Source organism: Thermococcus celer Vu 13 = JCM 8558, assembly GCF_002214365.1.
Taxonomy (GTDB): domain Archaea; phylum Methanobacteriota_B; class Thermococci; order Thermococcales; family Thermococcaceae; genus Thermococcus; species Thermococcus celer.
In genome coordinates, this window is the sequence record NZ_CP014854.1 from 1,816,497 (window position 1) to 1,866,819 (window position 50,323).

General features: G+C 56.1%; 44 protein-coding genes, 3 tRNA genes and 1 pseudogene (1 of these 48 running past the window's edge). 16 read left to right on the top strand and 32 right to left on the bottom strand.

Going from position 1 to position 50,323, the window contains the following annotated elements; translation table 11 throughout:
- The 5 genes from A3L02_RS09880 to A3L02_RS09900 all read right to left on the bottom strand — a co-directional run.
- Positions 1 to 95, bottom strand: the 5' end (the start) of a protein-coding gene (locus A3L02_RS09880) for a 50S ribosomal protein L11 (RefSeq protein ID WP_054834491.1). 394 nt of this gene lie to the left of the window's left edge; the window shows 95 of its 489 coding nt (coding positions 1-95); it begins with the start codon at positions 93 to 95; its stop codon lies beyond the left edge, outside the window.
- 26 nt (positions 96 to 121) lie between these two features.
- Positions 122 to 580: a transcription elongation factor Spt5 gene (locus tag A3L02_RS09885; RefSeq protein WP_088863748.1), complete on the bottom strand. Its 459-nt coding sequence runs from the start codon at positions 578 to 580 to the stop codon at positions 122 to 124.
- Positions 581 to 600: 20 nt separating this feature from the next.
- A complete protein-coding gene (locus A3L02_RS09890) occupies positions 601 to 774 on the bottom strand; it encodes a protein translocase SEC61 complex subunit gamma (protein WP_204247235.1) in 174 nt (57 codons plus the stop codon).
- 48 nt (positions 775 to 822) lie between these two features.
- Positions 823 to 1,944 (bottom strand): cell division protein FtsZ, encoded by a 1,122-nt coding sequence (gene ftsZ, locus A3L02_RS09895; protein ID WP_088863750.1) that lies wholly within the window; start codon positions 1,942 to 1,944, stop codon positions 823 to 825.
- A 120-nt stretch (positions 1,945 to 2,064) separates the two neighbouring features.
- Positions 2,065 to 2,883 carry a D-aminoacyl-tRNA deacylase gene (locus A3L02_RS09900; protein ID WP_088863751.1) on the bottom strand — a complete coding sequence of 273 codons (819 nt, stop codon included), beginning with the start codon at positions 2,881 to 2,883 and terminating at the stop codon, positions 2,065 to 2,067.
- A 235-nt stretch (positions 2,884 to 3,118) separates the two neighbouring features.
- On the opposite strand from A3L02_RS09900, the gene A3L02_RS09905 reads away from it, so the two are divergent.
- From A3L02_RS09905 to A3L02_RS09915, 3 genes are read left to right on the top strand one after another with little or no spacing between them, the layout of a single operon-like run.
- On the top strand, positions 3,119 to 4,117 hold the full coding sequence (locus A3L02_RS09905) for a TAXI family TRAP transporter solute-binding subunit (protein WP_088863752.1): 999 nt from the start codon (positions 3,119 to 3,121) through the stop codon (positions 4,115 to 4,117).
- 47 nt (positions 4,118 to 4,164) lie between these two features.
- Entirely contained in the window at positions 4,165 to 4,569 is a 405-nt protein-coding gene (locus A3L02_RS09910; protein ID WP_204247197.1) for a DUF1850 domain-containing protein, read from the top strand.
- Position 4,570: 1 nt separating this feature from the next.
- Positions 4,571 to 6,877, top strand: coding sequence for a TRAP transporter permease (locus tag A3L02_RS09915; protein ID WP_088863754.1), 2,307 nt, complete (start codon positions 4,571 to 4,573; stop codon positions 6,875 to 6,877).
- Between the two features lie 46 nt (positions 6,878 to 6,923).
- On the opposite strand, the gene A3L02_RS09920 is transcribed toward A3L02_RS09915, so the two are convergent.
- Both A3L02_RS09920 and A3L02_RS09925 read right to left on the bottom strand, forming a co-directional pair.
- Entirely contained in the window at positions 6,924 to 7,094 is a 171-nt protein-coding gene (locus A3L02_RS09920) for a class III signal peptide-containing protein (RefSeq protein ID WP_088863755.1), read from the bottom strand.
- A gap of 87 nt (positions 7,095 to 7,181) precedes the next feature.
- Positions 7,182 to 8,390: a hypothetical protein gene (locus tag A3L02_RS09925; protein WP_088863756.1), complete on the bottom strand. Its 1,209-nt coding sequence runs from the start codon at positions 8,388 to 8,390 to the stop codon at positions 7,182 to 7,184.
- Between the two features lie 59 nt (positions 8,391 to 8,449).
- Between A3L02_RS09925 and A3L02_RS09930 the strand changes: the two genes are divergently transcribed.
- The 5 genes from A3L02_RS09930 to A3L02_RS09950 all read left to right on the top strand — a co-directional run bounded on the left by A3L02_RS09930 (position 8,450) and on the right by A3L02_RS09950 (position 12,578).
- The gene (locus A3L02_RS09930; protein ID WP_054834494.1) at positions 8,450 to 9,046 is read left to right on the top strand and encodes an RNA ligase partner protein; all 597 of its coding nucleotides are present in this window, start codon (positions 8,450 to 8,452) and stop codon (positions 9,044 to 9,046) included.
- A gap of 26 nt (positions 9,047 to 9,072) precedes the next feature.
- Positions 9,073 to 9,149: transfer RNA gene (locus A3L02_RS09935), tRNA-Thr, on the top strand.
- A 204-nt stretch (positions 9,150 to 9,353) separates the two neighbouring features.
- Positions 9,354 to 9,431: transfer RNA gene (locus tag A3L02_RS09940), tRNA-Pro, on the top strand.
- A gap of 711 nt (positions 9,432 to 10,142) precedes the next feature.
- Positions 10,143 to 11,426: an Nre family DNA repair protein gene (locus A3L02_RS09945; protein WP_088863757.1), complete on the top strand. Its 1,284-nt coding sequence runs from the start codon at positions 10,143 to 10,145 to the stop codon at positions 11,424 to 11,426.
- 33 nt (positions 11,427 to 11,459) lie between these two features.
- Positions 11,460 to 12,578 (top strand): alkaline phosphatase family protein, encoded by a 1,119-nt coding sequence (locus tag A3L02_RS09950; RefSeq protein WP_088863758.1) that lies wholly within the window; start codon positions 11,460 to 11,462, stop codon positions 12,576 to 12,578.
- Between the two features lie 85 nt (positions 12,579 to 12,663).
- On the opposite strand, the gene A3L02_RS09955 is transcribed toward A3L02_RS09950, so the two are convergent.
- The 14 genes from A3L02_RS09955 to psmB form a co-directional block, all read right to left on the bottom strand.
- On the bottom strand, positions 12,664 to 13,311 hold the full coding sequence (locus tag A3L02_RS09955; RefSeq protein ID WP_088863759.1) for a 30S ribosomal protein S7: 648 nt from the start codon (positions 13,309 to 13,311) through the stop codon (positions 12,664 to 12,666).
- A gap of 5 nt (positions 13,312 to 13,316) precedes the next feature.
- Positions 13,317 to 13,760 (bottom strand): 30S ribosomal protein S12, encoded by a 444-nt coding sequence (locus tag A3L02_RS09960; protein WP_014122317.1) that lies wholly within the window; start codon positions 13,758 to 13,760, stop codon positions 13,317 to 13,319.
- A 10-nt stretch (positions 13,761 to 13,770) separates the two neighbouring features.
- A complete protein-coding gene (locus tag A3L02_RS09965; RefSeq protein WP_088863760.1) occupies positions 13,771 to 14,208 on the bottom strand; it encodes a NusA-like transcription termination signal-binding factor in 438 nt (145 codons plus the stop codon).
- On the bottom strand, positions 14,208 to 14,513 hold the full coding sequence (locus A3L02_RS09970) for a 50S ribosomal protein L30e (protein WP_088863761.1): 306 nt from the start codon (positions 14,511 to 14,513) through the stop codon (positions 14,208 to 14,210). Before A3L02_RS09970 ends, A3L02_RS09965 begins: the two co-directional genes overlap by 1 nt.
- 13 nt (positions 14,514 to 14,526) lie before the next feature.
- Positions 14,527 to 15,708: a DNA-directed RNA polymerase subunit A'' gene (gene rpoA2, locus A3L02_RS09975; RefSeq protein WP_088863762.1), complete on the bottom strand. Its 1,182-nt coding sequence runs from the start codon at positions 15,706 to 15,708 to the stop codon at positions 14,527 to 14,529.
- 5 nt (positions 15,709 to 15,713) lie between these two features.
- Positions 15,714 to 18,431, bottom strand: a complete 2,718-nt coding sequence (locus A3L02_RS09980) for a DNA-directed RNA polymerase subunit A' (protein WP_088863763.1) — start codon at positions 18,429 to 18,431, stop codon at positions 15,714 to 15,716.
- Between the two features lie 5 nt (positions 18,432 to 18,436).
- The gene (locus A3L02_RS09985) at positions 18,437 to 21,805 is read right to left on the bottom strand and encodes a DNA-directed RNA polymerase subunit B (protein ID WP_088863764.1); all 3,369 of its coding nucleotides are present in this window, start codon (positions 21,803 to 21,805) and stop codon (positions 18,437 to 18,439) included.
- Between the two features lie 17 nt (positions 21,806 to 21,822).
- Positions 21,823 to 22,071: a DNA-directed RNA polymerase subunit H gene (locus tag A3L02_RS09990; protein WP_088863884.1), complete on the bottom strand. Its 249-nt coding sequence runs from the start codon at positions 22,069 to 22,071 to the stop codon at positions 21,823 to 21,825.
- Between the two features lie 653 nt (positions 22,072 to 22,724).
- Positions 22,725 to 22,812, bottom strand: a tRNA-Leu gene (locus A3L02_RS09995).
- A 94-nt stretch (positions 22,813 to 22,906) separates the two neighbouring features.
- Positions 22,907 to 23,590 carry a ribose-5-phosphate isomerase RpiA gene (gene rpiA, locus A3L02_RS10000; RefSeq protein ID WP_088863765.1) on the bottom strand — a complete coding sequence of 228 codons (684 nt, stop codon included), beginning with the start codon at positions 23,588 to 23,590 and terminating at the stop codon, positions 22,907 to 22,909.
- Positions 23,591 to 23,594: 4 nt separating this feature from the next.
- Entirely contained in the window at positions 23,595 to 23,939 is a 345-nt protein-coding gene (locus A3L02_RS10005) for a hypothetical protein (protein ID WP_088863766.1), read from the bottom strand.
- A gap of 49 nt (positions 23,940 to 23,988) precedes the next feature.
- Positions 23,989 to 25,323, bottom strand: coding sequence for a pyridoxal-phosphate dependent enzyme (locus A3L02_RS10010; protein ID WP_088863767.1), 1,335 nt, complete (start codon positions 25,321 to 25,323; stop codon positions 23,989 to 23,991).
- 15 nt (positions 25,324 to 25,338) lie between these two features.
- Positions 25,339 to 27,285 carry a beta-CASP ribonuclease aCPSF1 gene (locus A3L02_RS10015; RefSeq protein ID WP_088863768.1) on the bottom strand — a complete coding sequence of 649 codons (1,947 nt, stop codon included), beginning with the start codon at positions 27,283 to 27,285 and terminating at the stop codon, positions 25,339 to 25,341.
- A gap of 10 nt (positions 27,286 to 27,295) precedes the next feature.
- Entirely contained in the window at positions 27,296 to 27,907 is a 612-nt protein-coding gene (psmB, locus tag A3L02_RS10020; RefSeq protein ID WP_088863769.1) for an archaeal proteasome endopeptidase complex subunit beta, read from the bottom strand.
- Between the two features lie 115 nt (positions 27,908 to 28,022).
- Between psmB and A3L02_RS10025 the strand changes: the two genes are divergently transcribed.
- Complete coding sequence (locus A3L02_RS10025; RefSeq protein ID WP_088863770.1) at positions 28,023 to 29,186, top strand: P-loop NTPase family protein; 1,164 nt, start codon at positions 28,023 to 28,025, stop codon at positions 29,184 to 29,186.
- A gap of 61 nt (positions 29,187 to 29,247) precedes the next feature.
- On the opposite strand, the gene A3L02_RS10030 is transcribed toward A3L02_RS10025, so the two are convergent.
- Positions 29,248 to 29,832, bottom strand: coding sequence for a hypothetical protein (locus tag A3L02_RS10030; protein WP_088863771.1), 585 nt, complete (start codon positions 29,830 to 29,832; stop codon positions 29,248 to 29,250).
- A gap of 63 nt (positions 29,833 to 29,895) precedes the next feature.
- Positions 29,896 to 31,155, bottom strand: coding sequence for a glutamate dehydrogenase (gdhA, locus tag A3L02_RS10035; RefSeq protein WP_088863772.1), 1,260 nt, complete (start codon positions 31,153 to 31,155; stop codon positions 29,896 to 29,898).
- A 608-nt stretch (positions 31,156 to 31,763) separates the two neighbouring features.
- Here gdhA and A3L02_RS10045 point away from each other — a divergent pair.
- Both A3L02_RS10045 and A3L02_RS10050 read left to right on the top strand, forming a co-directional pair.
- Positions 31,764 to 33,320 (top strand): sodium-dependent transporter, encoded by a 1,557-nt coding sequence (locus A3L02_RS10045; protein WP_088863774.1) that lies wholly within the window; start codon positions 31,764 to 31,766, stop codon positions 33,318 to 33,320.
- A gap of 151 nt (positions 33,321 to 33,471) precedes the next feature.
- Positions 33,472 to 34,206, top strand: coding sequence for an alpha-glucosidase (locus A3L02_RS10050; protein ID WP_088863775.1), 735 nt, complete (start codon positions 33,472 to 33,474; stop codon positions 34,204 to 34,206).
- Between the two features lie 15 nt (positions 34,207 to 34,221).
- On the opposite strand, the gene A3L02_RS10055 is transcribed toward A3L02_RS10050, so the two are convergent.
- Together A3L02_RS10055 and A3L02_RS10060 are read right to left on the bottom strand one after the other, a co-directional pair.
- On the bottom strand, positions 34,222 to 34,539 hold the full coding sequence (locus tag A3L02_RS10055) for a P-II family nitrogen regulator (protein WP_088863776.1): 318 nt from the start codon (positions 34,537 to 34,539) through the stop codon (positions 34,222 to 34,224).
- Between the two features lie 80 nt (positions 34,540 to 34,619).
- A complete protein-coding gene (locus A3L02_RS10060; protein ID WP_088863777.1) occupies positions 34,620 to 36,623 on the bottom strand; it encodes a 1,4-alpha-glucan branching protein in 2,004 nt (667 codons plus the stop codon).
- A gap of 218 nt (positions 36,624 to 36,841) precedes the next feature.
- Here A3L02_RS10060 and rqcH point away from each other — a divergent pair, with 218 nt between their 5' ends.
- Entirely contained in the window at positions 36,842 to 38,794 is a 1,953-nt protein-coding gene (rqcH, locus tag A3L02_RS10065) for a ribosome rescue protein RqcH (RefSeq protein ID WP_088863778.1), read from the top strand.
- On the opposite strand, the gene A3L02_RS10070 is transcribed toward rqcH, so the two are convergent.
- Both A3L02_RS10070 and nikR read right to left on the bottom strand, forming a co-directional pair.
- The gene (locus A3L02_RS10070; RefSeq protein WP_088863779.1) at positions 38,791 to 39,201 is read right to left on the bottom strand and encodes an amino acid permease; all 411 of its coding nucleotides are present in this window, start codon (positions 39,199 to 39,201) and stop codon (positions 38,791 to 38,793) included. The genes rqcH and A3L02_RS10070 overlap by 4 nt on opposite strands.
- An 11-nt stretch (positions 39,202 to 39,212) precedes the next feature.
- The gene (gene nikR, locus A3L02_RS10075) at positions 39,213 to 39,629 is read right to left on the bottom strand and encodes a nickel-responsive transcriptional regulator NikR (RefSeq protein WP_088863780.1); all 417 of its coding nucleotides are present in this window, start codon (positions 39,627 to 39,629) and stop codon (positions 39,213 to 39,215) included.
- 79 nt (positions 39,630 to 39,708) lie between these two features.
- On the opposite strand from nikR, the gene A3L02_RS10080 reads away from it, so the two are divergent.
- The gene (locus A3L02_RS10080) at positions 39,709 to 40,155 is read left to right on the top strand and encodes a hypothetical protein (protein ID WP_088863781.1); all 447 of its coding nucleotides are present in this window, start codon (positions 39,709 to 39,711) and stop codon (positions 40,153 to 40,155) included.
- 341 nt (positions 40,156 to 40,496) lie between these two features.
- A complete protein-coding gene (locus A3L02_RS10085; protein WP_088863782.1) occupies positions 40,497 to 41,822 on the top strand; it encodes a TrpB-like pyridoxal phosphate-dependent enzyme in 1,326 nt (441 codons plus the stop codon).
- Positions 41,823 to 41,866: 44 nt separating this feature from the next.
- Here A3L02_RS10085 and A3L02_RS10090 read toward each other — a convergent pair whose 3' ends face one another.
- The 3 genes from A3L02_RS10090 to A3L02_RS10100 form a co-directional block, all read right to left on the bottom strand.
- On the bottom strand, positions 41,867 to 42,529 hold the full coding sequence (locus A3L02_RS10090; RefSeq protein WP_088863885.1) for a Ribonuclease P protein component 3: 663 nt from the start codon (positions 42,527 to 42,529) through the stop codon (positions 41,867 to 41,869).
- A 29-nt stretch (positions 42,530 to 42,558) separates the two neighbouring features.
- The gene (locus A3L02_RS10095) at positions 42,559 to 43,014 is read right to left on the bottom strand and encodes an RNA-binding protein (RefSeq protein WP_088863783.1); all 456 of its coding nucleotides are present in this window, start codon (positions 43,012 to 43,014) and stop codon (positions 42,559 to 42,561) included.
- A gap of 196 nt (positions 43,015 to 43,210) precedes the next feature.
- Positions 43,211 to 43,795, bottom strand: coding sequence for a 50S ribosomal protein L15e (locus tag A3L02_RS10100; protein WP_088863784.1), 585 nt, complete (start codon positions 43,793 to 43,795; stop codon positions 43,211 to 43,213).
- 129 nt (positions 43,796 to 43,924) lie between these two features.
- Between A3L02_RS10100 and A3L02_RS10105 the strand changes: the two genes are divergently transcribed.
- Entirely contained in the window at positions 43,925 to 44,995 is a 1,071-nt protein-coding gene (locus tag A3L02_RS10105; RefSeq protein ID WP_088863785.1) for a M24 family metallopeptidase, read from the top strand.
- Between the two features lie 158 nt (positions 44,996 to 45,153).
- Complete coding sequence (gene leuS / locus A3L02_RS10110) at positions 45,154 to 48,051, top strand: leucine--tRNA ligase (RefSeq protein WP_088863786.1); 2,898 nt, start codon at positions 45,154 to 45,156, stop codon at positions 48,049 to 48,051.
- Positions 48,052 to 48,104: 53 nt separating this feature from the next.
- Here the strand turns inward: leuS and A3L02_RS10115 are convergent.
- Positions 48,105 to 48,612, bottom strand: a pseudogene (locus tag A3L02_RS10115) (helix-turn-helix domain-containing protein).
- Positions 48,613 to 48,819: 207 nt separating this feature from the next.
- Entirely contained in the window at positions 48,820 to 50,253 is a 1,434-nt protein-coding gene (locus A3L02_RS10120; protein ID WP_237268605.1) for a hypothetical protein, read from the bottom strand.
- Between the last annotated feature and the right edge of the window lie 70 nt (positions 50,254 to 50,323).

Sequence of the window (50,323 nt, forward strand, 5' to 3'; positions counted from 1 at the left end):
TTGACGTTGAGCCCGAGCGGACCGATTGCCGGACCGAGCGGTGGTCCAGGTGAAGCCTTTCCTCCCTCAACGAGCACCTCAACAACCTGTGGCATCTTTCTCACCTCTGTCCTTTGACCGTTCACTCCTTCCGGCGTTTGCTTATAAGTCTAACGTATTCGCCCCTCACCGTGACCGGTATCGGGACGACCGAACCTATGAGCTCGACGACTATCTCGTCCTTGGCCTCGTCAACCCTCGTGACCTTTGCCTTCTCGCCTTTGAAGGGCCCGGAGATGAGCTCGACTATGTCACCGGGCTCGAAGCCGCTCACGGCAGGCTTCTCCTCGAGGAAGTGCTCTATCTCCCCGAACTTAACCTCACCGGGAAGGGTGCCCTTCGCGTGCCTTATGCCTCTGATAGCCTCGTCAACGGCACTCTTGCTGGGCGCCTCGACGAAGATGTAACCCTTCACCTTCGACGGAGCGAGTACCGCGTAAACGGGCAGGTTGTAGGTTTTAACCTTGCTGTATATTAGCTTGGCCGTGGTCTCCTCCTGGCCGACGGTGACGCGCACTGTGAATATCCTGCCGTCGCTCATTTCAATCACCCGTTGCCGGTTCAGGAACCGGTGATCAGGTAGCCGATAAGGCGAATCACAAGACCTATAAGACCGATCAGGGTCATTCCAATGCCCGTGATCTTCGTTGCAAGCTTAAACTCCTTCATACCGGGCTTTTTTGTGACCATTAAAACCCTCCGCGACTCCGCGAAGAAGTTTTTAAGCTTTTCCATGTTCGTTGCCACCCTCGTCACCCCTCCAAATTTTGAAAACGAAAGTCGTCAAAGCTCCTCAAGGTCGAGCTTAATAATCTTTCTCTCCCCCTCCTCCAGGGGATACTGGCTCTCCTCCTCCGCAACCGCGTAGGGCGAGCTGACGCCGGTGACCACTATCAGTATCCTTATCATCTTCTCGAGTTCTTCATCGAGCTGGATGCCCCAGATGACCTGCGCCTCCGGATCGAGTTTGCTCGTGACGAGCTCTATTACCTGCTGGGCCTCCTCGAGCTTGACGTCGCTTCCGCTGATGCTTATGAGGGCGCCCTTGGCACCGCTTATGTCGACGTCAAGGAGCGGGCTGTTCAGCGCCTGCTGGGCCGCCTCGAGGGCCCTCTTCTCGCTGTCGCTCTCGCCGATTCCTATCATGGCGACGCCGCCGTCCTTCATGACGGCCCTGACGTCGTTGAAGTCGAGGTTGACCAGCCCGGGCTTGGTGATGAGCTCGGTGATGCCCTTGACGGCCTGAACGAGTATCTCATCGGCGACCTTGAAGGCCATGTGGATGGGCAGGTTTGGAGCGACCTCCATGAGCTTGTCGTTGGGGATCACTATGACGGTGTCGCTGTTCTTCCTGAGCCTCTCGAGACCGTACTCGGCGTTCTTTATGCGCCTTATGCCCTCGACGGTGAAGGGCAACGTGACGACCGAGACGGTTAACGCTCCCATCTTCTTGGCCATCTCGGCAACCACTGGAGCGGCACCCGTGCCCGTTCCGCCGCCGAGACCGCACGTGATGAAGACCATATCGGCGCCTTCAAGGGCCTCTCGTATGTCCCTTTCGTTTTCCCTCGCCGCTTCCTCACCCATCTTTGGGTTGTTTCCGGCCCCGAGACCCCTCGTCAGCTCCTTACCGATGAGTATCTTCTTGTGGGCGCGGATCTTGAGGAGATCCTGGGCGTCCGTGTTGACGGCGATTATCTTCGCGCCCTGTATGCCAACCTGCATCATCCTGTTAACGGTGTTACAGCCGGCACCGCCGACACCAACGACATAGATCTTGGCCTGTATCTGCTCCAGGATCTTCTTGAGCTCCTCATCAACGTCCGTCTGGGGAACTTGGACCTCCGGAGCCTTGGTGAGGTCGGCAGAGGTTCTTTCGATGGCATCTTCAATCAGCTTCAACATCCTTCCACCCTCCGGGCAATTTAACACCCTTTCCACTTTCAGGCAGGTGGTATATAAGTTTAGCTAAGGGCGAATGCTGATTTTTAAATCCCGCTTAACATCTTTAAAGATTTCGATTGGTCAATCCCTGATGAACTCCAGCCCCAGTTCTTCGGCGAGGGTTCTGGCCATCTGCCTGGTTTCGCCCCTGCTACCCTTCCAGTCGACGTATATGGCCTCAACCCTTTCCACGGTTCTCTCGATCGCTTTAAGAACCAGCTCCTTCTTAAGCGGGTGGGCGTATTTGGGGGCGATGTGACCGAAGGCGATGTCCGTTTCGAGTGCCCTCCTCGTCTGTTTCGGCGCGTAGTGCCCGCCCCCGATTCCAACGGCAACTGGGAAGCTGGCCTTTTTGTAGTTTTTAAGCACGTGAACTATCGTCTCGGCTATTATCTCCCCTGCCCTGTCGATTACCCACTCCTCCTCGCTTGAGCCTATCTCGATGAAGAAGCTCGGCACTTCCAGCTCGCTCGGGCCGTGGTGGGTGGCTTCATAGCAGACCAGCCATCCGAGGTCGTTGAGCTCGTTCATCTTCAGCAAAGCGAGCTTCATCGCACTCGGCTGGGCTACAGCGAGGCTCTCGTCTTTCCCGCCGTACATCGCCTTGCCCCAGTTCCCCGTTACGTGAACGGTTAACGCCGGCAGTTTCTTCTTGCTCGAGTGCCTGGAGGCGAAGGCTATGATCTCGGGCTTGAATCCAAGCTGCTTCTCAATTTCATGATCAAGATTGTCATAGTAAATCATCTCATCATTGGTTGTCAGGATTATTGTTTTTCCGTTTTGATAGAGGGAATTTCCATCAAAAATTCTCTCACCCTCTTTAAATCCGAAATTCTCTATAAGCTTCCTCTTAATATTCATGGATGCTGGATCCACTTTGGTCGTCATTATCACATTCATCGGCTGTCCCCACATTGAACTGGGAAACAGAATAAAAAGGTTTGCCCTCAAGTCGACATTATATTGTCAATAATTGTGGAGATTTTTTCGAAAATTCTGAAAATTTTGCATTTCTCTGTCGAAACCCTAACATTTATTCGCTTGTAAAACTTTACAACCGTAAAATATATAACTGGGGGTAGGGCTATAGTATAGATATAGGTAAAATCAAAAACGATTGCGAGGGGAGTGGAAAATGAAGTGGAAAATTTTGGGAATAATATTTGTTTTGGCCCTTGGTTTGGTTGTTTCGGGCTGCACACAACAAGGAGGAACCACAACCAGCTCCGTCGAAAAGACAAAAATCACAATATACACCGGCGGCACAAGTGGTGTATACTTCCCACTTGGTTCTAAGTATGCAGAGCTCCTAACAAAATACGGTACGGTTGTAAGTGCGGAGGCAGTTACAAGCGGTGCAAGTGTTGCAAATGCTAAAGCCATTGCGGATGGAAACGCCCAAGCTGCCATCCTGCAAAACGACGTTGCATACTATGCATACAATGGATTGTACATGTTCGATGGCAATCCCATAAAGAAGTTAAAGGGTGTTGCCGCGTTATATCCCGAAACAGTGCAATTTGTGGTTAGAGCTGACAGTGATATCAAGAGCCTGGAGGACTTAAAGGGTAAAAAAGTGGCTATCGGTGCTCCTGGAAGCGGTACAGCCGTTGCAGCCGAGCAGGTTCTTAAAGCAGCAGGTGTCTGGGACAGCATTGAGAAGGTCAATCAGAAATTCAGCGAAGCAGCCCAAAGCTTAAAGCTCGGTCAGGTCGATGCGGCGGTTATAGTTTCGGGAATTCCAACTCCTGCAGTTAACCAAATCGCAGTCCAAACACCGGTCAGAGTCCTTCCGATCTCGGATGACATATTGAACAAGCTCAAAGGTGAGGGATACATATTCTACGTTAGACAGATGGTGCCGAAGGGGACGTACAACGGTGTTGACGCGGATACACCAACAGTCGCCGTTAAAGCCATGCTCGCGGTGAGCGCTGATCTTCCGGATGATGTTGTCTACGAAATGACCAAAATACTCTATGAGCACGTTGAGGATCTGAGAGCCGTTCACCAGAAAGCTAAACTGATAAGCCTTGACACAGCGCTGGATGGTATGAGCATACCTCTCCACCCAGGAGCCATTAAGTACTACGAGGAAAAGGGATTAACAATACCAAGCGAACTTAAAGGGTGAAGTTCTTGAACAGACCCTTTTATTTTTTTATTCTGGCATTTTTTCTCATGATCCTTTTTCCCGTTAATGTACTCATCGTTAGCGACGGGAATTCATCTCATGACTATATTCTGGGGGAAAAGAACATCACAATCTTCTACATACACAGCGTTGAAAGAAGCGAAATATACGAGGGGTTGAAAGTTAACAGGACAGGGATCTATGCCGTCGAAATGAAATGGAAGGACTTCGGTGCAGGATTACCCGAGGACATTCAATACATGGAGAACGGCTACTATGTGAAGAAAATCAACATATACCTCGGAAAGAGTCTGGATTTCTGGTTTATCCCCCTTAATAGGGCTCAAATAAGCGTTGATGGTTCTATTATCTTCGCCCCAAAAACGGAAACACTTATGAAATTCGAAGTGAAGAGATGTTTATTAATACAAGCTCTGTTAGGGAGGTGCTGAGATGGAAGAGATAAAAGAGATGGAAGAAGAAAAAGTGGAAGTCGTTTTGGAAAGAACGAGAACTTTATCCCCCAAACTGGAGATGCTAATAAGAATTGCAGCCGTCCTGATTGGTATCTATGAAATACTCTTCATATTCAACTTCAACTACACTCTCTACGATTTATTCTCGAGATTGGGGGTAAACATCGGCATCTTGAAGATCACATTTCAGAGCAAACAGGGAGAAGCTTTTGTGCTGGCCATGATACTCTTGATCACGTACGTCCTCTATCCTTTTAGGAAGCGGGAGAAGGAGCTCAAAAAAGTACCAGTTTATGACTACCTGCTCGTAATCCTAAGCTTGATCTCAATGTTTTACCTCTTTGCGGTCTACAACAGGTATGCAGAGTTCGCTGAGGTCTACATGCAGGATGTTATATTTGGAATCCTCGCAATAATCCTCGTGCTCGAGGCCACAAGAAGGGTTTTGGGATGGGTCCTGCCCTCCGTGGTGGTGGTGTTTTTAATATATGGAATCTACAAAGTTGGGTTCAACTGGGTGCGCTTCACCCAGCAGCTCTACTTCGATGAGGGAATATTTGGAATTCCCCTCTTCGTCATGACAATCTACGTCTTTGCCTTCGTGTTCTTCGGGGCATTCCTCCTCAAGATAGGGGTGAGCGATTATATCACTGAGTTTATGATATCCCTCTTTGGCGCCCGTCCCGGAGGTCCAGCTAAATCCGCCGTTGTTTCCAGTGGGCTTATGGGTACGGTGAGTGGTTCGAGTGTTGCGAACGTTTTGACCACCGGAACTTTCACAATACCCCTAATGAAAAAAGCAGGGTATCCCAAAGAAATCGCCGGGGCTGTGGAACCCGTTGCATCCACAGGAGGTCAGTTAATGCCCCCAATTATGGGTGCGGCGGCTTTCATCATGGCGGAATTTTTGGGGGTACCCTACAATAAGCTCATCATCGCTGCGGTTCTTCCAGCTCTGGTTTACTACTCGGGTGTTTACTTGTTCATAGACCTCGAAACAAAGCGTCTTGGACTAAAGGGAATGCCCAGAGAGAACTTTGCATCCCTCAGATACTTCGTGAGGAAACTCTACATACTCTCGCCCATACTCGTCATCACTGTGGCACTCGTCTGGGGAATAGCCCCCCACATATCGGCAATCTCATCCCTGGGAATAGCCATCTGGGTCTCATGGATTGCAAAGGACAAGATAGAAGGGCATGAACTGTTCTATGTTGGTGTAGCGTCCCTTACAACGGTGCTTATGTTCACAGGGAAAGGGATAGGAAAGCCCGTGGCACTGGTTCTCCTGCTGCTCGCTCTCATCCTCGTCGGCCTATCCTTTGTCTCAAACTTAACGAAGAGGAACGAAAAGCTCTACATAAGCCTGCTGTTCATACTATTCATTGCAATGACAAAATATCTGGGCATGAGGAAGGAGCAGATACTTCTGATGACAGGAGTTCTTGGGATAGTCTTCTCGCTGATAGTGGGCTACTTCTCAAAGACTGAGGAAGGAAGAAAAATGTACTCGGCGACCTATGAATCCATGATAGACGCTGGAAAGACGAGCACAAGCGTGATGTTAGCCGCTGCAAGTGCCGGTTTAATACAGGGAGTTCTCACCATGACGGGGCTCGTGACGAGCTTGGGCTACAAGCTGGTCTCACTGACCGCAGGGAACCTATGGCTCCTGCTCCTCCTAACAATGGTGTTCAGCCTGATACTCGGTATGGGTGTCCCCACAACGGCTAACTATATTATCACATCTTTAGTCGCCGCACCTGCAATCTATAACGCCGTCCTGGGATTACAGCCCTACAGCTCCCCCGTACCCGGCTTTGGAACTCCAATAGCCCTCCTAGCAGCACACTTCTTCGTGTTCTACTTTGGAATTTTAGCAGATATAACACCTCCCGTAGCTCTGGCGTCCTATGCGGGCTCTGCCCTAGCGGGAGGGGACTTCTGGAAGACAGCCCTAAACGCGGTTAAGTACGCCTTGGCGGGGTACATTGGACCGTATATATACTTCACCCACCCGGAGATGTTCCTGATAACGGTCTCAAAGTGGAATCCAATGATGATCGGTAAGGTGCTCTACTACCTCGTGGCGACGCTCTTCGTCATGTACCTGCTGGCCATAGCACTGACCGGCTTCTACCGCACCCACCTCAAGCCCTGGATACGCGGAGTGGTCGGCATCCTCGGGCTGGTCGGCGTGACCCTGAACCCCATAGCCGTAGGAGCGGGGATCGTGGCCTGGCTCGGCCTGAAGTTCTACGGCAAAAAAGCCAGCACTTCGTGAATTTTCTTTTTTATCAACACTTTCTATACGTTTCCGCTTTAAGGTATCAAGAATTGAGGGTTTGGTTTAGCTCCTTTATTATCTCCCTGGAGGTTCTCTCGTTCTGTTCTGAGATTGACTTTGAGAGTCTCATGAGTATCCGGATGACCATAAGGGCTATCACCAGGGCGGCGGCCAGCATGAAGAGGTACTCAACGGCGGCCTGAGCCCGCCTCATAACTCCACCCCCGGGTCATTTTAAGTAACTAATGGTTAATATAGTTTTTGCCTGGAGCGGAGGATGCAAAAGAAAAGGGATAACGCCTCAGTAGAGCATAACCTCGAAGCCGAGCTCGCTCAGCAGATCGGCCAGCTCCTCAGCGTCCACGTACACCAGCAGGTGGTGGTTCCCGAGGGTGCCGTCTATGAAGTCTATGGCATCCTCCACCCGGAGCTTTACCTGCGTCCTGCAGCGAAAGTCGCTGTGCTCAACCCCGAGGACCTCCACGCCGGCAACAACCGCCTTCCTCCCGCGTATCTTCAGCAGGCTGGCCCTTCCCTTAGGCATCTGAACGGCGACCCCAACACCCATCCCGCTCTCGAAGTGCGACCTTAGCGTGTACCGCCCTATCAGAGGGGCCGTGCAGTGGGCGAGGATCACGTGGTTCTCGTCGTAGTCGGCCACGTTGCCCATGAAGGCGGGTTTGTCGAAGAAGCGCCTCGCTATCATCATCCCGAGGAGGGAGTTGAGCTCACCCTCGCAGGCCGCCGGAGTTCCCTCCGCGTTGAACATGGCCAGCGCCAGGCAGGGGGTGGCCTTGAGCTTTCCAATCAGGTCAAAGCAACCGATGGTGAAGCCGTCGAGCTTGTAGTCCTCCAGTATTCTCTTTATCGCGAGGTATATCCGTCCGGCCTTTACGAGCTCCTCCCGCTGGGGTTCCCTTATCTCAACGGCCCTTCCAACGATTCCCTCCACGGCCTTCCAGCCTTCCGCATCGGTGGTGGCATCGTAGTACTCGTAGAACTTCTTGAGACTTATCCTCGTGTAGGGGAGCTCGAACCTCTCGTTGATGAGCCACGGCGAGATCCTCCCGATTAGGCCGATGCGCATGCGGAGGAACTTATCCAGAACCTCCTTCATGTCGTCGTAGCCGAGGAGCGCGGCCTTGAGTTCGTTGAGGCCCTTTACCAGCGTGGACGGCACGAGTCTCTCCCTGAAGTACTCCCTGAGCTCTATCCCCGCGGCCATTGAGTTGTTGAACGGGTCACCGTAGATCACGATGGGCCTTCTGTAGATGGAGAACTCCTTGAGGACCCCCTCCGTGCCTCCCGTCAGAGGGTACAGGACTATCGCGTCCACCTCGTTGAAGTTGACCTCCTCTTTGGCCTCTTTGAGGTCCCCCTTGGTTGAGACGAAGAAGCCACCCACCACATCGAACTCCCTCGCGAGGGCCGTCAGGAACTCCGAGGCTTTCTTCTCAAAGGACTTTGGATCAGCGAGTTCGCTGACTCCAAAAACGACTCCGACCTTCATGCTTTCACCCAATAGTTTTAAACTTTGGGCCTAAATAAGCTTGTGGTGGTAGCGTGACAATGCGGTTCGTCCTCGATACGAGCATCTTCGTCAATCCCGAGGTCAGGGATAGGTTTGGCGCCTCACCCACTGAGGCCATGAAAACTTTTCTGGACTATGCCGGAAGGCTCTTTGGAAGGGTCGAGTTCTACATGCCCCCCGGCATCTACCGCGAGGTCGTGCACTTCGTCGATGAGGAGGAACTCCTACCCGGGATTGAGCTCTACATAATCAAAAAGCCCCCCAACGTTCACGACATCAGGATCCCAGCTTTCGTGGTTTACGAACTCATTGAGGACGTGAGGAGAAGGATAGATAAGGGCCTTCGCGTTGCTGAAAAGGCCGTCCGGGAGAGCGTGGTTGAGACGGACAACGTGGACAAGATAATCCAGAAGCTACGCAGGAACTATCGGAGGGCACTTCGTGAGGGCATCGTTGACAGCAAGGAGGACTTCGAGCTCATCCTCCTCGCCAAGGAGCTCGATGCTACCATCGTATCCGCCGACGTTGGAATCCTCACGTGGGCCCAGAAGATGGGCATCAAGTGGGTAGACGCCGCGAACTTCAGGGAACTGCTCGAGGGCCTCGTGAAGAAGCTGGGAGGGAAAAATTTATAAATGCCAATCTGCATGCTATCATCGACGCCCCGGTGGCTCAGCCTGGTGGAGCGGCCGCTTGGTAAGCGGCAGGCCGCGGGTTCAAACCCCGCCCGGGGCTCCATTCTAACAGGCTTTCGAAGAAGTTCTCAGCGATTTTCTGGTTTCTGTGAGGTCCATCCTTCTTAGAAGGGGAGTGTCGTTGGAGGGGGCCAATAAACACACGATACAGTCCCTTCAGCATCCGTTTGAGTTGCAGAGTACCCTTCTTGAAATCCAGCCGAGCGAAAAGCTTAATAAGGAACCCTTTAACCCACTACCGCGGCATGGGGCCGTGGGGTAGCTTGGTCCATCCTGCGGGCTTTGGGAGCCCGTGACCCGGGTTCGAATCCCGGCGGCCCCACCATAGCAACCCTTTCTTGCGAAAGCGTTGACGGAAAGAGTACGTGCGGTTTTAAAGTTCGATGTTTTAGCGTGGATTAACGTTTAACTTGTCCATTTTGCAGGGTTTCCTGCCCACAAGGCGCCCTTCGGGCGCCAGAACAAAAGTGAAACCAGTTTAATAGCAGGTCTTAACGTTAATCCTCTTTCACCAACCCAACTTTAGAGCGCACGCTCTCGTTCCACCCTCTTATTAGAAGGGGCCACCTTTTGCTCAAGCTTTTTCTAAAAGCTTGAAAAAAGTTCGATCAAAAGGTTGTGATTCTTTTTTTAGGCGATTTTGAGGCGTGTTTGCTTCTAAAAGGGTTGTTCAATCTTGAATTCGCCGTTAACGTGGTCTTGGTGGAGGGTTTGCTTTTGGATAGCGCTCCTTTGGAGCGCGGGGGAATCCTAAACCCCTTGGATTTGGTCATTTTAATCTTGAATTCGGAGTTCAATGGCCGTTTGAGGGTGCAAACACCAACGGAAGGAGCTCTCTAACGAAATCACCATTTTTTCGCCAGCCTTTTCCCAAAAGGCTGCAAGGCGCCCTTCGGGCGCCAGAATAAAAGTGAAACCAGTTTAATAGCAGGTCTTAACGTTAATTCCCTTTCACCACCCAACCTGAGAGTCCCTGTAAAAACTCGTGTTTGGTGACCACAACAGACATAAATACCCCCAGGCTTACCAGCATTCGATGAGCACCCCAATCTTCAACTCGAAGCTCTGTGCGATCTGCAAGGGCAGGAAGCTCCTATGCGGCAGGCCAACCTGCCCTATCCTCGAGCGCTTCAGGGTAGCCAGAGCCGTCGAGAAAAAACTCAACAAGCGTCACCTCTTCGGCTCTTCGCCGCCAAGCATCTTCGTTGGAGAGTACGGTTACCCAAAGGTTCGGATAGGCCCCCTCGTGCCCCCCATCGAGGGCAACACGGACTACCTCGACAACCCGCTGAAGTGGGAGGATAAGACGATAAGGGACGTACTCCATTACCGCTCCCTCCTGGTGATGGGCGAAACGAGGGCCGACGTTAACATTCGGAGAAGCGGGAGGCTGTTGAGCGAGGTTCAGGAGTTGGCCATGTCGATAAAACCCGTTGACAGCGAGATACTCCTGAAGAGGAAGCCCGTCCTCAGAGTCCTACCGAGCGAGTTCGCGCCGCCCCTGGGCCCGAAGGCCGAGCTCCTCGATTTCGAGCTCACCGAGAACCCGAGGATACCGAGGAGGACGGACTACGTTGTGAGCGATGAGCTGAAGGCGGAGCAAGCCATAATGCGCCTCTACAATTGGGGCTTCGACGAATACTACATAATAAGGCTCCTCTCGGCCGGGCTCCTCGGGATTAACAGGAAACTCGTTCCCACGAGGTGGAGCATCACCGCCGTGCAGGACACGATAGGAAAGAACCTTCGGAGGGAGGTCGTCCTCTATCCACCCATCAACGATTACGAGGTCTACTTCCACCGTTTCCTCGGAAACCGCTACGCCGTTCTCCTGATGCCTGAGGGCTACGCCTTCGAGCTCCTTGAGGTGTGGCTTAAGGGTTCCCTCTTCGGCGCGGGCGAGCCGAGCGTGATACACGACTACGAGGACTTCCGGGGGAGGAGGGAGTACGTGAAGGAAACCGCCGGGGCCTACTACGCCGCCCGTTTGAGCGTTCTCGAAGCGCTCAGGGCGAGGAGAAGGAGTGCGAGGGTGGTCGTCTTCCGCGAGGTAACGCCGGAGTACTACGCTCCCGTGGGAGTCTGGCAGATAAGGCTGGGTGTTAAGAAGGCGATGGGCAACGTGGTGGGCCGCTTTGAGACCCTTGGAGAGGCGCTCGACGCGGTGAGAAGGCGTCTCGAGCATCCGTTAGAGAGGTACCTTGAGAGAAGCTACGTCCTCGGAAGCCTCGCGAGGCAGAAGACATTGGACCAATGGCTCGGAAGGAAGTTATACCGCATCAACGAAAAGGAAGGCGGTGACCATCCCGCTGATTTGTGATCGCCTCAGGCCTAAACCGTAGGGGGTTTTGGAATGAGGAGGAAGCTCGCGCTCATAAGCCTCGACGGAAACGGGGTCTACAACCTGAAGCACATGCCCTTCCTGAGCGAGTTGATCGAGGGGGGAAGCTTCAGCGTCGTGGACTCCATCTTCCCGACGCTGACGGACCTGGTGCACACGAGCGTGATGACGGGGGTGTGGCCCAGGGATCACGGCGTCGTCGAGAACGGCTACTACGACCGCCTCAGCGACAGGAAGGTCAACTTCTACGAATACGAGGTCGCCTTCAACCCGCACAGGGTGATAAACGCACCGACCATCGTCGACCTGCTTCGGGCAAGGGGGATCAGGACGGCCAGCGTTTCCGGTTATACAATGCCCCCCTTCAGCGGAACCGACGTGAGGATCTTCCCGCCCTTCTTCGCGAACGATAAGCTCTATCGGGAGCACGGAAGGGACTGGAAGAAGGACCTGTGGGTTCTGAATTCGGCCCTCTACCTCCACGAGGAGTGCAGGCCGGACCTGATTCTGGTTCACTTCGCATCGATAGACGGCATGAGCCACGACCACGGGCCGTTGAGCGAGGGTTCCCTCAGGGCGGTGGAGACCGTTGATGGGGCTTTGAAAACCCTCTGGGAACGGTTAAGGGACGAGTACGCCTTCGTAATCTTCGCCGACCACGGACAGGAGAGGGTTCACACCTGGGTCAACCTCAGGACCTACCTCAGGAAACACGGGATAGAAACGCTGAGGGTTTCCTCGGGAGGCGGCGTCCACGTCTACCTGAAAAATCCGAACGAGGCCGAGGATGCCTTCCAGATCCTGAGGAGGGCGCCGGGGGTCGAGAGGGTCTTCTTCCGCGAGGATCTGGAGCACCTCAACACACCGAAGGGCGGCGAGCTTGTAGTCTCGGCGAAACCCGGTTACTGGTTCTGCTCTCACCGGATGTGCAGGGGGATAAAGGGCGTGAGCCACTGGGTTAAGGGCATGCACGGTTCAATGAACGAGCCTGATATGAAGGTCCCCCTGGTTCTCTGGGGGTTCGAGAGGGTTGAGCTCAACGAGCCGAGCCTCACGGACATCGCTCCCACCGTTTTGAAGTTCTTCGGTGTGGAGAAGCCGGCCAACATGGTGGGGAAGAGTTTGATTTAGGAGAATCCGAGAAACATCTGCCCACAAACCACGCAAAGGACGAAAATAACGGCGAAGGAATAATAACAGAGGGAAGGAACAGCCCTCAGCGCGAGGACTGGGCTATCCTCTCTATCTCTTCCTTCCTGCTGTAGGCGAAGCTCTTCGGATCGGCGTTGGCCGCGGCTATTATCTCCTCGGCAAGCGCCTGGGCGTAGCTCGTCTTGTTGCGGTAGCACTTGGCGGAGGCACCGAGGGCGATGTTCTTCAATGCGATGTCGAGCCTCCTTAGCGGGGAAACGTCGACGGCCATGTGATAGCGGATTCCACCGAAGGCTATGGTGGTGGTGTCCTCCCTCGGGGCGGAGTTCTCGATGGCCCTGACGAGAACCTGTATCGGGTTCTGCTTGGTCCTGCGCTCGATTATCATGAACGCCTCCTTGACGACCTCGTAGGCCTTCATCTTCTTGCTCATGAGGGAGCGGTGCTCGCGCCTCATGAAGTGACCGCCGGCCTTGTGGCTACTGGCGCCGCTCCTCATGACCTTGTTGATGAGGCGCTCCACGATGTGGACGTTGGCCTTCCCGAAGGCCTTCTTGGCGTGCCTTCCGTGGCTGTGAGGAAGCAAGCGGGCCTCGAGGTTTATGTACGGCCTGAGCGAGGGATCGTTGACGGTCACGTCCTCGACGCTCCACCTTCCCATGACCTTGAGCTCCTTCGGCTGATAGAAGCGCTCTGTGAGTGCCTTGGCCATTACCTTCACCTCCTCGGCTTCTCCTTCCTACCCTTGACGAGCTCCTTAAGGGAGACCCTGTTCACCTTGACGACCTTGTACCTGATTCCAGGGATATCACCCATGGAACCACCCTTGGGACCGCCGATTCCCTCGATGATGACCTCGTCGTGCTCGTCGATGTGGTTGATGGCACCGTCACCCGGGGTGAAGGCGGTTACGACCTTTCCGTTCTTGATGAGCTGAACCCTGACGGCCTTACGCATGGCCGAGTTCGGCTGCTTTGCCTCGACGGCTATCTTCTCAAGGACTATCCCCTTGGCCTGGGGCGCGCCCTCGAGCGGGTCGCTCTTCTCCTTCAGGCGGAGGACCCTTCTCTTGTACCTTATGTCACTCCAGCGGAACTTCTTCCTCTTGAGCTTGAGCTTTCTCCCCGCAAACTCTCCGTAAGGGGCCTTCTTTCCAGCCATGATCATCACCTCAAATTATAACCACATCCTGAATGCCGTGGTGTCTCTCCATCAACTCTTTCACGAGGTTGATGTTCTGGCCGCCCCTTCCGATGGCGCGCGGCTTTTCGCGCGGGCCGATGTCGAGGAGGGCGACCCTCTTACCATCACGCTTCTCGGTGATGTGGACCCTTTTAACCTTAACCCCGAGGCTCTTATAAATGTTCCTCAGGAACTCCTCGGGGTTCTCGGAGTGCTCGATGACCTCTATCTCCTTTCCGATCATGTTCTGGACGCGCTTGACGTTGGCACCTTTCTTTCCGAGGGCCAGTCCCATCTCGCCCTTCTTGATGACGAATATGAGCCTGTTCCTCCTGTCGTCGATGAGGCAGTCGAGTACCGTGGCCCCTGTCATGCTCTCGAAGAGAGCTATGAACTTTATCTGGTCGGTGTTGAGCTTGAGCGGCATTACTCCTTACCCCCAAGGGCCAGTATTCTGCTCTCACCCGGATCCACAACGGCAAGGGCCGAGACTGTGTGCGGCCTTCCGAGGAGAGTTCCGAGCTCGACGCTGGTTCCCTCGAACTCGTAGACCGGTATACCGCTGAGCCTGGCGTAGTACTCGATGTCCTCCTTTATATCAGGCCTGGCGTTCCTGGCAACGATAATCAGCTTTGCCCCGCCCATCTTGGCGTACTGGATGCTCTTCCTGGCACCCATCACTATCTTTCCGGTATCCTGTGCCTTCCTAAGTTCAAACGCGAAGTCAACCATCAACTACACCTCCCTACTCCCTTTTCGGTCTCAGGGGGAGATTCATTGCCAGTTTCACGGTCCCCGTACCGACGGGCACGGGCTGACCTATGAGAACGTTCTCCACGACGCCGTTGAGGGGATCGACCGCACCCCTCTCAGCGGCCTCGAAGAGATGCTGCGTGGTTATCTCGAAGGCCGCCCTGGCAAGCACGCTGGCCTTCTCCCCTACTATACCGTGCCTGCCTATCGGCCGGATGACCCCGTCGAGCGTCATCATGTCGGCGACGAGCATTATGTGCCTGACGTCGACCTCGAGACCCTGCTCCTCCATGGTTTTTAGTATTTCATCGATGATGGCGTTTCTCGCGGCCTCGATGCCGAGCACCTCCGCGATCTCACGAATGTCGTTGGTCCTCGTCCTCGTGGGATCAACGCCCGGAACCTTGAGGACCTGCTTGAAGTTGGAGCCCTCGGTGCGGATGATGTACTCTCCCGTCTTGCTGTCCTTTGTTATAACGGTCTTTCCGACGCGCGAAAGACCCTTAAGGCGGTGCTTTTTAACCTTTTCGGCGAGTCTCCTCAGGCTGGAGATCTTACCGACCTTCTTTGGACGCATTATGACGGTGTAACCGTCGACTTCGAATTCGGCGCTTTTGAACGAGCTCTCCAGCTTTCTCTGGATCCTCTCCATGTCGAGACCGGCCTTTTCAAGCCTCTCGGGGTCGATCTCAACTATGAACTCGAAGTTGAGGATGTCTATGGTGGTCTCCCTCGCGAGGTTCTCAAGGCTCGTACCCTCGATGCGCCTCGCAACCTCAAGGGCCTTCTCCCTATCGTAGCGGTGCTCCTCGTCGAGGTAGACGGTCATTATCGGCGTGGAGGGGTTCTTCCTCGCATCGACTATTTCGATGATCCTGGGCAGACCGAGGGTGACGTTTATCTCGGCGACACCTGCGTAGTGGAAGGTGTTTAGGGTCATCTGCGTTGAGGGCTCGCCTATCGACTGGGCCGCGACAGTTCCTATGGCCTCTCCGGGCTCTATGAGGGCTTTCTGGTACTCCTTAACGGTTTCGTCTATGATGGCCTGAACCTCGGCCTTTTTGAGCTTGTATTTTTTGTTGTACTCTATGAGCTTGGCATAGAGCTCCTCCTTGATGTTGTCCGGAAGCTCGGCCTTGTCAACCATGCCCTTGATGGTTTTTGCGGCGACCATTTACCTCACCCCTTTCCCCTCAATTTGAGCAGGGTTCTCAGAACCACCCTGTTGACGTCGATCGTTTTACCTTTCCAGCTCCTCATTGGATCTATCCCATCCTCACCGTACCTGAACTGGACGATGATTCCGGTGGGATCCCTGACGGTTCCGTCGTACTCCACCTTGAGGTCCTGAAGGGCGTTTATGAGACGGCGCTGCATGTAACCGCTCTGGGCCGTTCTAACGGCGGTATCGACGAGTCCCTCGCGTCCACCCATGGCGTGGAAGAAGTACTCCTGAGGTGTTAATCCGCTCTTGTAGGAGTTGATGACGAATCCCCTCGCCCTCGCTCCGAGATCGCCGGGCTTGAAGTGCGTCAGAACCCGCTCGCGGTAACCCCTGTAGAGCCTCTTACCGCGGATGGACTGCTGACCGAGCATGGCGGCCATCTGGGTGATGTTGAGTATCTTACCCCTCGCACCGGTCTTGGCCATTATGACGGCGTGGTTGCTCATACCGAGATAGCGCTCGGCGACCTTACCGGCGTTGTCACGCGCCTCGGCGAGGGCAGCCATAATCTTGCTCTCCAGCGTTTCCTCGAGGGTCTTACCGGGTATGGGCTCAAGCTCGCCGTTTCTGTAAGCTTCGATGAGCCTGTTGACCCTTTCCTCGGCCTCCCGAATTATTTCCCTGATCCTGTCAAGGGCCTCGGTTGGAAGGTCTTCGTCGTCTATCGCCGTTGTAAAGCCCTTGTGGGTTATGACCCATATGGCCAGCTTGGTTACCTGGTCGAGGAACTGCCTCGCCCTCTCCACACCGTACTCCCTCACGATGATGTCGAGGAGCTTCCCGTCCTCCCTTCCGTAGGCCGTCTTGTCTATCGCCCCGCTGAGGAGTTTGCCGTTGAGGATGTAGGTGAAACCGTCGTAGGCGAGGGCCCTGACCTCCTCCTCATCCGGGATCAGCTTCTCCTCTATGAGCTTCTCGAGGGCCTCGCACCGCCCAGGCTCGTCGCAGAGCTTGTTGCGGTACCAGATGGTGAGGTCTTTCGGCAGGAGGAGGGAGAAGATGGTCTTTCCGCTCCAGAGTTCGACCCCGTTCTCAACTTTATCCGGCTCGGGAAGCCTATCTACGTCAACGCCCGCGAACATGAGCATCTGCTCCACTTCGGTGCGCTCGAAGTAGGCCCCCTCCCGGGTTAAGAGGTACCCGCCGGAGATGTGATCCTGGATTCCGGCTATGAGCGGTCCACCGTAACGCGGCGAAATTATGTGGTTCTGAACCTCCATGAGTATCTTTGCCTCCGCCTGCGCCTCCTCCGTCTGCGGGACGTGGAGGTTCATCTCGTCACCGTCGAAGTCCGCGTTGTAGGGCGGGCAGACGGAGAGGTTGAGGCGGAAGGTCCTGTAGGGCATCACCCTGACGCGGTGGGCCATGATGGACATCCTGTGGAGGGAGGGTTGCCTGTTGAAGAGCACCACGTCGCCGTCGAGGAGGTGCCTCTCAACCGTCCAGCCAATATCGAGCTTTTCAGCCACGGTTTCGAGGTTGTTCTCCATGAGGCGGATTCTCCTCCCCTCGGGGTCTATGACGTAGTTCGCCCCCGGGTACTTCTCCGGCCCGTTGAGGACCATCTTCCTGAGCTTCTCGAAGTTGAACTCGGTGACCTTTTCCGGAACGGTGAGCTCCATGGCGATGGCCATCGGAACGCCGACCTCGTTGATGCTTATCATCGGATCGGGGCTGATGACCGTACGGGCGGAGAAGTTGACGCGCTTACCGCTGAGGTTGCCCCTGAAACGACCCTCCTTGCCCTTGAGCCTCTGGGAGAGGGTCTTCAGCGGCCTCCCGCTCTTGTGCTTGGCCGGCGGAATTCCCGAGGTCTCGTTGTTGATGTAGGTGGTAACGTGGTACTGAAGGAGGTCCCAGAGGTCCTCGATGATCAGCTGGGGGGCGCCGGCCTCGATGTTGGACTTGAGGCGGTTGTTGATGCGGATTATGTCGACGAGCTTGTGGGTAAGGTCGTCCTCCGCTCTGATGCCGCTCTCGAGGGTTATGGACGGCCTCATCGTAACCGGCGGAACAGGCAGAACCGTGAGGACCATCCACTCGGGCCGGGCCTTCTCCGCGTCGAGCCCGATGAGGGGCAGGTCCCTGTCGGGTATCTTCTCGAGCCTGTCCCTCACCTCGCTGGGCATCATCCTGTGCTTGTACTCGTTGCCCTCCTCGTCCTTTCTGAGCTCCCAGTAAACCGTTGGCCTCTCGAACTTTATGGGGAACTGGGGGGCCCCGCAGTGCGGGCAGACCATCCTCTCCTTCGCCTTCTTGTGTATCTCCTTGATGAGCCTGTCCTTGGCCTTCTTCCTGTTGCCCGTGACCTCAAACTTGTGGAAGTACTCCTCTATCTCCTCGTCCGTTAGTTTTATCCTCCCGCACTCGCGGCAGGTGCTCTCCAGAACCCTGTGGATGGTCTTGGCGAATCCGACGTGGATCACGGGTCTGGCGAGCTCAACGTGACCGAAGTGACCGGGGCATTCGCCGGCCCTGGCCCCGCAGGTTTCGCACCTGAGGCCGGGGTCTATGACGCCGAGCCTCTTGTCCATGAGGCCGCCCTCAATCGGATAACCATCCTCGTCGTACGTGTCCGGAACGGTTATCTCGGCCGCGCTCATCTTTCTGATTTCCTGGGGGGAGAGGATTCCGAAGTCGATACTTCCGATGACCTTCTTTATCGACTGCATGGCGATCACACCCTATCAACCAGTTTGAGAGACGGCCTTATTCCCATCGCCTTCAGCTCGTCCAGCAGTAGCTTGAAGGCGTAGCTCATCTCCACCTTGCTTATCCTCTCTTCCTCTCCGCAGACGGGGCAGTAGACCTTTCCCCTACGTTTGTCTTCCAGGGCTATGTGTCCGCAGTTCTCGCAGACCCACACCTCTGTCTTATCGCTCTCCTCAAGGAGACGTTCTATGAGCAGCATAGCGGCGCCGTGGCCGATGAGGACGTCGCGCTCCATCTCACCGAACCTGAGACCGCCCTCGCGGGCCCTTCCCTCGGTCGGCTGCTTGGTGAGAACCTGAACAGGTCCCCTGCTCCTCGCGTGCATCTTGTCCGCGACCATGTGGTGCAGTCTCTGGTAGTAGATGACACCGACGAATACGTCCGCCTCGAGCCTCCTACCTGTGATGCCGTCGTACATTACCTCCCTTCCGCTGTGTTTGAAGCCGAGCTCCTCGAGCTCCTTCCTGAGCTTCTCCTCCGGTTCTCCGATGAAGGCGGTGCCGTCAACGCGCCTTCCTTTAAGCGATGCCACCTTCCCGCCTATTGCCTCTATGAGCTGTCCAACGGTCATACGGCTCGGGATACCGTGCGGGTTGACTATTAGATCGGGAACTATTCCGCTCTCCGTCCAGGGCATGTCCTCCTGCGGGACGATGAGGCCGATGACACCCTTCTGTCCGTGCCTCGACGCGAACTTGTCACCGAACTCCGGGATGCGAAGATCCCTCGTGGTAACCTTCACGAGCTTTGTTCCGTCGCCGGTCTCGGTGATGATGACCTTGTCCACAACACCCGTCTCGCTCGGCCTGACGGTGAGGCTGGTCTCGCGCCTCTCCTGCAGGATTATGCCTCCGAGACCGCTCTGCTCCTCAAGGAACCTCGGAGGTGAGGTCCTTCCAACGAGGACGTCCTTGCCATTAACCTTTGACTCCGGAAAGATTATGCCGTCCTCGTCGAGGTGGCGGTAGTAACGCTCACCAAGGTAACCCTGTATCGTTGGGTCCGGGATCTCGAAGCGGTCGGTCTGACCTCCGAGGTACCTCTTCTCCTCGGCCTCGTAGGTTCTGAAGAAGGTCGAGCGGGCCAGCCCGCGCTCTATCGAGGCCTTGTTCATTATTATCGCGTCTTCCATGTTGTACCCCGCGTAGCTGAGAACCGCGACCACGAAGTTCTGACCGGCGGGCCTCTCCTCGAAGCCGACGGCCTTCATGATCCTCGAGTTGACGAGGGGAACCTGCGGGTAGTGCATCAGGTGACCCCTCGTGTCAACGCGGATCCTGAAGTTCGCCCATCCAAGACCGAGGCTCTGCTTGGCCATGCCTGCGCCGTAGGTGTTACGCGGAGCCGCGTTGTGCTCGGGATAGGGAACGAGTGAGGCTGGGATACCGAGTATCGCCGCGGGCATGAGCTCGAGATGGGTGTGCTCCTCGGTTACCTCCCATGGCCAGGTGGCGACGAGGGCGTTCTCCTCCTCCTCGGCGTCGAGGTACTCGATGACGCCCATCTTGACGAGGTCGCTCCAGGTTAAGCTTCCGTTCTTTATCGCCTCGACGTGCTCTCTGGTGAGCTTTGGCCGACCGTTCTCCACTATGATAAGCGGCCTCCTGACCCTGCCGTCATCGCTGTTGACGTATATCTCCTTGACATCCTCATCCTGGTAGAGGGCAACGTTTATGATGTCGCTTATCTTCCCGCTTCTCCTGTCGGTTCGTATTCTGTTCACGAAGCCCTCCCCATCCTCCACGGTTCCAACGAGAACGCCGTTAAGGTAGAGGCGCCAGAGGTCGGGGTTTGGTCTCCTCTCCTCTATCGGAACGACTCCGAGTCTCTCCAGGTATTCCCTGACCTCCTCCTCTGGAACCCCGGTGGTTATCTGGGACATGAGGGCGAGGTTCTTGACGAGACCGCAGTTCGGACCCTCGGGGGTCTCGGTCGGACATATCCTGCCCCAGTGGGTTCCGTGAAGGTCACGGGCCTCGAAATGCGGCTGTTCCCTGCTGAGCGGCGAGGTGACGCGCCTGAGGTGGGAGAGCGTCGATATGTAGTTCGTCCTGTCCAGCAGCTGGCTCACACCGGTTCTGCCACCGGGCCACGAACCCGTCGCGAGGGCGTGCTCGATCCTCTCGCTGAGGACGTCGGGCCTTATGGAGTTCCTAACGAAGCGCTGGATGTTCTCGAAGGTGTAGCGCTCGCCCTTCCTCTGGTAGGTCTTTGTCATCTGGTACTGCATGTCCTTGACGAGCTGACCGAAGGCGACCCTGAAGAGGTCCATGAGCAGGTCGCCCGCGAGCTTGAGTCTCTTGTTGGCGTAGTGGTCCTTGTCGTCCTCGCCGCGGAGACCGAGGGAAAGCTCAAGAACCCGGAGAGCCATCATACCGAGGTAGTAGGCCTTTGCCTTCCTGTCCTTCTCCTCAACGCCCATGTGTGGCAAGAGGTTGTTGTCAATGATGTTCTGGGCCCTTCTGAGCCTGTACTCCTTCGGCTGGCCGGGCAGGGATAGTTTTCCAATGTAGTCGAGGGCCTCCTCCTGAGTCGTTACGTCGCTCGCGTCCTCGAGGTTGTCGAAGAGAACGTGCTGTATGCGCGGGTCGTCGCTCACGGCCTCCACTATCTCCCTGTCGCTGAGGAGGCCGAGGGCGCGCATGACGTAGACGAACTTAACCGGCCTTGGAACGTTCGGGAGTTTGACGTAGAGGATGCCGTCCTTCCTCCTCTCAACCGTGATTAGGGCCCTGTACCCGTGCCTGTAAGAGAAGCACTTGGCTATTATCCTGTTCTGCCGCTCATCCCTCTCCACCAGCGTCTTGTTCGGGGCGAGGTCCTCGATGGAAACTATAACCCTCTCGGAGCCGTTGACGATGAAGTATCCTCCGGGGTCCTTTGGATCCTCACCGAGCTTTATGAGCTCCTCATCGCTGAGGCCGTAGAGGCGGCAGGCCTTGGATTTGAGCATTATCGGGAGTTCACCGATGCGAACCTCAACGGCTTCCTGGGAAACACCGTTGACGACGGGAATGAGCTCAAGGTAAATGGGAGCAGAATAGGTCAGGTTCCTGATCCTCGCGTCCATCGGGTAGAGGGGCTTTCTCTGCCCCTGCGCCTCCTGGAACTCGGGCTCGCCGAGGCGAACCTTCCCGAACTTGACCTCAAAATCGGGGATGTCCGGCTTGACCCCACCGAACTCGTCTATGACCTCCTGCATTCCGTGGTCGATGAAGGCGTTGTAAGAGTCAAGATGCTGTCTGACGAGGCCCTTCTCCTTCCAGTAAGCCTCCATAACGAGCCAGAGATCGTCGGGAGTAACATCAACAACGGTCGGTCCTCTCGATGCCATAATCTCACCCCTCAGAATCAGTCCTCAACCACCAGACGATAGTAGTAATAGTACCCTGCCGTCCGGCTCTTCCTTTTGATCTCAAGAACGTCACCGGGCTTTGCACCCAGGGCCACCACGGCCGGGTCCGAAGCCTTGATCTGGGGAAGCTGGGAAATCTGGATCCTGTATCTCCTCAGGAGCTCCTTCGTCTCCTCCTCGCTGAGTATCCTGTGTTCAGGAACCAGCTCGTGAGCGAATATATCAAACTCTTTTTTCGTCGCCACCGAGAATTGCCCCCTTAACATTTTTAAGAACGATTATCACTACCTCCCCCTGCGGGTTTCGGTATATAAGCTTTTCGAGTGACAACTCGCTCAGAGGGGTTTATATCGGTTACGAAAAGTTTAAGAACCTTCTTCCATCCAAAAAGCTACTCTGATGCACTTTTATGTTCACCACCATCGAGAAAACCTTATAAATGTCCCACCATGGTTTGAAATTCAAACACATCGAAAGAGACACCCATTGGGCTTTAGCACCCGGAAAGTTCTCCAAAACGGTCTTTGGAAAAAGGCCTGCGAAAAGGGTGTTTTCTTTAGAAAATTATTTAGAAAATTTGGGAAATAGAGGCGTGCGCTCTAAGCTGGTAAGGGGAAGGGGATTAACGTTAAGACCTGTTACTGAACAGAAGTCCCTTCCGTTGGTGTTTATGCCGTCAAAAGGCGTTTAAAACTCGAATTCGAGAGTAAAAGGCCAAATTCAAGGGGTTTTCAATCTCCCGCGCTCCGAAGGAGCGCCATCCAAAAGTAAACCCTTTATCAATAACACGTTAACGGCGAATTCAAGATTGGATAACCTTTTTAGAAGCAAACACGTCTCAAAATCGCCCAAAAAAAGAATCACAACCTTTCCGCCAGCGCTTTTTAAAAGGGCTGAATGGTGCGGGGGCGGGGATTTGAACCCCGGAACCCCTACGGGAGTGGATCTTGAGTCCACCGCCTTTGACCAGGCTCGGCAACCCCCGCTCGCGCGGGTTCGAGAATAATGACCCCAACCTCGCTTATAAATTTAACCCAGAAAGTCCGGCCAAAAAACCGGTACAAATGAAGAGAAAAGACCTCAGCGTTCCATCTTCCTGACGCCGTCTTTGGTACCAACGAGAACCACGTCGGCTATGTCGGCGAAGATGCCGTTCTCGACGACTCCGGGGATATTGTTGAGCTCTATCTCGAGGTCGAGCGGGTCGTCTATGCGGTGGAACCTCGCGTCGAGGATGAAGTTACCGTTGTCCGTAACGACGGGCCCGTCCTTTTTACTCGCCATCCTGAGTTCCGCCTCGGCGTTGAAGACCTCTATCTCCTCGGCTATGGCACGCCATGCCGCCGGAATCACCTCTATGGGAACGGGCATCCTCTGGCCGAGTCTCTCGACGAGCTTGCCCTCGTCAACGAGGACGAGGAAAGTCCCGGCGCGGTACTCGATTATCTTCTCCATGGTGAGGGCGGCGCCACGCCCCTTTATGAGGTTCATCTGCGGGTCAACCTCGTCGGCCCCGTCAACCGCTATGTCTATCGCGTCGACCTCGTCCAGTCCAACCACGGGGATGCCGTTCTCAATGGCGAGGAGCCTCGACTGATGGGACGTCGGAACTCCGTAGACGTCCTCGAGCTCCCCCTCCATGATGAGCTTGCCGAGGTACTCGATGAAGTACGCGGTGGTGGAACCCGTGCCGAGGCCCACCACCATGTCGTCCTCGATGAACTTTAATGCCTCCCGGGCAACCGCCCTCTTCAGTTCCTCCATGGGATCACCCCGTCACCGTCCCGTTATGAGCGAGCTGATAGAGCAGGCTCTGATTCGAGTAGAACTCGGGCTGGAAGTTGATCATAGCGGTGTAACCGAGCATGGCGAAGTAGAGCCAGAACATGAACCATCCCCAGAACGCTTTCTTAAGTATCTGGCGCTCGTCCTCGATCTCTGGGGGGAGTTCCTTTATGATGGCCATGACGAACTTGTCGGTGACCAGGAACATGGCGAACCCTATCAGCCAGCCATACTGAACGTAAGAGGAGGCGACCCCACTAACTAAGCCACAGATGAGCCCCCACAGATAGACCGAGAGTGAAAACTTATTCTCAAGTGTCAGCTCCACGTTCTTCACCTACGCTTAGCTTTAAAAAGACCTTTTTAAAACCTTTCCGTTATTCCGACAGCGTCTCCAGGAACCGCCTGCCCTTCTCTGTCAGCCGGTAGTAGATGCGCCTGCCCTTCCTGTGGGATTCCTCTATCAGGCCAAGGCTCTCAAGCTCGCGGAGGTGCTGGTAAACCGCCTGGTACTTGAGGGGCTTCTCAAGGGCCTCCCATATCTCGTAGCCGTACATGACCCTCTCGCCAAGGAGCCTGAGTATATCGAGCTTCGTCCCGCCCACGCTGAACCTCTCCCGCGCTTCGGAGTAGTGCCCCTTGAGGCCCGAGCTCGTCGCGATGAGCGCTATCCTGTCGTCCCGCTCGAAGTAACCCTCCTCCGCCAGCTTGAGAAGGGCCGGCACTACAACCGCCGAGGCGTACTCCGCGAAGACCCCCTCGCCTGCGAGGAGCCTCTGCCCGAGGTCGAGCTCGTCCTCGCCGACCATCACCGCGGTTCCACCGCTCTCGCGTATGGCCTCAAGCGCGAGCTCCTTCATCACCGGGTTCTTCACGTATAGCCCCAGCGCCTTCGTCGGCTCGACCCTCGGCTCGACGCCCAGAACCTCGCTCGCTATTGGCGAGCACCTCTCGGCCTGCACCGCCACGAGCCTGGGGATCTCCTCAATAACGCCGATCTCCCTCAGCTCGACGAAGCCCTTGTAGATGCCGTAGAGGTTGCTCCCGCTCCCCGTTGGAACCAGAACGTGGGTCGGGTTCAGCTCCTCCCAGAGCTCGAAGGCAAGGGTTTTCTGTCCCTCAAGGCCGATGAGGTTGCTCTCGGGGGTGACGTTGTAGAGCCCCTTTCCATCGGCGAGACCCTCTGCGTAGCTTATACCCTCATCGACGCTCTCACCGTAGCGTATAAGTTTGGCGCCGAAGGCCACTATCTGGTTCAGCTTCCCCTGTTCGACCAGCTTCGGGACGACGGCGTAGGCGGGCCTCCCGGCCCGCGCGGCGTACGCAGCCAGAGACGCGGCGGCGTTTCCGTTGCTCGCCACGACGAAACCGTTCCGGGCGTGGGACAGGCCGTAGGAGACCGCCACCGTGGTGAGCCTGTCGCGGAAGGAGCCGGTCGGGTTACGGGTCTCGTCCTTTATGAAGACGTTAAACCCCAGCTCCTCGCCGAGCTTTGCCCTCAGGAGGGGCGTTCCACCCTCCTTCAGGCTGATGATCTGCTCCACGCCCGGGAGGAGCTCGCGGTACCTCCAGACGCCCGGCTTTCTCTTCCTCCAGGGGGAAACGTCCACGGATTCGTAGTCGTAGCTTACCTTTAGAGGCTCACCGCAGGAGCAGGTTGGGGGGATAATTGAAGAATAGAGCCTCCCGCAGGAGGGACAGCGAACCTTCATCTAACTCACTCTCGACTACTTGAGCCTTATCGCGTCGAGGTTGTTCGGGGCCCTCGTCGAGATGCCGAACTTCTTGTGGATGCTCGTCGAGAGGTCGAGGCACTTGTGGGGCTCTCCGTGGACGGTTATGACCCTCTCAGGCCTCGGCCTCAGGCGGGCGATGTAGCTGATGAGCTCCCTCCTGTCGGCGTGGCCAGAGAAGCCGTCTATGGTGTGGATCTCCATGTTCACGTTGACGACCTCCGTCTTTCCGTCCTCCCCGACGAGTGGAATCTCCCTGAGGCCCCTCTGAACCTGCCTTCCGAGCGTTCCCTCAGCCTGGTAGCTGACGAATATCATGCTGTTCTTCGGGTCGGAGGCGAGTTGCTTGAAGTACTCCACGCTTGGCCCACCGACGAGCATACCAGAGGTGGCTATGATTATCGCGGGTTCGCCGGAGTCTATGATGTCCTGCCTCTCCCTGCTGTTGGCGACGGGCTTGAAAATCGGGTTCAGGAAGGGGTTGTAGCCCTCGTGGAATATCTGCTCGCGCAGGCCCCTGCTGAGGTACTCCGGATAGGCCGTGTGTATCGCGGTGGCCTCCCAGATCATTCCGTCGAGGTATATCGGAACCTCCAGGCCACCGACGCGGGCGTACTCCTCGAGGACCATCATTATCTCCTGCGACCTGCCGACGGCCATCGCCGGAATCAGGACCTTTCCTCCGCGCCGTATCGTCTGGTGAATGACCTCTATGAGCCTCTTCTCCGCCTCCTCGCGCGGCATCTGGTAGTCGTTGCTTCCACCGTAGGTGGACTCCATCACGAGGGTCTCGAGGCGCGGGAACCTGCTCACCGCCGGCTCGAAGAGCCTCGTCGGGATGAACTTGAAGTCGCCTGTTATGGCTATGTTGTGGAGCCCGTTGCCTATGTGGAGGTGGACTATCGCGGAGCCGAGGATATGGCCCGCGTTGTGGAGGGTTAACCTTATGTCCGGGGCGATGTCGCGAACCTCGCCGTAGTCAAGGGTTATCGTGTGCTTTATTACCTCCTTGATGTCCCGCGGCCGATATAGAGGTTCCACGCCGTTCATCTTCTGTATCTCGATGAAGTCCTGCTGGAGGAGAACCATGAGATCCCTCGTGGGAGGCGTGGTGTATATCGGCCCGTCGAAGAGCTTGTAGCGGAACAAGTAGGGGAGCATCCCGCTGTGGTCGAGGTGGGCGTGGGTTACTATGATGGCATCGAGCAGGCCGGCGTCGAGGACGTAGCGGAACTCCGGGGCATCGAAGTGTGGAAACGCCTTCTTGGGGTCGCGGAGGGCGGCCACGTTGACGCCGAAGTCAACGAGAACATAGCTCTCGTTGGTCTGAACGAGGAGAGAACTCCTCCCGACCTCACGGAAACCGCCGAGGCCGGTTATCCTGATCCACTCACTCTTCACCTCTGGCTTACGGTATATGTTCCTCCCGACCTGCCTGAGGAACTTCCTGCGGTCCCTGGCCTCAGCCTGGAGAACCTGCCTTATGGAGTATATGGTCTGGCTCTGAAGTGGGGGCGTTCTCACGACTCCGGGGGCCCAGTGAACCCGCTGGGTTATGAGGCGTAAAGTTTCACCGTTCTTCCCTATTACGAGTCCCGGCTTTCTCGCCTCTATCAGAACCTCCCCAACGGACGGATCAAAGCTTACGTTGGTTATCTCGGCCTCCTTGGGCACGAGCTCCTTTATCATTTCCTCGGCTTTTTCTGGGGGGAGGAGAACCTCCGGGTCGGGGCGAACGCTGATGCGCTTCTTGAGAACCTTGGCGAGGTTCCGTATCAGATCCCCGTCCCCCATTATCGCTTCGGGGTTCTTGACGTATATGACGAGTTCGGGTCCTTCAAACTCAACTTCGGTTATCCTCGCCTCCCTTGGAACCATCTGACTTATAACTGCCTGTATGTCCCGCAGTATCTTGTCAACTGAGGTTTCTCTCCTTATCAAAGCCACCACCTCACTTTAGAAGGGCCTCTATTTCTTCCCTGCTCAGCTCCCTGTACCCCTCCTCGGTCACGGTAACGAGGGTTACTCCACCACCGGTGAAGACGTCCTTCCTCGTGGCTATCTTTATCGCCCTGAGGGCGAGTTTGATTCCATCCTCAAGTTCCATACCCTCGCGATAGCCATCCTCCAGAACCGCAAAGGCGAACTCCATTCCGGAGCCCGCCGAGGTGAACTTATCCTCCGTAACGCCCCCGGCCATGTCTATCGAGTACAGGCCCGGTTTCTCATCGTAGCCCGCTATGAGGAACCATCCGAAGTAAGGCATGAACCTGTTGCCGTGAAGCACGTTGGAGGTTAAGGTGGCAAGGGCCCTAACGCTCATCTCCCTACCAACCTTCGCCCTGTACAGCCTGGCCTCGGCCCTCAGAAGTCTGACGAGCGAGAGGATGTCCCCAACGCTCCCGGCACCGGCCAGGGCCAGATGATCATCTATCTGGAAAACCTTGGTGACGTTCTCCGAAAGCACCATGTTGCCGAGCGATGCCCTCCTGTCCGCTGCCAGGACGACTCCGTCCTTACATACAATGCCGACCGTGGTCGTTCCCTTTAGCTTCTCAGCCAATTACAACACCCCTGCTGGTATGTTTTTAGAATAGAAGAACCTACAGTTGGGGTTGGGGGAATAGTATTTAAAGGTTTCGTCCGAAGCCCATATCTGGACGGTGCGGGGTGGTAAAATGAAGGAAGTCATCCTCCTAACTGGCCCGCCCCTCAACGGGCGAGACGAGTACATAACCGAGGCGCTGAAGCTCGCGGAAGGGGAGAGCTACGCCTATTACCACGTCTTTGACTACATCCGGGAAGTCGGGAAGGAGCTGGGGGTTAAGATAACCCGGAAGAACGTCCTCGACTTCGCCATAAGCCACCAGGATCTGATGAACGAGATACGGGATGAAGCGTTCAGTAGAATAAGAAAGGAAATAGACGAAAGCAACGAGAAGTTCCATCTGGTGTCGACCCCGAGCCTCTTCAGGTGGGGGAGCGGGAGCGTTCTGGGGTTCACGACGAGCAACTTAAAGCTGATCAGGCCGAACCGCGTTATAATAGTCCTCGACGACGTTCTGTCGGTCAGAAGACGAATCCTCAACGACCCGGAGTGGCTCGAGCGCTTCGGGAACGACCCGGAGAACATAAAGCTCACCACGCTCGTCATGTGGCGCGAGGACGCGATAAACCACGTGAAAACGCTCATCCACGAGCTGAAGAAGGAGGGTATGGAGGTTCGTTACATCCTGCAGTTCGGCATAAGGCATCCCTACGAGGTCTTCCTCGACCTGATATTCAGGGAAAGGGAGAAGCCCCTCGTGTACCTCAGCTACCCGATGACGGGCCACGAAGAGGAGTATTACACGCGCGTCAGGGGCTTCTACGCCAAGCTGAGCGAGCACTTCACCGTCCTTGACCCCGGGGCACTGGACGACTGGTGGGTCGTCGCCGAGTACGACGCCCAGGTGAACAAAGATCCTTCAATAAGACGCATCAGGATAAAGCACCTCCTCGACGGCGAGGAGGTTGACGAGCTCGACAGGGAGGACATAGAGCAGGCGACGGACATACTCCGGAGGCAGCTCGTCGAGAGGGACTTCAACCTGGTCGACGTCAGCAAGGCTATAGCGGTCTACCACTACGCGGAGGGCGTTTCTGCCGGTGTCATCAGCGAGATGGCCGAAGCGTACAGGACTCTCGCGGCGGTGTACCTCTACTACCCCTTCGAGAGGAGGCCGAGCCCCTTCATGGAGTTCTACGGCATGCAGAATCCCTCGCGGAGGACGATGTTCAGGGACGAGGACGAGATGATAAAGGCCATGGTGGAGGAGAGGGAGTACTGGGCGAAGGCATGAGGGGCGGTTCGGGTATCGACCCCTCCGTATTTTTCAATCCTCACCGCGGACCCCGTGGGATTTACCCCAGCAGGACGAGCCACATGTCTCCCCTTCTGGTATGAACGAAGAGGAAAGTCAAAGTATCTCCGTTTGAGAGGTTTAATTGAGTTGAATCTATGACAACGCAGAACGAGTCCAAGCGGAACGGGACGTACCAGTATGTAAACGAGCCAACAACATCTTCCCCGTTGTAGACTTTAAAGTCGATTTCCTGTCCCCCTGTTGTCGTGAGGTTCCTCCGTTGCGCCCAGACGATTTTATAGTCCTTAAGCCGTGCCTCTCCGCTGAAGCTAACGTTCCAGATGCCCAGAAGGACATGCCTGTACACCCTGCCATTCATTTCAAGTGCTGTCCCATTCAGAACTGTCATGTTCAGGTATTCTCTCCCGCTACCTGGGGACAGGGGTTTCCTCAGGGTTGTGTTGCAGTTTTCAAGGTCTTTTCTGGCTCCACTGAGAAACGTCGTGATCCCCTGCGCCAAACTTCCTGAGGGCCGAACGGATGTTTCATTAGAAGAATGGTTTGATTTATTCGGTGTGCTATCAAGGCACAGCGCGGAAACGACCAGCAGGGAGACCAGAAGAACCAGAGGGGCCTGCTTCATCACGCCACACCTCGTTCATGCCGGACCATAATAGAGGCAGAAACGAAGAGAAAAGAGGGGAAATCACTTCTTGACCCAGCCCCTGTCGAGCATGGCCTGGTAGACCCTCTGGACGGCCACGACGTAGGCGGCGTCCCTCATGTGGATGTTCTTCTCCTTATGGGTGTTGTAGACGTCCCAGAAGGCCTTGGTCATCTTCTTGTCGAGCCTCTCGTAGACCTCCTCAAGCGTCCAGTAGTAGCCGTTTATGTTCTGCACCCACTCGAAGTAGCTGACGGTGACACCGCCGGCGTTGCAGAGGAAGTCCGGGATCTGGAGGATACCCTTCTCCTTGAGGATCTCGTCGGCCTCCGGGGTAACCGGACCGTTGGCGACCTCGGCAACTATCTTGGCCTTGATATTGTCGGCGTTCTTCTCGGTTATGACCTCCTCGATGGCCGCTGGGGCGAGGACGTCGACGTCGAGCTCGAGGAGCTCCTCGTTGGTGATGTTGGTCGCTCCCGGGAAGTCCTTGACGCTGCCGTGCTCCTTCTTCCACTTGAGGACCTCGTCGGCGTTTATGCCATCGGGGTTGTAGATGCCGCCCCTGCTGTCGCTGACGGCGACGACCTTCATGCCGTACTCCTCGCTCATGATCTTGGCCATGTAGTAACCGGCGTTACCGTAACCCTGGATGGCGATGGTCTTGCCCTTGAGGTCCATGCCGAGGGCCTTGGCGGCCTCTCTAACCGTGTACGAAGCGCCTTTGGCCGTGGCGTCTCCCCTGCCGAGTGAACCGCCGATGCTCAGCGGCTTGCCGGTGATGACGCCAAAGGCCGGGTTCTTTCTCCTCGCGATAGCCTCGTACTCGTCCATCATCCAGCCCATTATCTGAGGGGTGGTGTAGACGTCCGGAGCCGGGATGTCGGTGTATGGACCGATGATATCGTAGACGGCCCTTATGTAGCTCCTGGCGAGCCTCTCCTTCTCCCTCGTGCTGAGCTCCTTCGGGTTGACTATGATGCCGCCCTTACCGCCACCGTAGGGTATGTCAACGACGGCGCACTTCCAGGTCATCCAGGTGGCGAGGGCCTTGACCGTGCTGAGGGTCTCCTCGGGGTGCCACCTGATGCCACCCTTTGTTGGACCGCGGGCCCAGTTGTGCTGAACGCGGAAACCGGTGAAAACCTTAACGGAACCGTCGTCCATCTCAACCGGAACTGAAACCTCGAGGATCCTCATTGGCCTCTTAAGCCACTCGAGGGCCTCTTCGCTTATGTCCATGAACTGGGCAGCCCTCTCGAGCTGCTTAACTGCCATCTCAAACGGGTCCATCTCGACCATTCATACCACCTCAGGTTTCGGTAATCTGCGATAGACCCTTAGGCATTTGCATATATAAACCTTTCGCAAAGGAGGCAGGAGAAGGGTTAATTTTGAACAAAACGTTATGTACGGAAATTTTCGGGGAAAAGGAAATATCTACCGAAATTTTGGGCCAAAAAGAGGGATGTACATCCAAGATTTTTTATACATTGGAGAACATAAAAAGACATCACAGAATACAAATGAAACCCATAGATCCCGTTGGCAGGGCCCTCAGCGAGAAGTCGGTCATCACCCATCAGATCACTCTCGTTCAAATCATCGGGCCGGTTAAACCTGGAACTGCGGGGTTAAATACTTGATGGAATGCGTCCCTTCTTTCCTTTGACAACACGGTCAATATATCACCCAACAATTGTCACAATGCCGGGTCAAAGCTTACGTCTTTTGGGCGTACTGGAAAAATGGCGAGAATCCAATAGGCAGAGTTTAACGGTTAAGTAAATCGTCTTTTGTCGAAAAAGGCCATCAGAAAGCTTTTTATAGAATGCCTTGTCTTATACATAATGTCCCAGTGATATACTGGGGCGATAAAGCCCATGCATCTAAGAATGGGGGTGAATAATGTGGAACAAAGGGATCAATGGGCAACTAAGATTGGTTTGATTTTAGCGATGGCGGGCAACGCCGTCGGTCTGGGTAACTTCGTGAGGTTCCCGACCCAGGTTGCCCAGAACGGTGGCGGCGCCTTTATGGTACCGTACTTCATAGCGCTATTCTTCCTCGGGATACCAGTGATGTGGATCGAGTGGGTCGCCGGTCGCTACGGTGGAAAGTACGGCCACGGCACGCTGGGCCCAACGTACTACCTCATGGCCAGGGAAAGCCTTAAACCGAGGAGCGCCTTCTGGTGGGGCGTTATCAGCGGTATGCTGGCGTTTTCACTGACGGTCCTCCTGAACAGCTACTACCTGCACCTCATCGGCTGGTCGGCGGCTTACTCATGGTTCAGCATAACAGGGGCCTACTTCGGCAAGAACACCGGCGACTTCTTCAGCAACTACCTCAACAACCACGGGGAGGTCATGCTGTTCTGGGGCATAACGGTCATCCTGCTGGCGATAGCCGTTGGCCAGGGCGTCAGCAAGGGTATCGAGCGCTGGGTCAAGGTAATGATGCCGTTGCTCTACATCTTCGCCATCATAATGGTCGGCTACGTCTTCGTCCTCGGTTCACCCATAGACCCCAACTGGAGCACCATCGACGGATTCAAGTTCATCTGGAGCCCCAACTGGTCGTACCTCGGCAAGCATTTCTACACGGTCCTGCTCGCCGCCACGGGCCAGATATTCTTCACGCTGTCGCTCGGTATGGGTATCATCCAGAACTACGCCAGCTACCTCGGTCCCGATGACGACGTCGCCCTGAGCGGTCTCGCCACGGTTTCACTCAACGAGTTCGCGGAGGTCGTCCTCGGTGGTTCACTCGCCGTCCCGCTGGCCACGGCCTACGCACCCAAGATCGTGCCGCCCGATGTTCTCAGCCAGGGCAAGAGCGCGGCCCTCTCATGGATAGGTGCCAAATTTGGCCTTGGATTCTCCTACACAAGCCTGCCCAACGTTTTTGTCAGCATGGGAAGTGCGGGGAAGTTCTTTGGAGCACTCTGGTTCCTCCTGCTGTGGTTCGCGGGATTCACCTCGGCCATAGCCATGTACAACTACCTCACCGCGCTCCTTGAGGAAGACCTCGGCATAAAGAGGAAAGTCGGCACCTGGGTGGTGTTCCTGATATACCTCATCGCCGGCCTACCGGTCATATACATCAGCGGCTACATGGATCAGGTCGACGCATGGGTCAGCTTCCAGCTTACTCTGCTGGCACTCTTCGATATAATAATCGCGGTGTACCTCTTCAAGCCCGACAACTTCTGGGAGGAGCTCCACAAGGGCGCCTACATGAGCGTTCCAGGATGGTACAAGCCGATAATACTGTACATAGCCCCAATACTCCTGCTGATACCCCTGATAGGTTCGGCCAAGAGCCTCATCGGGGCAACGCTCGAGTGGCCCGCCAGGCTGGCAATAATCTCAATGTGGATCGTCGGCGCGATAGAGAGCTACTACTCAATCAAGAAGAAGTACAGGGAAGAGCTGGAGAAGAACGAGGTCATCATAAAGGTATGAGGTGGTCACGATGGGAAGCTGGGCAATCTATATGCTGATAGCGTGGCTGGTAATATTCGCCATGATGGGCTGGAGCATCAACAGGTTACTCAAGGCGGAGAAAGGGCAAGTATCTTAAACCCTTTTTTCTTTTCCATTCGGGGGTGTACAGGTGAAGAGTAAGAATGTACTTCTTGAAACCGCTGATGTTCTCGAATCGATCCTTGAGAAGATCGATAGACTTGAGAGCCTGACTGAAAAAGAAAAGATAAGAGTCAAAAAATCCCTCAAAGAGAGCGCAGAGAATTTCAGAGAGCTCGTCCCTAAAATCGAGAAGGACAACAGGGAACTGGCTGAGTTCTTCCTCAAAAAGGCCAAGGAGCTCAAATCCACGAGCACGGACAGAAACATCGAGAAGGAAGGCAAGAAGAATTACATGAAGGCCGTGAACAAGATTCTCCTGTACTCCAGGTCGGCGAAGTACGACTTTATCCCGGGAATGCTCGCCGAGCTGAAGAGGGCGTACCGGAAGTACATCTTCGGAATGACGTCGTTCTTCGTCCTGACGGGGGTGTATCTCAATCAGTTCTTCGCGATAACCGCGCTCATACTGGCCATCCCCATAATCCTCTCGATGCTGTCCCTTCAGAGGCGGGGTTACACGGGGCTCCTGCTCGCATACGCCTCCGCCCCGATACCCATCGTCGTGGGCTTCAACGCGGTGGTTTACTCTTTAAGGGCCCTTCGTGACCCCAATCAGCTGAGCGTCATAGCGGGGCACCTCGGAAAGAGCCTCTCCTTTGCTCAGGGGTACCTGTTGTTCATACTGCTCCTCGCGGCGGTGGAGATTTACCTGTTATCCGCGGGCCTCTTTGAATTGTACAAGCACAGGCACGCGTTCCTCTGAGGTAAAGGAAAGCCCTCAGTAGAGGGCCTCGTTTCCCCTTTCTCCGGTTCTTATCCTGATGGCGTCTTCTACAGGGGTTACGAATATCTTGCCGTCGCCCGGGGTGCCGCTCCTCGCGTTTTTGAGGATGACATCAACGACCTTTTCCACGTCCTTATCTTTGACAACGATCTCGAGCTTCATCTTCGGCAGGAGGTCGTAGGGTGGGACCCCACCCTGAACTCCCCTCCCCTGAACGGGGTACGCCGTCAGGGGCACTATGCCAACCTGCCTGAGGGCGCTCTTAACCCGGTCAAAATCGTTTCCCCGGATAATGGCCTCGACCTTCTTCATGGTTACCACGTAGATAATTGGTAAAACTCCAGAAAAGGCTTTCGAAAATAAAAGTCAAACACATAAGAAGTTAAGGAAAATCAGGAGACCTGGGCAAGGAACTTCCTCAACCTCTTGGGGGAGATACGCGTTCTCCTGGCCAGTTCCTCGATGTCGGCACTTTTGAGGTCGTCCACCGTTAGAACACCCGCGCGCTGGAGCTTCTTCAGGGTTTTCGGCCCGATGCCCTTTATGCCGAGCAGGTCGCTTTTCGTCCCCCCGATTTTTTGGCCTTTTCTCTTGACTCCCCCGTGTTTCGTTGAGGGCTTCTCCCTTCCCTTAGATGCGGGCGATTTTTTCTTCCCATCCGGGGCCCTTTTAGCCACGGACTTCACAATCTCCGTGGCGTAGGCCCGCTCCGCGACCTCTTTCTGTCCTTCAGCCTTCCCCTCCTCGGGCGGAACCTCGGGGGGCTCTACGTAATCGGGAACCTCGGGCGGATTCTCGCTCACGTAGTTCGCCACGATAACCGGCCGGAAGGCGTTGTCCCTCTCCTCGAGCTCCTTTAGGAGGTGAACGTCGAACTCCCCGGTCTTAACGTACTTCACCAGCTCGTTCGCCAGCCTATGGAAGTCCCTGCTGTGGATGAGAACGCGCCTCTTGCCGTACTCCCTGGCCTGGCCAGTCGTTATTAGGAACTGCCAGTCGCTCGCCTCAAGGATGAGGAGCTCCCTCGCGAGCTGTTCGAGGGCCCTGTCGGTGGTTCTGTCCCTTCCGTAGTACTCACTCGCCAGCGCCACCATCCTGTCCTCTGCTTTATAAACTTCCTTCCAAGTCCACTCCGTCTCCTCGTTCCACCAGGTCGAGTGGTCGGAGTTGGCGCCCCACGAGCCCTCGGGGAGCTCTATCTCCTCTTTCTCGCCCGTGTAGCCGTCAAGGTACGCTGAGATCGTCGTGCTGATGATTCCCCGCGAGGCCATCAGTTCAAGGACCCTGCCGAGCCACTTGACCCCCTCGAACCACCAGTGACCGAAGAGCTCCGTGTCGTAGGGCGAAACGACTATCCCCTTCTCGCCGAACCTCTCCTCGTGATCAGCGAGGAGTCTCTCAACGAGGGAGACGAAGTGCCGTGCGTGCTCCTCGACCCGCTCCATCGCTTTATCAGGGTCGTAGAACTCCTTCTCCCCGAGCGGAACGTCCTTTCCGGTTATGCGCCAGTACTGACCGCCGCTCTCCGGGGCCTTCCTGTGGAACTCGCGGTAGTAGAAGTCGCCGGGGTAGCCGTAGTGAGCGCTCCAGACCTGGTGGCCCGTCTCCCTGTTCCTTCCGAAGACGGCCACCCTCGAGCCCTTGATCCAGTAGGGCCTCAGCGTGCTTTTCTCCCCCTCGTAGAGGGAAACCTCGCCGTATCCTTTGCTTACCGGCCCCTCGTCGATGAGCCTGCTCTCGACGAAGAAGTACTCGATGCCGAACTCCTCGAGGAACTTCTCTACCCCCGCCCGTTTAACCTTTCTGCCATCGGGAAGCTCCCATTCGCCGGCGGGCCTGTAGGCGCACTCCGGTAACCATATCCCGCGAGGCCTTCTCCCGAAGTGCTTCTCGTAGGTGGCCACCCCGTTGGCGAGCTGGGCCCTTATCGCCTCGTCCCTTCCGAGGAGCGGGAGGTAGCCGTGGGTCGCCGCGGAGGTTATTATCTCGATGTAGCCGGCATCCTGGAACTCGCGGAACTTGCCGATGATGTCGCCGTTTATGGCCTTCCAGTAGTCGTAAACCTTCCTGAAGTGGTCGAGTGAGGCTTTGACGGCCTCCTCGTCGTACTTACCCGATTTCAGATCCCCTTCCGTGGCCCTGATCTTCCTCAGGATGTATCGCTCAAACTCCGATTTGACGTACTCATCGGCGAGTTGCTCCGCCAGGACGGGCGTTACGTTTATCACGAGCTGGAACCTGACACCCGAGGAGCGGAGGCGCTCGAACTCCATCAGGAGGGGTAGATACGTCTCGGCCATTGCCTCGTAGAGCCATTCCTCGCCGAAGGGCCACCTGCCGTGCTTCCGGACGTAGGGGAGGTGGGTGTGAAGAACGAACGTGAAGTAGCCTTTCATTGGTATCACCTGGGGCGTTATCGAGCCCGGAGTATTTAACCTTATTCGGAACAGGGTTGGCCCCGTGTCCTTTTATGTCCATTGGCCTGCAGGTTCAGCCGGTATTTTCCCGGCGAGATCGGTTCACCCCATCATCCCCACCGAAGGGATAACCGGCTCACGAAACGACCGCAACATGGTTTAAAAGGTCTCGAAGCCACATCCCCAGGGGATGAGAAATGAAAGAGGAGATGAGTAGCGTCGACATACGCTACATCGTGAGGGAACTCCAGTGGCTAATCGGCTCTCGCGTTGACAAGGTTTACCACGACGGCGACGAGATAAGGATAAAGCTCCGCACGAAGGAGGGGCGGGCGGACCTGATTCTCCAGGCCGGAAAGAGGTTTCACCTGACGACCTACGTGAAGGAGGCCCCGAAGAGGCCGTCGAGCTTCACGATGCTCCTCAGAAAGCACATGAGCGGCGGCTTCGTCGACGCCATAGAGCAGCACGGCTTCGACAGGATAGTCAAGGTTCGCGTTGGGGACTACACCCTCATCGGCGAGCTCTTCAGGAGGGGGAACGTGATACTCGTTGATTCGGAAAACAGAATAATCGCCGCCCTCCGCTACGAGGAGTACAGGGACAGGGCTATAAAGCCGAAGGCGGCTTATAAGTTCCCGCCCGCAAGGGAGAACCCGCTCGAGGTAACGCGCGAGAGGTTCATCAAGCTCATGCGGGAGGAAGAGGACCTGGAGCTCGTGCGCGCCCTGGCGAGGAAGCTCAACATGGGGGGCATGTACGCGGAGGAGATATCCATAAGGGCCGGTTTCGAGAAAACTACCCCGGTCAGGGAGCTGAGCGACGATGACCTGTTGAGGGTCTACGACGCGATGATGGGGACGTTCAACGACGAGGCGAGGCCGAACATCGTCTTCAAAGACGGGAACATGCACGACGTCGTTCCGATAGAGCTTAGGATCTACGACGGCCTCGAGAGACGCTACTTCAAAACCTTCAGCGAGGCCCTGGACGAGTACTTCGGGAGGATAACCCTCGAGAAGGCGAGGATCGAGCAGACGAAGAAGCTCGAGGCGAGGAAGAGGGCCCTTTTAATGACCCTCAGGAAGCAGGAGGAGATGCTCAGGGGCTTCGAGGAGGGGGCAAGGGCGAACCAGGAGATAGGCGACCTCATCTACGCGAACTACGCCTTTATCGAGCGGCTTCTCGAGGAGTTCAGGAAGGCAACCGAGAGGCTCGGCTGGGACGGGTTCAAGAGGAGGATGGAGGAGGGCAGAAAAGCAGGAAACAAAGTCGCCCTGATGGTGAAGGGGATGGATCCCGCTGAAAAGGCGGTGACGCTGGAACTCGAAGGGAAGAGGGTCAAGCTGTACCTCGAGAGAAGCGTAGGGGAGAACGCCGCGCTGTACTACGAGAAGGCCAAGAAGTTCCGCCACAAGCACGAGGGGGCGTTAAAGGCCTACGAGGACACGAAGAGGAAGCTCGAAGAGGTCGAGAGGCTCATCGAGGATGAGACGGGGAAGGAGCTGAACGTAAGGCGGATAGAACGGAAGAAGAGGAAGTGGTTCGAGAAGTTCCGCTGGTTCGTTTCGAGCGAGGGCTTCCTCGTTCTCGCCGGTAAGGACGCGGGCACCAACGAGATACTCGTTAAGAAACACATGGCCGATGGCGACCTCTACTGCCACGCCGACGTCTACGGCGCCCCCCACGTCGTCATCAAGGACGGCCAGAAAGCGGGAGAAAAGACCATCCTCGAGGCCTGCCAGTTCGCGGTTTCGATGAGCAGGGCCTGGAGTAGGGGCGTTTACAGCGGAGACGCCTACTGGGCGAGGCCGGAGCAGGTGACCAAGCAGACCCCCAGCGGTGAGTACCTCGGCAAGGGCGCTTTCATGGTCTACGGCAAGAGAAACTGGCTCCACGGGTTGCCCCTCAAGCTCGCCGTGGGGGTGGTCAACTACGAGGGCGAGGACTTCGTCGTCTGCGCACCGGTCGAGGCGATGAAGGCGCACACGAACAGGTACGTCGTCATCCGCCCCGGTTCGCTGAGGAAGAGCGAGCTGGTAAAGAGGATAAAGCGCATCCTCGAGGGCTGGGGCTATAAGGTAAGGGAAGAGGATTTAATGGCCGTCCTGCCACCCGGGAACGGCGATATAGCCGAGGTCGTTGGCTAAAGCCTCTTGCCGCCGCCGAACAGCAGGCCCACCGCGAAGCTCCCGAAGGCCAGGGCGTACCCCACAGACAGGAGCTCGCGGTAACCCGGGCCGTAGACGTACCGGAACACCAGCGCGAAGAGGACAACGCCAAGCGTGCCCATCCCGGGCCCGGCCCTGCCGCCCGTGAGGCCGAAGAGCGCTCCAAGGAGGATCATCAGCACCGCCGCCAGGAACGTGACCAACACGAGGGTTCCCGCGGTGCTGTTAGGGTCCATCCACCCGGGCAGGGTACCGGGGCCGCCGGATCCAAGAAGGAACTCCCTCAGGAAGGTCAGAAACGTTATCTCCTCCCCATCAACCTTGAACCAGGGAAGGGTGAATGAAAAGATCGCCAGAAGAGACATCAGAGCGGACACGAACCTCACGGTATCACCCCTCAGACCAGTTCCTTTCCCGTGGTGGTCATAACCAGCTTCCCGTGCTTTACCCCCCTCAGGCTTATCAGCCTCTCGGCTATCTCCTTTATCCTGGAGGCCTTGCCCCTCACCACGACGACCTCGAGGCAGTTGTGCTCGTCCATGTGGACGTGGAGGCTCGAAATTATCTCGTCAACGTAGTCGTGCTGGAGGTCGAGCAACTCCTTAACGACGTCGGCCTCGTCGTGGTTGTAGACTATGGTGATGGTGCCCGCAACTTCCCGGTCGCCCTCTTCCCACTCGTGCCTGACGATGAAGTCCCTCATCATGTCCCTTATGGCCTCGCTCCTGTTGACGTAACCCTTCTCCCCGATTATACGGTCGAACTTCTCGAGCAACTCATCGGGGACCGAGACCCCGAAGCGCGTTATCCTCATGACACCACCCTTACACCTTCGGTCTTTATCGTTAAAAACGTGACGAAACCCTTTTATTGACGCCTTCCAACGCACATCCATGGGGATCGAGGAACTCTACGCGGTGGCAACGAGGGAGCTGGCGAAGGACCTCGTGTTCGAGATAAACGAAGAGCCGGTAACCCTTTCAATAAAGGGTGTTCTTCTCGCGAGGGCAGATTCCAGGGGCTACAACTTCTCGTTCTTTGAGCTGGGCGAGGATGAGTTCGTTCTCGCGGTTCAGATGAAGGGCTTCACCGTCTACCTCGGGATCGAATCGGACGAGGAGCTGGAGGAGGAGATCTATCCAGAGCTCTTCAGGGCGCTCCTCAAGCACCTGACGCCTCAGATAGCCCTTTTGATAACGAAGGCGGAGAAGGTTTACACGGGAAGGGCGGACGTACTCCTCGACGACGATATGGGGGCGGACCTCAAGGAGTTCTTCTACGGCCTGCTCATCAAACACCGGAAGGGAAAGACGGTTTACGAGCAGACGGAAGTGGCGTGAACCGGTCGTCGAAACGACGGGAGCAGCCGGTGTTAATCCCCCTTTTCCGTCCAGCGTTCAAAGTTACGGGGGAAAGATTATTAAACCTGAACGTCTTCCAAACGCTGATGCACCATGACAGGCGGGAGTGATTGTTTTTGGCATTTGTAGGCCTCTTTTAAACGTCTGGGTCAGTCCGTTAACTCAAAGGCGGGATCGTTTTTGGCGGCCATAACCTGAGGGGGCCTTGCTTTTGGCGGGCCTGAGTTCCAGCGCAGAGTTTTGATATCAGCCCTAACGCTCGTTATTCCCTCACCTTTGGGATTTCTTCTTGAAACAGTTAAACCGAAGGAGGTTTTGAAATGAAGGCCGTTCTGTCCGATGAGAAGATACCGAAGAGGTGGTACAACATCCTGCCCGACCTTCCGGAGCCGCTCGCCCCACCGCTCGACCCCGAGACGGACGAACCGATGGAGCCCGAAAAGCTACTGAGGATATTCGCGGGGGAGCTCGTGAAGCAGGAGATGAGCAACGAGAGGTACGTCGAGATTCCTGAGGAGGTAAGGGAGCTCTACGCCAAGATCGGCCGCCCCACCCCCCTCTTCCGCGCCACGAACCTCGAGAAAGCCCTCGGAACGCCGGCCAGGATATACTTCAAGTACGAGGGGGCGACGGTAACGGGGAGCCACAAGATAAACACCGCCCTTGCCCAGGCGTACTACGCGAAGGAGCAGGGGATCGAGAGGCTCGTTACCGAGACGGGGGCGGGCCAGTGGGGAACGGCGCTGAGCCTGGCCGGGGCGCTCCTCGGCCTCAAGGTCCGCGTCTACATGGCCCGCGCCAGCTACCAGCAGAAGCCCTACAGAAAGACGATAATGCGCCTCTACGGGGCCGAGATATACCCGAGCCCCAGCGACAGGACGGAGGTTGGGAGAAGGTTCCTCGCCGAGGACCCGAACCATCCCGGCGGCCTCGGGATAGCGATAAGCGAGGCCATCGAGGACGTTCTCCGCGACGAGAACGCACGCTACGCCCTCGGGAGCGTCTTGAACCACGTGCTGATGCACCAGACGGTCATCGGCCTGGAGGCTAAAGAACAGATGAAAGAGTTCGAGGAGCCGGACGTCATAATCGGATGCGTAGGCGGCGGAAGCAACTTCGCGGGCCTCTCTTACCCGTTCGTGAGGGACGTTCTGAATGGAAAAGCGGACTACGAGTTCATAGCCGTCGAGCCGAGGGCCGCCCCCTCGATGACGAGGGGAGTTTACATGTACGACTTTGGGGATTCGGGCGGTTACACTCCGAAGATGAGGATGCACACCCTCGGCCACACCTACTACGTCCCGCCCATCCACGCTGGAGGCCTGCGCTACCACGGCCTGGCCCCAACTTTGAGCGTGCTGATAAACCACGGGGTTGTGAGGCCCGTCGCCTACCACCAGAACGAGGTCTTCAAAGCGGCGGAGCTTTTCGCGAGGACCGAGGGAATAATCCCGGCCCCGGAGAGCTCTCACGCCATAAAGGGAGTTATAGACAGGGCCCTGGAGGCAAAGAGGACGGGGAAGGAGGAGGCCATACTCTTCAACCTCAGCGGCCACGGCCTGCTCGACCTCGGTGGATACGAGGACTACCTCGACGGAAAACTCGAGGACTACGAGCCAGAGGGCTTTCCGGCGCTGGACGGGTGAGTTCGCCCGTCCCGTTTATCCTTTCCATCCCACCGGCTTTGACGTCATTTCTCCAGCCTCGAGAGGATCCTCCTCGGGTGGAAGTTCAGGCTCGCCTTCGCCTGGGGCATCCCCATACCGAGGTTTATCCCGAGGCTCATGAGATCGCGCGGGGAACGGACCTCCCACCTCGTTTCGGCGGAGCTCGTGATGAACCTCGGGACAGAGTACTTATCGACAAGCCGCCACGCCTTCGCCATGAAGCGGAGGAGCTGGACCCTCTCGTAGGGGCTGGCGTTGAGGAGCGGGGAGAGGGAGAAACCTATCGCGACGCCCTTTCTCGCGGCTATCCTCGCGAGGACGTGGTCGAAACCCGGGTCCTTCCTCCCGAGCCAGGGGTTCAACAGCGCATCGACGCCGTTCTCGAGGGCGAAGCGGTTTATCCGCATGTCGCCGCCCTGGACGTACAGCAAAGCGTTGAGGTTGCGTTTCCTGACCTCCCTGATGAGGCTCGGCTTTTTCGTGACCACCAGCAGGGCGACCCTTCCGTAGCTCCCCCGGAGTTCCCTGAGTTCTTCCCTCAGTGAGGCCCAGTCAGGGGATTCCTCGAGGACGAGCTTTTTGGTGAAAACGACCTCGTCGAACCACTCGTTGGCCAGATCGTAGGCCTCCCCACTCCTGACGTCCATCTCGACGAAGTGATCCCGCGAGAAGGAAACTTCTCCCATTCCTTCCACGGGTTCATCCTTCTCCCCGGTCATTCCCCCAGCCACTCCCTCACGGCTTTCACGACGCTCTCCTTCCTCATGGGAAAGGCCTTGACCTTTATCCTGACCTGGATCGTGTCCCCACCCTCGTCCACCTCGGGCTCGCCGAGGTATGCCTTCTGCTTGTTGAAGCGGACGTATAAAGTTCCTTCCTCATCAACCTTCTCGTCGAGGTTCTCGAGGATGTAGCGCCTATCTTCCTCGCTCAACAGCTCCCTGAAGTGGTCGAGGAACTTCCTGACGGCCTTGCTCCGCTTTATCTCAACGTTGACGACCTTAATCGGATTCCCGAAGAAGCCGGTGGTCTCGTCCACATCGAGGGTTACGTCCTCGTCCTCTATCTCTTCCGGGATGAAGGTTCCAACCGCCTCGAGGACCTTGTCCTCATCCTCGGTAGCCTGGATGAACGTGGTAATCCTGACGTGGTGCGCCCTTATCTTCGCCATCCCCCTCACCAGCGAGAGTTGGGGGAGGCGCTTTAAAAGGTAACCGTCACCCTTGTGGAGAAACGCACTCGGGCATTCGGCGCCATTCACACGGCCACTACCGGGAAAAGGTAACAGACCCGGCAAAGCTCTCATCGGGAGAAAATTGGCCGAAAATCAAGGGTAAAGCGGAGAATCAAGAAGTGGAATGAAGGGCTCACTTTGTCTTGCCCTTGTTGGCCCTCACGCTTGGCCTGACCTTCTCCGCACCCTTGCCCTTGTTCCTCAGGCCGCGGCCCTTCCTGCCGGCGCTGGTGAGTCCCCTGAAGACCCTGCCCTTGTGGGCCTTTCCGGTTATCCAGTTGATCTTGGGGTCGGCCTTGATGACCGGGTGGTGCGGATCGACCATTATGACCTCGAACCACTTGTACATTCCATCCTCGCCGACCCAGTAGCTGTTGAGGACCTCGAGGTTCGGGAACTTCCTCGCGGCCTTCTCCTCGGCTATCCACTGGAGGCTCTTCTTCGGGCTGTACTTGACCTGACCCATCTTGCTCGGCTTCCTCGCGCCCTTCCACCTGGGCCTCTTCCTTCCACCCTTCCTGACCCTGACGCGGACCATCACGTAGCCCTGCTTGGCCTGGTAGCCGAGTGAGCGGGCCCTGTCGAGTCTGGTGGGCCTATCGATCCTCACGACGACCGGTTCCCTTCTCCACTTTATCATCCTGACCTTCAGAAGGTCCCCGACGTAGGTCTCCTTGGGGCTCTTCCAGGCTTCCCTAATGTACTTGTACATTCCCATCCTGCTCACCTCTTCCTCGTTTGTGGTTCTCCGCCGAGCGGAACATCCCGCGGGTCTTCCCCGCCCAAGTCGGTCGAGGTTAGAGGTTGAGTTTTTAAGCCTTGCGGAGAAACTCAACCGGTGAAACACATGCGCCTTCACAAACTCGTCTCGCTCATGAGGGAGGGAAACTTCGACGGTGCCCTGATAAGCCCGGGGACGAACCTCTACTACCTCACAGGGCTCACGGTTCATGAGGCCGGGGAGAGACCCACCATCTTAGCCGTTAACGCCGACGGCGATTACGGACTTCTGGCCCCGAGCCTCTACGAGAACGTCATAGGGGACTTTCCGGTTACGTTCTGGCGGGACGGGGAGAACCCCTACGAGAAGCTCGCGTGGATTCTGGCGGAACTCCACCTCTCTGGCGGCAGGATTTTGGTGGAGGACACGATGCGCGCGGACTGGCTCATCAACGTCATGAAACTCGGCCCCTTCGAGTTCCATCCTTTGAGCTCGCTCGTTAGGGAGCTCCGCATGAGGAAGGACGCGAAGGAGATAGAGAGGATGAAGCACGCGGCTAAGGTCGTGGACAGGGTCTTTGAGGAGCTCCTGAGCTGGGACCTCGTAGGCATGCGCGAGAGGGAGCTCGCATTAAAGATGGAGATGACCATCAGGGAGCTAAGCGACGGGATCTCCTTCCCTCCGATAGTGGCGAGCGGCGAGAACGCTGCCAACCCACACCACGAGCCCGGCGATAGGAGGCTCAGGAGGGGGGACATGGTCATACTCGACTACGGGGCGAGGTGGAAGGGCTACTGCTCGGACATAACCAGGACGATAGCCATCGGAAGGCCGGACGAGAGGCTGGTGGGGATATACGAGACGGTGAAGGAGGCCCAGGAGAGGGCATACAGGACCGTCCGCGAGGGGATTCCGGCGAGAGAAATCGATAGGGCCGCGAGGGAAACCATAGCGGAGGCCGGGTACGGGCGGTACTTCACACACAGGACCGGACACGGGCTCGGACTCGACGTCCACGAGGAGCCGTACATCGGGCCGGACGGCGAGGTTGTCCTCGGGGAGGGCATGACCTTCACGATAGAGCCCGGGATATACGTTCCTGGCCTCGGGGGCGTTCGCATAGAGGACGACGTTGCGGTTCAGGAGGGGCGGGGAAGGAGGCTCACGAGGGCAGAGAGGGAGCTCGTAAGGGTTTGAGGCAAAAGATTTAAATATCGAAAACCCTACTCGCTCCGATGCCTATGAGGGGGGAGTGTCTTCTCCGTCGCTGGAATCACAGTCGTGCATGATTTCCCCCGTAACCCCCCCTATTCTGAACGCTCGCTCTTTTGGAAAAATTCCGAGGAGGTATAACCATGGGAATCGACTTCAAGGCCATTGAGGAGAAGTGGCAGAGGCGCTGGCTGGAGGAGAAAATATTCGAGCCCGATATCAAAGCTAAGCCGAAGGAGAGGAAGTTCTACATCACCGTCGCCTTTCCCTACCTATCGGGCCACCTTCACGTGGGCCACGCGAGGACCTACACGATCCCCGACGTCATAGCGCGCTTTAAGCGGATGCAGGGCTACAACGTCCTCTTCCCGATGGGCTGGCACATCACGGGCGCTCCAATAGTCGGAATCGCCGAGAGGATAAAGAACCGCGACCCCAAGACGATACACATCTACCGCGACGTCTACAAGGTCCCCGAGGACGTCCTCTGGAAGTTCGAGGACCCGAGGGAGATCGTCAAGTACTTCATGAAGGCCGCGAGGGAGACGTTCATAAGGGCCGGCTTCTCCGTAGACTGGAGCAGGGAGTTCCACACCACCAGCCTCTTTCCGCCCTTCAGCAAGTTCATAGAGTGGCAGTTCTGGACGCTCAGGGATAAGGGACTGGTCGTCAAGGGGGCGCACAGGGTCAGGTGGGACCCCGTCGTTGGAACCCCCCTCGGAGACCACGACATAATGGAGGGTGAGGACGTCCAGATACTCGACTACGTCATCATCAAGTTCGTTCTGGAGGAGAACGGCGAGGAGATCTACCTGCCGGCCGCAACGCTTAGGCCGGAGACGGTCTACGGCGTCACCAACATGTGGCTTAACCCGAAGGCGACGTACGTCAAGGCCCGCGTGAGGCGCAACGAAAGGGAGGAGACCTGGATAGTCAGCAGGGAGGCCGCCTACAAGCTCTCCTTCCAGGACAGGGAGGTAGAGGTCCTCGAGGAGTTCAAGGGCGAGAAACTGATAGGGAAGTACGTGAGGAACCCGGTGACGGGAGACGAGGTCATAATCCTGCCGGCGGAGTTCGTTGACCCGGACAACGCCACGGGGGTCGTCATGAGCGTTCCCGCCCACGCGCCCTTCGACCACGTTGCCCTGGAGGACCTGAAGAGGGAGACCGAGCTTCTGCTCAGGTACGAGATCGACCCCCGCGTGGTGGAGGAGATAAGCTACGTCTCCCTGATAGAGCTCGAGGGTTACGGCGAGTTCCCGGCCGTGGAGGAGGTTGAGAGGCTCGGCGTAAAGAGCCAGAAAGATGAGAAGAAGCTCGAAGAGGCTACCAAGACCATCTACAAGGCCGAGTACCACAAGGGCATCTTCAAGGTGGAGCCCTACGCCGGCAAGACGGTGCAGGAGGCGAAGGAACTAATAGCGAAGGAGCTCCAGGAGAGGGGCATCGCGGAGATAATGTACGAGTTCGCGGAGAAGCCGGTGATAAGCCGCTTTGGAAATCGGGCGGTCATCAAGATAATCCACGACCAGTGGTTCATCGACTACGGCAACCCCGAGTGGAAGGAGAAAGCTAAGGAAGCACTCGCGGACATGACGATATACCCGGCGAGCAGGAGGGCGCAGTTCGAGGCCGTCATCGACTGGCTCGAGGAGAAGGCCTGCGCGAGGAAGGTCGGCCTCGGGACGCCCCTGCCGTGGGATCCGGACTGGGTCATCGAGAGCCTGAGCGACTCCACCATTTACATGGCCTACTACACGATAAGCAGGCACATGAACAGACTGAGGGACGAGGGTAGGCTGGACCCGGAGAAGCTCGATAGGGAGTTCTTCGACTACCTGTTCTTGGAGGAGTTCAGCGGGGAGCGCGAGAGACAACTTGAGGAGAAGACGGGGATTCCAGCGGAGACGATACACGAAATGAAGGAGGAGTTCGAGTACTGGTATCCGCTCGACTGGCGTTGCTCGGCGAAGGACCTCATCCCGAACCACCTGACGTTCTTCATCTTCAACCACGTCGCCATTTTCCGGAGGGAGCACTGGCCGAGGGGCATAGCGGTTAACGGCTTCGGAACGCTCGAGGGCACCAAGATGAGCAAGAGCAAGGGCAACGTGCTGAACTTCATCGACGCCATCGAGGAAAACGGCGCCGATGTGGTTAGGCTCTACATAATGGGCTTAGCTGAGCACGACAGCGACTTCGACTGGCGCAGGAAGGAGGTTGGTAAGCTCAGGAGGCAGGTCGAGAGGTTCTACGAGCTGGTGAGCGAGTTCTCCGGTTACGAGGCAGAGGAGACGGAGCTGAAGGACATCGACAGGTGGATGCTCCACCGGCTGAACAGGGCCATCGAGGGAACCACTCAGGCGCTCGAGGAGTTCAGGACGAGGACGGCCGTGCAGTGGGCGTTCTACTCCGTCCTCAACGACCTGCGCTGGTATATGAGGAGAACGGAGGGCAGGGACGATAAAGCGAAGCGCTACACGCTCAGGAAGCTCGCCGAGGTCTGGGTCAGGCTGATGGCGCCCTTCACGCCGCACATAAGCGAGGAGCTCTGGGAGAAGCTCGGCGGCGAGGGGTTCGTGAGCCTCGCGAGGTGGCCCGAGCCGGTTCCGGGGTGGTGGAACGAGACCATCGAGGCGGAGGAGGAGTTCCTCAAGAGCCTCATAGAGGACATCAAGGAGATCATCAGGGTCGCGAGGATAGAGAACCCGAGGAGGGCCTACATCTACACCGCACCGGACTGGAAGTGGCGCGTTGCGGAGGTCGTCGCGGAGAAGAGGGACTTCAAAGCCTCGATGAGCGAGCTTATGAAGGATCCGGAGATGAGGAAGCACGGCAAGGAGATAAGCAGGATGATTCAGCGCCTGATAAAGGAGAGGGCCTTTGAAGTGAAGCGCATCGACGAGGAGAAGGCGTTGAGGGAGGCCAGGGACTTCATCGAGAAGGAGCTCGGCGTGGAGGTGATCATCAACCCCGAGGAGGACAGGGGCGGAAAGGCAAAGCAGGCGATGCCGCTGAAGCCCGCGGTGTTCGTGGAGTGAGGTTAAACTTCCCCCTTCTATTTTTTCTGCGTTCTCTTCTTGAAGTCATTCTGTTAGGATAACTGGGGCATCACCTCCTGAAGCCATTCAGCAACATCACCAGGTGGTCGACCAAACCGAGAATGCTATAAAAGTATACCAGAAAGCAAACAGAAAAACAAACCTGTGAACTCTTCTCCAGTCCTTACCCCTGAAATTATTCCAGAAACGCCTCGTTCTCTCCTTAAGGGTCCTGAACCAGCGCTCCACCCCCAAAAATCACGTGAACAAAATCCAGTCCCAGGGACTTAAAGGCAGACTTGTACGGGTCTCGTCAACTGCGATGAAATTTCTCTGTTTTTTCACTGTGAGGAGTTTTGGCTGGTAAATTGTTTCTGCGAGTTTTTGGACTGTTTCCCAGACTGTTGTGTGGCTGATTTCTAGTATTCTGGCGACTTGCCTGTAACTGAGGCCTCGCAAGTATAATTCTACTGCTCTACTTTTCTTTTCTACTGGAATCTTATTCCGACGAAAAGGTTTTAAGACTGAAATCATCCAGTAAATAATGGTTCCAGTCTTCATTTTCTCCTCTCTTTTCTGAAGTATTGTTAGAAACTTAAACCTAACGCCCTACTGCTTATCCTAACAGTATGGGACTTTTTATCCAAGGATTTATATGCCCTTCGGCGAACCGTAAACCCGGTGATCCCGTGACGAACGTTTACCATAAGGGGTATCGATAAATACATGATACATGAAGAAAAAGCAGAGGGTTATGAAAAAACACCTTCAGCCCCCGATGCCCCCTTCGGAGGTCGCACACATGCCCGTCCTCGGATCACACGGCGGAGACGGGGATTTGCCATCCGTTATAACACTGAATACCAGAGGCACATTAACCTTTGACCCACTCGATCCCACCTTAACACCCAGAACACTGTACATCGCATAACAATCTTTCCTGGGTTTAACTTGGATGCTATACTCTACAAAGGAAAATGCGTTCGTGTATTTGTGGAATCCAATCGTCAGGCTGAGCGCGTTAGCCAGTCTTCCAAGGGCGGGGTTTATGCCCGCGAGGTACCTTCCTCCTGCATAACCTATCGGAATGCTCAAACTGGAGCTCGAGGAGAAGGCACTGCTTTGAGATTGTCTGACGTAGACGGCCCCCTCCCAGCTTCCGGCGTTTAACCATTTCCTCCTCCATTCCGCCTCCTTCGAGATCCCCCACATGTTGGGGGTCGTGGTGATTCTCGGGGCGTTCTCCCCCTGTGATTCTGTAAAGTAGGTGCCCCCCGTGGCAGACTCCCATATCGTGTACTTTCCGGTGGTGTGGATCTTCACCGGGTACACCTGGGCCATATCAATATCCACGTACTCCCCCATGAGCTTGTCGTAAGCTGAAACTCTGGCGTGGGCAACAATGTACTCCACTTTAATGTTAAGGTACCTCTCCCAGCTGGCAGAATTAACGGGAAGGTCATTGAACGATTGGTAGTCTACGTCCAGCCCCCAGCCGTCGAAGTGCGCTCCCCTGGATACGCTGAGGAGTGTGAAGGGTCCGACGTCGATTCCGACCGTCCAGTAACTGTAAGTACTCCTGCTGAGCACGAGAATCCAGTCGAAGTTCATTTTTTCTGCCACGTTGTTCTCCACTTTTAGGCCCATGACTGATATCCATTCGTTGAAGGTTTTTGTTTTTGCGGTGCTTTCGAATTGCAGATCCCACTGCGGGTTTAGGCAGTACCTGCCTCCGAAGTCCATCCAGCCTCGCGGGCACGAGGTGGTGGTTTGGACTCCAATGTTTCCCTTCGGGCTTGTGTTTCCTTTCAGGTCGAGTGCGTTCTCTTCGTCGAGTTTGATCTTGCTGGTGGTCATGCTTTTGATTCCGAGTTTTCCGTTTTTGGTGACGTAGAGTATGAGTGGGGTTGGTGGGGCGTAGAGGGCTTTTTCATCGTTTGAGAGGGCTTTAACCCATTCTCGCCTTGGTACTTTCACGAAGGTTGGGAGGAAGCCTGGTTTTCCTTTTTTGAGGATTTTGACGCTTCCGTTTGGGAGGGGGTAGTAGATGATATAATTGCCGGAGCCTTCTATCTTGTACACGTCGTAACCGAGGATTCTGGTTACGGATTCATCATTGCTCGCGGTGTAATTCAAGGCTCCCGCCAGGGTCCCTCCAAGGAGAATCAACACTAAAACTACTAACAGAGATTTCTTCCTCACCAGATAATCACCATAGTATTTTGCCCTTTATTGATTTATAAAATTTACTATTTGAAATCCGGAGACGGTC

Coding starts and splice junctions, on each gene's coding strand:
- A3L02_RS09885 (WP_088863748.1), bottom strand. CDS start 580: ATGAGCGACGGCAGGATATTCACAGTGCGCGTCACCGTCGGCCAGGAG.
- A3L02_RS09890 (WP_204247235.1), bottom strand. CDS start 774: ATGGAAAAGCTTAAAAACTTCTTCGCGGAGTCGCGGAGGGTTTTAATG.
- ftsZ (WP_088863750.1), bottom strand. CDS start 1,944: ATGTTGAAGCTGATTGAAGATGCCATCGAAAGAACCTCTGCCGACCTC.
- A3L02_RS09900 (WP_088863751.1), bottom strand. CDS start 2,883: ATGAATGTGATAATGACGACCAAAGTGGATCCAGCATCCATGAATATT.
- A3L02_RS09905 (WP_088863752.1), top strand. CDS start 3,119: ATGAAGTGGAAAATTTTGGGAATAATATTTGTTTTGGCCCTTGGTTTG.
- A3L02_RS09910 (WP_204247197.1), top strand. CDS start 4,165: ATGATCCTTTTTCCCGTTAATGTACTCATCGTTAGCGACGGGAATTCA.
- A3L02_RS09915 (WP_088863754.1), top strand. CDS start 4,571: ATGGAAGAGATAAAAGAGATGGAAGAAGAAAAAGTGGAAGTCGTTTTG.
- A3L02_RS09920 (WP_088863755.1), bottom strand. CDS start 7,094: ATGAGGCGGGCTCAGGCCGCCGTTGAGTACCTCTTCATGCTGGCCGCC.
- A3L02_RS09925 (WP_088863756.1), bottom strand. CDS start 8,390: ATGAAGGTCGGAGTCGTTTTTGGAGTCAGCGAACTCGCTGATCCAAAG.
- A3L02_RS09930 (WP_054834494.1), top strand. CDS start 8,450: ATGCGGTTCGTCCTCGATACGAGCATCTTCGTCAATCCCGAGGTCAGG.
- A3L02_RS09945 (WP_088863757.1), top strand. CDS start 10,143: ATGAGCACCCCAATCTTCAACTCGAAGCTCTGTGCGATCTGCAAGGGC.
- A3L02_RS09950 (WP_088863758.1), top strand. CDS start 11,460: ATGAGGAGGAAGCTCGCGCTCATAAGCCTCGACGGAAACGGGGTCTAC.
- A3L02_RS09955 (WP_088863759.1), bottom strand. CDS start 13,311: ATGGCCAAGGCACTCACAGAGCGCTTCTATCAGCCGAAGGAGCTCAAG.
- A3L02_RS09960 (WP_014122317.1), bottom strand. CDS start 13,760: ATGGCTGGAAAGAAGGCCCCTTACGGAGAGTTTGCGGGGAGAAAGCTC.
- A3L02_RS09965 (WP_088863760.1), bottom strand. CDS start 14,208: ATGCCGCTCAAGCTCAACACCGACCAGATAAAGTTCATAGCTCTCTTC.
- A3L02_RS09970 (WP_088863761.1), bottom strand. CDS start 14,513: ATGGTTGACTTCGCGTTTGAACTTAGGAAGGCACAGGATACCGGAAAG.
- rpoA2 (WP_088863762.1), bottom strand. CDS start 15,708: ATGGTCGCCGCAAAAACCATCAAGGGCATGGTTGACAAGGCCGAGCTT.
- A3L02_RS09980 (WP_088863763.1), bottom strand. CDS start 18,431: ATGCAGTCGATAAAGAAGGTCATCGGAAGTATCGACTTCGGAATCCTC.
- A3L02_RS09985 (WP_088863764.1), bottom strand. CDS start 21,805: ATGGCATCGAGAGGACCGACCGTTGTTGATGTTACTCCCGACGATCTC.
- rpiA (WP_088863765.1), bottom strand. CDS start 23,590: ATGGAGGAACTGAAGAGGGCGGTTGCCCGGGAGGCATTAAAGTTCATC.
- A3L02_RS10010 (WP_088863767.1), bottom strand. CDS start 25,323: ATGAAGGTTCGCTGTCCCTCCTGCGGGAGGCTCTATTCTTCAATTATC.
- A3L02_RS10025 (WP_088863770.1), top strand. CDS start 28,023: ATGAAGGAAGTCATCCTCCTAACTGGCCCGCCCCTCAACGGGCGAGAC.
- A3L02_RS10030 (WP_088863771.1), bottom strand. CDS start 29,832: ATGAAGCAGGCCCCTCTGGTTCTTCTGGTCTCCCTGCTGGTCGTTTCC.
- gdhA (WP_088863772.1), bottom strand. CDS start 31,155: ATGGTCGAGATGGACCCGTTTGAGATGGCAGTTAAGCAGCTCGAGAGG.
- A3L02_RS10055 (WP_088863776.1), bottom strand. CDS start 34,539: ATGAAGAAGGTCGAGGCCATTATCCGGGGAAACGATTTTGACCGGGTT.
- A3L02_RS10060 (WP_088863777.1), bottom strand. CDS start 36,623: ATGAAAGGCTACTTCACGTTCGTTCTTCACACCCACCTCCCCTACGTC.
- rqcH (WP_088863778.1), top strand. CDS start 36,842: ATGAAAGAGGAGATGAGTAGCGTCGACATACGCTACATCGTGAGGGAA.
- nikR (WP_088863780.1), bottom strand. CDS start 39,629: ATGAGGATAACGCGCTTCGGGGTCTCGGTCCCCGATGAGTTGCTCGAG.
- A3L02_RS10080 (WP_088863781.1), top strand. CDS start 39,709: ATGGGGATCGAGGAACTCTACGCGGTGGCAACGAGGGAGCTGGCGAAG.
- A3L02_RS10085 (WP_088863782.1), top strand. CDS start 40,497: ATGAAGGCCGTTCTGTCCGATGAGAAGATACCGAAGAGGTGGTACAAC.
- A3L02_RS10090 (WP_088863885.1), bottom strand. CDS start 42,529: ATGGGAGAAGTTTCCTTCTCGCGGGATCACTTCGTCGAGATGGACGTC.
- A3L02_RS10095 (WP_088863783.1), bottom strand. CDS start 43,014: ATGGCGAAGATAAGGGCGCACCACGTCAGGATTACCACGTTCATCCAG.
- A3L02_RS10100 (WP_088863784.1), bottom strand. CDS start 43,795: ATGGGAATGTACAAGTACATTAGGGAAGCCTGGAAGAGCCCCAAGGAG.
- A3L02_RS10105 (WP_088863785.1), top strand. CDS start 43,925: ATGCGCCTTCACAAACTCGTCTCGCTCATGAGGGAGGGAAACTTCGAC.
- leuS (WP_088863786.1), top strand. CDS start 45,154: ATGGGAATCGACTTCAAGGCCATTGAGGAGAAGTGGCAGAGGCGCTGG.